The 57,671-nt window shown below is 72.8% G+C and carries 46 protein-coding genes and 2 tRNA genes (2 of these 48 running past the window's edge); 29 read left to right on the top strand and 19 right to left on the bottom strand.

What is annotated here, in order from left to right; all coding sequences use genetic code 11:
* Positions 1-832, top strand: the 3' portion of a protein-coding gene (locus IE182_RS23700; protein WP_190111929.1) for a twin-arginine translocation signal domain-containing protein. The gene continues 227 nt to the left of window position 1, outside the view; 832 of the gene's 1,059 nt are visible here — the last part of the coding sequence; its start codon lies beyond the left edge, outside the window; its stop codon occupies positions 830-832.
* 4 nt (positions 833-836) lie between these two features.
* On the opposite strand, the gene IE182_RS23695 is transcribed toward IE182_RS23700, so the two are convergent.
* Positions 837-2,351, bottom strand: a complete 1,515-nt coding sequence (locus tag IE182_RS23695) for a CehA/McbA family metallohydrolase (protein ID WP_190111928.1) — start codon at positions 2,349-2,351, stop codon at positions 837-839.
* A gap of 178 nt (positions 2,352-2,529) precedes the next feature.
* On the opposite strand from IE182_RS23695, the gene IE182_RS23690 reads away from it, so the two are divergent.
* From IE182_RS23690 to IE182_RS23675, 4 genes are all read left to right on the top strand, one after another.
* Positions 2,530-3,387, top strand: coding sequence for a TIGR03619 family F420-dependent LLM class oxidoreductase (locus IE182_RS23690; RefSeq protein WP_190111927.1), 858 nt, complete (start codon positions 2,530-2,532; stop codon positions 3,385-3,387).
* Between the two features lie 113 nt (positions 3,388-3,500).
* A complete protein-coding gene (locus IE182_RS23685; RefSeq protein ID WP_190111926.1) occupies positions 3,501-6,098 on the top strand; it encodes a bifunctional FO biosynthesis protein CofGH in 2,598 nt (865 codons plus the stop codon).
* 77 nt (positions 6,099-6,175) lie between these two features.
* The gene (locus IE182_RS32200) at positions 6,176-7,453 is read left to right on the top strand and encodes a DUF8017 domain-containing protein (protein ID WP_229845049.1); all 1,278 of its coding nucleotides are present in this window, start codon (positions 6,176-6,178) and stop codon (positions 7,451-7,453) included.
* Positions 7,446-8,573 (top strand): ADP-ribosylglycohydrolase family protein, encoded by a 1,128-nt coding sequence (locus IE182_RS23675; protein ID WP_190111925.1) that lies wholly within the window; start codon positions 7,446-7,448, stop codon positions 8,571-8,573. Before IE182_RS32200 ends, IE182_RS23675 begins: the two co-directional genes overlap by 8 nt.
* A gap of 187 nt (positions 8,574-8,760) precedes the next feature.
* Here the strand turns inward: IE182_RS23675 and IE182_RS23670 are convergent, their stop codons facing one another.
* The 3 genes from IE182_RS23670 to IE182_RS23660 form a co-directional block, all read right to left on the bottom strand.
* Positions 8,761-8,964: a DUF397 domain-containing protein gene (locus tag IE182_RS23670; protein WP_190111924.1), complete on the bottom strand. Its 204-nt coding sequence runs from the start codon at positions 8,962-8,964 to the stop codon at positions 8,761-8,763.
* A gap of 186 nt (positions 8,965-9,150) precedes the next feature.
* On the bottom strand, positions 9,151-10,023 hold the full coding sequence (locus tag IE182_RS23665; RefSeq protein ID WP_190111923.1) for a helix-turn-helix domain-containing protein: 873 nt from the start codon (positions 10,021-10,023) through the stop codon (positions 9,151-9,153).
* A gap of 486 nt (positions 10,024-10,509) precedes the next feature.
* Positions 10,510-11,274, bottom strand: a complete 765-nt coding sequence (locus IE182_RS23660; protein ID WP_190111922.1) for a GOLPH3/VPS74 family protein — start codon at positions 11,272-11,274, stop codon at positions 10,510-10,512.
* Between the two features lie 266 nt (positions 11,275-11,540).
* Here IE182_RS23660 and IE182_RS23655 point away from each other — a divergent pair, with 266 nt between their 5' ends.
* From IE182_RS23655 to IE182_RS23640, 4 genes are all read left to right on the top strand, one after another.
* Positions 11,541-14,279 carry a D-alanyl-D-alanine carboxypeptidase gene (locus IE182_RS23655; protein WP_190111921.1) on the top strand — a complete coding sequence of 913 codons (2,739 nt, stop codon included), beginning with the start codon at positions 11,541-11,543 and terminating at the stop codon, positions 14,277-14,279.
* 164 nt (positions 14,280-14,443) lie between these two features.
* The gene (locus IE182_RS23650; protein WP_190111920.1) at positions 14,444-16,321 is read left to right on the top strand and encodes a DUF8823 domain-containing protein; all 1,878 of its coding nucleotides are present in this window, start codon (positions 14,444-14,446) and stop codon (positions 16,319-16,321) included.
* Between the two features lie 279 nt (positions 16,322-16,600).
* On the top strand, positions 16,601-17,176 hold the full coding sequence (locus IE182_RS23645; protein WP_190111919.1) for a GVDTG sorting domain-containing protein: 576 nt from the start codon (positions 16,601-16,603) through the stop codon (positions 17,174-17,176).
* 183 nt (positions 17,177-17,359) lie between these two features.
* On the top strand, positions 17,360-18,013 hold the full coding sequence (locus IE182_RS23640; protein ID WP_190111951.1) for a class F sortase: 654 nt from the start codon (positions 17,360-17,362) through the stop codon (positions 18,011-18,013).
* Between the two features lie 87 nt (positions 18,014-18,100).
* On the opposite strand, the gene recQ is transcribed toward IE182_RS23640, so the two are convergent.
* The 4 genes from recQ to IE182_RS23620 form a co-directional block, all read right to left on the bottom strand.
* Positions 18,101-20,164, bottom strand: a complete 2,064-nt coding sequence (gene recQ / locus IE182_RS23635; protein ID WP_190111918.1) for a DNA helicase RecQ — start codon at positions 20,162-20,164, stop codon at positions 18,101-18,103.
* A gap of 72 nt (positions 20,165-20,236) precedes the next feature.
* Positions 20,237-22,273: a restriction endonuclease gene (locus IE182_RS23630; protein WP_190111917.1), complete on the bottom strand. Its 2,037-nt coding sequence runs from the start codon at positions 22,271-22,273 to the stop codon at positions 20,237-20,239.
* A 138-nt stretch (positions 22,274-22,411) separates the two neighbouring features.
* Positions 22,412-22,484: transfer RNA gene (locus tag IE182_RS23625), tRNA-Arg, on the bottom strand.
* A 109-nt stretch (positions 22,485-22,593) separates the two neighbouring features.
* On the bottom strand, positions 22,594-23,874 hold the full coding sequence (locus IE182_RS23620; RefSeq protein WP_190111916.1) for a M6 family metalloprotease domain-containing protein: 1,281 nt from the start codon (positions 23,872-23,874) through the stop codon (positions 22,594-22,596).
* Between the two features lie 272 nt (positions 23,875-24,146).
* On the opposite strand from IE182_RS23620, the gene IE182_RS23615 reads away from it, so the two are divergent.
* Both IE182_RS23615 and IE182_RS23610 read left to right on the top strand, forming a co-directional pair.
* On the top strand, positions 24,147-24,809 hold the full coding sequence (locus IE182_RS23615) for a TetR/AcrR family transcriptional regulator (RefSeq protein ID WP_190111915.1): 663 nt from the start codon (positions 24,147-24,149) through the stop codon (positions 24,807-24,809).
* Positions 24,810-24,859: 50 nt separating this feature from the next.
* On the top strand, positions 24,860-26,350 hold the full coding sequence (locus tag IE182_RS23610; RefSeq protein ID WP_190111950.1) for an MFS transporter: 1,491 nt from the start codon (positions 24,860-24,862) through the stop codon (positions 26,348-26,350).
* Positions 26,351-26,461: 111 nt separating this feature from the next.
* On the opposite strand, the gene IE182_RS23605 is transcribed toward IE182_RS23610, so the two are convergent.
* Positions 26,462-26,995: a MarR family winged helix-turn-helix transcriptional regulator gene (locus tag IE182_RS23605; protein WP_190111914.1), complete on the bottom strand. Its 534-nt coding sequence runs from the start codon at positions 26,993-26,995 to the stop codon at positions 26,462-26,464.
* Between the two features lie 158 nt (positions 26,996-27,153).
* Between IE182_RS23605 and IE182_RS23600 the strand changes: the two genes are divergently transcribed.
* Positions 27,154-27,954, top strand: coding sequence for a dioxygenase family protein (locus IE182_RS23600; RefSeq protein ID WP_190111913.1), 801 nt, complete (start codon positions 27,154-27,156; stop codon positions 27,952-27,954).
* A 64-nt stretch (positions 27,955-28,018) separates the two neighbouring features.
* Here IE182_RS23600 and IE182_RS23595 read toward each other — a convergent pair whose 3' ends face one another.
* Entirely contained in the window at positions 28,019-28,456 is a 438-nt protein-coding gene (locus IE182_RS23595; RefSeq protein WP_190111912.1) for a hypothetical protein, read from the bottom strand.
* Positions 28,457-28,904: 448 nt separating this feature from the next.
* Here IE182_RS23595 and IE182_RS23590 point away from each other — a divergent pair, with 448 nt between their 5' ends.
* Positions 28,905-29,909: a sigma-70 family RNA polymerase sigma factor gene (locus IE182_RS23590; protein WP_190111911.1), complete on the top strand. Its 1,005-nt coding sequence runs from the start codon at positions 28,905-28,907 to the stop codon at positions 29,907-29,909.
* Between the two features lie 122 nt (positions 29,910-30,031).
* Here IE182_RS23590 and IE182_RS23585 read toward each other — a convergent pair whose 3' ends face one another.
* Entirely contained in the window at positions 30,032-30,991 is a 960-nt protein-coding gene (locus IE182_RS23585; RefSeq protein ID WP_190111949.1) for a helix-turn-helix transcriptional regulator, read from the bottom strand.
* Positions 30,992-31,087: 96 nt separating this feature from the next.
* Between IE182_RS23585 and IE182_RS23580 the strand changes: the two genes are divergently transcribed.
* From IE182_RS23580 to IE182_RS23565, 4 genes are all read left to right on the top strand, one after another.
* Complete coding sequence (locus tag IE182_RS23580) at positions 31,088-32,605, top strand: MFS transporter (RefSeq protein WP_268249635.1); 1,518 nt, start codon at positions 31,088-31,090, stop codon at positions 32,603-32,605.
* Between the two features lie 216 nt (positions 32,606-32,821).
* Complete coding sequence (locus tag IE182_RS23575; protein WP_190111910.1) at positions 32,822-34,081, top strand: low temperature requirement protein A; 1,260 nt, start codon at positions 32,822-32,824, stop codon at positions 34,079-34,081.
* 33 nt (positions 34,082-34,114) lie between these two features.
* A complete protein-coding gene (locus IE182_RS23570; RefSeq protein WP_190111909.1) occupies positions 34,115-35,206 on the top strand; it encodes a P1 family peptidase in 1,092 nt (363 codons plus the stop codon).
* 99 nt (positions 35,207-35,305) lie between these two features.
* Positions 35,306-35,503 (top strand): hypothetical protein, encoded by a 198-nt coding sequence (locus IE182_RS23565; protein WP_190111908.1) that lies wholly within the window; start codon positions 35,306-35,308, stop codon positions 35,501-35,503.
* A 74-nt stretch (positions 35,504-35,577) separates the two neighbouring features.
* On the opposite strand, the gene mscL is transcribed toward IE182_RS23565, so the two are convergent.
* The 5 genes from mscL to IE182_RS23540 form a co-directional block, all read right to left on the bottom strand.
* Entirely contained in the window at positions 35,578-36,060 is a 483-nt protein-coding gene (gene mscL, locus IE182_RS23560) for a large conductance mechanosensitive channel protein MscL (protein ID WP_190111907.1), read from the bottom strand.
* Between the two features lie 590 nt (positions 36,061-36,650).
* Positions 36,651-37,541, bottom strand: coding sequence for an S-methyl-5'-thioadenosine phosphorylase (locus IE182_RS23555; protein ID WP_190111947.1), 891 nt, complete (start codon positions 37,539-37,541; stop codon positions 36,651-36,653).
* A gap of 165 nt (positions 37,542-37,706) precedes the next feature.
* Positions 37,707-38,018 carry an FmdB family zinc ribbon protein gene (locus IE182_RS23550; RefSeq protein ID WP_190111906.1) on the bottom strand — a complete coding sequence of 104 codons (312 nt, stop codon included), beginning with the start codon at positions 38,016-38,018 and terminating at the stop codon, positions 37,707-37,709.
* Positions 38,019-38,084: 66 nt separating this feature from the next.
* The gene (locus IE182_RS23545; protein WP_190111905.1) at positions 38,085-39,365 is read right to left on the bottom strand and encodes an MFS transporter; all 1,281 of its coding nucleotides are present in this window, start codon (positions 39,363-39,365) and stop codon (positions 38,085-38,087) included.
* A 272-nt stretch (positions 39,366-39,637) separates the two neighbouring features.
* Positions 39,638-41,164 (bottom strand): potassium/proton antiporter, encoded by a 1,527-nt coding sequence (locus IE182_RS23540; RefSeq protein ID WP_229845046.1) that lies wholly within the window; start codon positions 41,162-41,164, stop codon positions 39,638-39,640.
* Between the two features lie 324 nt (positions 41,165-41,488).
* Here IE182_RS23540 and IE182_RS23535 point away from each other — a divergent pair, with 324 nt between their 5' ends.
* Entirely contained in the window at positions 41,489-44,416 is a 2,928-nt protein-coding gene (locus IE182_RS23535; protein WP_190111904.1) for a penicillin acylase family protein, read from the top strand.
* A gap of 6 nt (positions 44,417-44,422) precedes the next feature.
* Here IE182_RS23535 and IE182_RS23530 read toward each other — a convergent pair whose 3' ends face one another.
* Positions 44,423-45,037, bottom strand: a complete 615-nt coding sequence (locus tag IE182_RS23530) for a 5-formyltetrahydrofolate cyclo-ligase (protein WP_190111903.1) — start codon at positions 45,035-45,037, stop codon at positions 44,423-44,425.
* Between the two features lie 79 nt (positions 45,038-45,116).
* On the opposite strand from IE182_RS23530, the gene galU reads away from it, so the two are divergent.
* The 7 genes from galU to IE182_RS23495 all read left to right on the top strand — a co-directional run bounded on the left by galU (position 45,117) and on the right by IE182_RS23495 (position 50,466).
* Positions 45,117-46,019 (top strand): UTP--glucose-1-phosphate uridylyltransferase GalU, encoded by a 903-nt coding sequence (gene galU, locus IE182_RS23525; RefSeq protein ID WP_190111902.1) that lies wholly within the window; start codon positions 45,117-45,119, stop codon positions 46,017-46,019.
* Positions 46,020-46,023: 4 nt separating this feature from the next.
* Positions 46,024-47,337, top strand: a complete 1,314-nt coding sequence (gene glp / locus IE182_RS23520; protein WP_229845045.1) for a molybdotransferase-like divisome protein Glp — start codon at positions 46,024-46,026, stop codon at positions 47,335-47,337.
* Positions 47,338-47,405: 68 nt separating this feature from the next.
* Positions 47,406-47,912: a cyclic pyranopterin monophosphate synthase MoaC gene (gene moaC / locus IE182_RS23515; RefSeq protein ID WP_190111900.1), complete on the top strand. Its 507-nt coding sequence runs from the start codon at positions 47,406-47,408 to the stop codon at positions 47,910-47,912.
* Between the two features lie 32 nt (positions 47,913-47,944).
* Positions 47,945-48,481, top strand: a complete 537-nt coding sequence (locus tag IE182_RS23510; RefSeq protein ID WP_190111945.1) for a MogA/MoaB family molybdenum cofactor biosynthesis protein — start codon at positions 47,945-47,947, stop codon at positions 48,479-48,481.
* The gene (locus IE182_RS23505) at positions 48,478-49,092 is read left to right on the top strand and encodes a GNAT family N-acetyltransferase (protein ID WP_190111899.1); all 615 of its coding nucleotides are present in this window, start codon (positions 48,478-48,480) and stop codon (positions 49,090-49,092) included. The genes IE182_RS23510 and IE182_RS23505 overlap by 4 nt, the downstream gene beginning before the upstream one ends.
* A gap of 145 nt (positions 49,093-49,237) precedes the next feature.
* Positions 49,238-50,293: a divisome protein SepX/GlpR gene (sepX, locus tag IE182_RS23500; protein ID WP_190111898.1), complete on the top strand. Its 1,056-nt coding sequence runs from the start codon at positions 49,238-49,240 to the stop codon at positions 50,291-50,293.
* Positions 50,294-50,392: 99 nt separating this feature from the next.
* A tRNA-Ala gene (locus IE182_RS23495) sits at positions 50,393-50,466 on the top strand.
* A gap of 135 nt (positions 50,467-50,601) precedes the next feature.
* On the opposite strand, the gene IE182_RS23490 is transcribed toward IE182_RS23495, so the two are convergent.
* Entirely contained in the window at positions 50,602-51,504 is a 903-nt protein-coding gene (locus IE182_RS23490; RefSeq protein WP_190111897.1) for an AraC family transcriptional regulator, read from the bottom strand.
* Between the two features lie 89 nt (positions 51,505-51,593).
* Between IE182_RS23490 and IE182_RS23485 the strand changes: the two genes are divergently transcribed.
* On the top strand, positions 51,594-52,427 hold the full coding sequence (locus tag IE182_RS23485; RefSeq protein ID WP_190111896.1) for an NmrA family NAD(P)-binding protein: 834 nt from the start codon (positions 51,594-51,596) through the stop codon (positions 52,425-52,427).
* Between the two features lie 293 nt (positions 52,428-52,720).
* Positions 52,721-54,193, top strand: a complete 1,473-nt coding sequence (locus IE182_RS23480; protein ID WP_190111895.1) for a hypothetical protein — start codon at positions 52,721-52,723, stop codon at positions 54,191-54,193.
* A 149-nt stretch (positions 54,194-54,342) separates the two neighbouring features.
* Here the strand turns inward: IE182_RS23480 and IE182_RS23475 are convergent, their stop codons facing one another.
* Positions 54,343-56,532 carry an alpha-N-acetylglucosaminidase gene (locus tag IE182_RS23475; RefSeq protein WP_190111894.1) on the bottom strand — a complete coding sequence of 730 codons (2,190 nt, stop codon included), beginning with the start codon at positions 56,530-56,532 and terminating at the stop codon, positions 54,343-54,345.
* Positions 56,533-56,805: 273 nt separating this feature from the next.
* On the opposite strand from IE182_RS23475, the gene IE182_RS23470 reads away from it, so the two are divergent.
* Together IE182_RS23470 and IE182_RS23465 are read left to right on the top strand one after the other, a co-directional pair.
* Positions 56,806-57,261, top strand: a complete 456-nt coding sequence (locus tag IE182_RS23470; RefSeq protein ID WP_190111893.1) for a hypothetical protein — start codon at positions 56,806-56,808, stop codon at positions 57,259-57,261.
* 39 nt (positions 57,262-57,300) lie between these two features.
* Positions 57,301-57,671, top strand: the 5' end (the start) of a protein-coding gene (locus IE182_RS23465) for a sensor histidine kinase (protein ID WP_190111892.1). It continues 868 nt past the right edge of the window; the window shows 371 of its 1,239 coding nt (coding positions 1-371); its start codon is at positions 57,301-57,303; its stop codon lies beyond the right edge, outside the window.

Here is a 57,671-nt window from a genome sequence, read left to right as displayed (position 1 = left end):
CCGGCTCGGGGCCTTCCGGTACAACGGATCCGGAACGTCCTGGAGCAGGATCAGCCGGGTCCCCATCATCCGGCTGTTCGGCGGACAGATGGGGCTGCTGGCCACCATGCCGCCGCACGGCGATGTGTTCCGTCTCCGCATGGTCTTCGAGAACCCCGACGGGCTGGGAGCGGCCTGGGACCGCATCGGCGGTCCGGGCGCGATGTTCGCCGTCACCGCGGAGGGGTTCTACGGACTCAACCCGACCAGGAGCGGCGTGTACCGGTACGACGGTACGGGCACCTCGTGGACCCCCGTGGGCACCGGGGCGAGCCGCATCTTCGGCGGGACCTGGGGGCTGGTGGCGAACGACCCGACGACCGGGGCCCTGTTCCAGTACCTCGGCAGCCCGCACCGGTGGCGGGAGATCGGCTCGGCGGGTGCGACGTTCGCCGTGACCGACGAATCCGTCTACGGGCTGACCCCCGATCAGAAGCGGGTCTACCGCTACAACGGTGACGGGATGAACTGGACACAGGTCGGCAACGAGGCCCGCATGCTGTACGGCGGGGACTGGGGGCTGGTCGCCACGGATCCCGGCGGCAACATCTGGCGCTACCTCGGCAGCCCCGACCAATGGCGGGCCATCGGCGGCCCGGGCGCGATGTTCGCCGTGGCACACGACACGGTCTACGGCCTCACCCCCAACAGGGACGGCGTCTACCGCTACAGCGGCAACGGCACCTTCTGGACGGTGGCCGGCGGCCCCGCCAACATGATCGCGACCAGCAGCCGGGTGTTCGCCGGCAGCCCCGGTTCCGTCCACCCCGTGGCCCAGCCCGCGCGCCTGTAGCCGCTCACCGCCGACGCCCCAGGAACACCGGGTTCGTCAGCGCGGCCATCGCCCCCGGCAGGTCGGCCGGGGCGCCGTCGGCCGGTGGGTGCCGGACCTCCGCCCGTACGTACGCGGAGCGGGCGGGGGTCGTGCGCCACTCCACGCGGCCGTCCGCGGGGACGGGGACGGTCAGCACCCGGCCCTGGTCCGTGACGAGGGACGCCGCGCAGCCCGGCACGCCCGTCACGTCCAGCCGCACCGTGACCTCCGTGTCGTCGTCGACGGCCAGCCGCTCGCCGATGCCCGCGTGTTCGCCACGGCCGCCCGTGACGGTGAAGGACAGGCCGACCGCGGCCGACTTGGCGATCCAGCTGCGGCCGGCCCGGATGCCGGCCAGCAGGGCGGGGCGGGAGAGGTCCTCGGCCAGGACGACCGTCTGGGGGAGGCCGACGGTCTGCGGCTCGCGGTGGGCGTCGCTGTTGCCCATGGCGGGCAGCCAGCGCCGGTCCCCGGAACGGGTGGAGGCCACGAGCAGGGCGTCCCACGCGGCGACGGCCATCTCGTCGTCCGGGGTGTACGGGCCGTTCCAGACCTCGACCGCGTCCGCCTCGTCGAAACCGAACTTCCAGTTGCACCCGACGCAGGTGCCGTACGGGTGGGCCGGGACGACGAGTCCGCCCGTTTGCCGGATTCTGCCGGCGAAACGCGGGAAGGCGTCGTCGCGGGCCCGGTAGCGCCAGTCGATGAACACGCCCGGGTCGGTGCCCAGGGCCAGGACGTGACCGTTGCGGGTCGTGACCTCCTCCCCGGTGAGGACGAGCAGGTCGTCGCCCCACAGGCCCTGCCACGCGGCGTGCGAGGAGGTGGTGTTGTGCTCCGTCGTCGTGATCCAGTCCAGACCGGCGGCGCGGGCCGCGGCGGCGATCTCCGCCGGCGTGCGCTTGCCGTCGGAGTGGACGCTGTGCAGGTGGTTGTCGCCGCGGTACCAGGCGCGGCCCCGGCCCCGGGCGCGCTGGGGCGGGTACACGGGCCGTGGTGGCACGCCCCGGGCCCCGTACCGCAGGGTGACCGTGACCTCGTAGGCCATGCCCTGCGGTGCCACGGTGTACGGGCCGAGGACGACGTGCCAGGTGCCGGGGCGCACGGGGCCGGGGAGGTAGCCGGGCGTGGCCCGTTCGGCGCTGATGGCGAACTCCGTGCGGGCACCCCCGGACCAGCCCCGGAAGCCGGCGCCGCCCAGCTCCGTGCCGCGTTCGTCGAAGATGCCGATGTCGCAGGCGTTGCCCAAGGTGCCCGCGGGGACGGCCGGCCTGTCGTAGGTGTACGCGACGGCGATCTCGCGGACTCCGGGCGGTACTTCCACGGGGAGGTGGACGAAGTCCGGAGCACCGGCCGGCAGCCGGCCGGTGACCCTGCGGGTCTCCTCGCCGCCGGCCCGTTCCGGGCCACCGGGGCGGGCGAAGCTCACGCCTTCGAGGTTAAGCACACATGCCGCCCCGGCGACAGCCGTCACGGCGAGTACGTCGCGTCGGTGCATCGGCCCGTGCCCCCTTCGCAGGTGTCCCGGCGACACTGTTGTACGCCCGGGTGGCGCACAGCGGAACGTGTGCCGTCGGCCGTGTGTCCGTCTGTTGTGTGTCGGTTGTTTGTCGCGGGGGCGAAAGTGGAACCGCAGGGCATACCGTGGTCCCACGCCACGACGGAGGTGCCCCCGCATGCGCATCGCCACCACGATCTTCCTCACCGATGAGACGATCAGCCCGGTACGGCTGGCCCGCGAGCTGGAGCAGCGCGGTTTCGCCGGGCTCTTCCTGCCGCAGCACACCCACATCCCGGTCAGCCGTGACACGCCGGCGCCGACGGGCGACCCGCTGCCGCCCGAGTACGGACGTGCCGTCGACCCGTTCGTCGCGCTGGCGCAGGCCGCCGCGGTCACGCACCGGATCGTGGTCGGGACGGGCGTGGCACTGGTCGCCCAGAACGACCCGATCGTGCTGGCCAAGCAGGTGGCCACCCTCGACTTCCTCAGCGGTGGCCGGTTCACGTTCGGCATCGGCTACGGCTGGAACGTGGAGGAGGCCACCGACCACGGGGTGGAGTGGAGCACCCGTCGCGCACTGGTGCGCGACCGGATGGCGCTGATGAGGGCGCTGTGGTCCGGGGAACCGACGGCCTACGAGGGTGAGTTCGACGCCGTCGGCGCGAGCTGGGCGCATCCCAAGCCCGTGCATCCACCGCGCGAGCGCAAGGGGGCGGAGCCGCTGGTCGGGCCGCGCACGCTGATCGGCGGAACGGCCGGGCCGAAGCTCTTCGCGCACATCGCCGAGTACGCGGACGGCTGGATGCCGGTGGGCGGCAGCGGGCTGCGCGAGACGCTGCCCGAGCTGCGCCGGGTGTGGACGGAGGCGGGGCGGCCCGGAGAGCCGGACGTCGTGCCGTACGCCGTGCACCCGTCGGCCGGCAAGCTCGCGCACTACGCCGGTCTGGGCATCGAGGAGCTCGTCGTGGCGCTGCCGTCCGCGCCGGAGGCCGAGGTGCTGCGGGCCTTGGACGCGCACGCCGAATTCCTGTAGGCCGACGCTCCGGCAAGAGGCCGGAGGGTGCCTCCGTATGACGTGATGAGAGGCACACGGAACCGAAGCTTCCAGTACCTGGCGGTGTCAGTGTCCGCTCGTATGCTCGTGCAATGACTTCGAGCGCACCGCGACCCGGACAGGCTGCACCGACCGCCAATGCCATGCGGCGTGCGCTCAAGCGCGCCCGTGACGGCGTCGCGCTGGACGTCGCCGAGGCCGCCGTGCTGCTCCAGGCCCGGGGCGACGACCTGACGGACCTGTGCGCGTCCGCGGCCCGGGTGCGCGACGCCGGCCTGGAAGCGGCCGGCCGCCCCGGCGTCATCACGTACTCGAAGAGCGTCTTCATCCCGCTCACCCGGCTGTGCCGCGACAAGTGCCACTACTGCACCTTCGCCACCGTGCCCGGCAAGCTGCGCCGCGCCGGGCACGGGATGTTCATGTCGCCCGACGAGGTCCTGGACATCGCCCGCCGCGGCGCCGAACTGGGCTGCAAGGAAGCGCTGATCACGCTCGGCGACAAGCCCGAGGAGCGCTGGCCCGAGGCCCGCGAATGGCTGGAGGCCGCCGGGTACGACGACACCATCGCGTACGTACGGGCCATCTCCATCCGCATCCTGGAGGAGACGGGGCTGCTGCCGCACCTCAACCCCGGCATCATGACCTGGACCGACTTCCAGCGCCTCAAGCCGGTGTCCCCGTCCATGGGCCTGATGCTGGAGACCACCGCCACCCGGCTGTGGAGCGAGCCCGGCGGCCCGCACTACGGCTCGCCCGACAAGGAGCCCGCCGTCCGGCTGCGGCACCTGGAGGACGCGGGCCGCAGCTCCGTTCCGCTGACCAGCGGACTGCTGCTCGGCATCGGCGAGACGTACGAGGAGCGCGCCGAGTCGCTGTTCGCCCTGCGCCGCATCTCCCGGGCCTACCACGGCATCCAGGAGCTCATCATGCAGAACTTCCGCGCCAAGCCGGACACGGCGATGCGCGGCATGCCGGACGCCGAGCTGGACGAGCTGGTCGCCACCGTCGCCGTCGCCCGGCACATCATGGGCCCCTCCGCCTGCCTCCAGGCCCCGCCCAACCTCGTCGACGACGAATACGCGCGGCTCATCGGCGCCGGCATCGACGACTGGGGCGGCGTCTCCCCGATCACCCCGGACCACGTCAACCCCGAGCGCCCCTGGCCGCAGATCGAGGAGCTGGCCGAACGGTCCGCCGCGGCCGGCTTCAGCCTGCGGGAACGCCTCTGCGTCTACCCGGAATTCATCCAGCGCGGCGAGCCCTGGCTCGACCCCCGGCTGCTGCCGCACGTCCGGGCGCTGGCCGACCCGGAGACGGGCCTGGCGCGCGAGGACGCCGTGGTGGAGGGCCGCCCCTGGCAGGAGCCCGAGGAGGTCTTCGTCCCCTCGGGCCGCACGGAGCTGCACCGCACCATCGACACCGAGGGCCGCACCGGCGACCGGCGCGACGACTTCGACGAGGTGTACGGCGACTGGGACGCGCTGCGCGAGGCGGCCGCCCCCGGCATGGTGCCCGAGCGCATCGACGCCGACGTGCGCCAGGCGCTGAAGCAGGCCGCCGACGACCCCACCCGGCTCACCGACCCCGAGGCACTCGCCCTGCTGCACGCCGACGGCCCGGCCCTGGACGCCCTGTGCCGCATCGCCGACGACCTGCGGCGCGACGTGGTGGGCGACGACGTCACGTACATCGTCACGCGGAACATCAACTTCACCAACGTCTGCTACACCGGCTGCCGCTTCTGCGCCTTCGCCCAGCGGCGCACGGACGCCGACGCGTACACCCTGTCGCTGTCCCAGGTCGCCGACCGCGCCGCGCAGGCGTGGGACGTCGGGGCGGTGGAGGTGTGCATGCAGGGCGGCATCCACCCCGACCTGCCGGGCACGGCCTACTTCGACATCGCGCGGGCGGTGAAGGAGCGCGTGCCGGGCATGCACGTGCACGCCTTCTCGCCGATGGAGGTCGTCAACGGCGCCACCCGCACCGGCATGAGCATCCGCGAGTGGCTGGCCGCCGCCAAGGAGGCCGGACTGGACTCCATCCCGGGGACGGCCGCCGAGATCCTCGACGACGAGGTCCGCTGGGTCCTCACCAAGGGCAAGCTGCCCACGGCCACCTGGGTCGAGGTCATCAGGACCGCGCACGAGCTGGGCATCCGCTCGTCCTCGACGATGATGTACGGGCACGTGGACCAGCCGCGGCACTGGCTGGGCCACTTCCGCACGCTGGCGGAGATCCAGCAGGAGACGGGCGGCTTCACCGAGTTCGTCACCCTTCCGTTCATCCACACCAACGCGCCCGTCTACCTGGCCGGCATCGCCCGGCCCGGCCCGACGATGCGCGACAACCGCGCCGTCACGGCCATGGCCCGGCTGTTGCTGCACCCGCACATCCCCAACATCCAGACGAGCTGGGTCAAGCTGGGTGCCGAGGGGGCGGCGGAGATGCTCCGCTCCGGCGCCAACGACCTCGGCGGCACGCTGATGGAGGAGACCATCTCCCGCATGGCGGGCTCCTCCTACGGCTCGTACCGCTCGGTCCAGGACCTCGTCGCCATAGCCGAGGCGGCGGGCCGCCCGGCCCGGGCGCGGACGACGACGTACGGAGAGGTGCCGAAGGAGCGGCAGGAGGCGGCACTGGCCTCGGACGGCCATCTGCCGGCGCTGCTGCCGGTCGTGGAGAGCGACTGACGCTTATCGCACAAGTGTTGCCGTTCTGTCGCCTGGCCCCGATCCGGAGGCGACGGGCGGCGCATAGGGTGTCCCGCATGTCTTGGCCCCAGAACCCTCAGCAGCCGCAGCAGCCCGAGCAGCCGCAGAACCCGCCGACGCCGCCGCAGGGCGGTTTCGGGCCGGCGCCCACGTGGGGCCCGGACGGCTCGGGGCACGCGCAGCCCACCGTCGTCTCCCAGCCGGCGGTGCCCTCGCCGCCGCCCGCCCAGACCCCGCCGGCGGGCGGTCCCGGGCACGCGCAGCCCACGGTCCTCTCGCAGCCGGCCGTGCCGGCGCCCCCGCCCGCCCCGGGTCCGGCGGGCGGCCCCGGCATGCCGCCGCCCCCGCCGCCCGCGCCCGGCCCCTTCCCCGGGCCGGGCGTTGCCCCGCAGCCGGGCATGACGCCGCCCGGCGCGGCCCCCGCGTACGGTCAGAACCCGGCGTACGGTCAGAACCCGGCGTACGGGCAGACCCCGGCCTACGGCCAGCCGCCGGCGGCGCCGCAGCAGCAGCCGAAGAAGAACACCACGCTCCTCGCCGTCATCGGCGGCGTCGTGGCGCTGGCCGTCATCGGCGGCGGCGCGGTGTTCCTGCTCAACGGCGGTGACGACAAGGACGAGAAGAAGGCCGACAAGCCCGGCAGCTCCCAGGCACCGGCCGCCCCCGGTCAGGGCGGACAGGACAAGCCGGCCCCCGAGGGCAGCGGCCGGCCGAGCCCGGCGGGCGCGCAGCCGATGGTCGCCGGATGGCAGACGCAGCTGCGGGAGGAGCACTTCTTCCAGTACGACGTGCCGTCCAAGGACGACAAGTGGAAGGTCTACCCGACCGACACCGCCATCTCCTACACCGAGAACGGCAAGCCGGTCGTCGTCATGACCGGCGCCTCCAACTTCCGTGAGGGCGGCTGCTCGTCGAAGGCCAACCCCGACTCCATCGGCGAGGCCGGCTCGGGCCAGCTCGCCACCGTCGGCACCACCGGCGGCGGCACGGACGGCGACCTCAAGACGAACGCCCGCAACTGGGCGGGCAACTGGGGCTTCATGGCCTACGGCGGCAAGGACAACAAGCCCGAGATCCAGATCACGGACGAGAAGGAGTGGAAGCACAACGGGATCGACGGCTGGACCGCCACCGCCAAGGTGACGGTCAAGAACCGGCCGAGCCCCTGCGTGCCGCCCACCGCGATCGTCAAGAGCATCGCCCAGAAGATGCCCGACGGCACCTTCCACGGCTGGGTCCTCTACGCCGACCAGGGCGTGCCGGACGCGCTGTCCACCGAGCAGATCGACAAGATCATGAACACGGTCCGCCCGGCGAAGAAGTCCGATGGCTGACGGGCCCGGGCCCGCCGGCCACGTCCCCTGGGGCAGGGCCGGACAGCAGGACTTCCGCAGCCGGGTGCGCGGCTGCCTGCTGGGCGGGGCGATCGGGGACGCGCTGGGCGCCGGGATCGAATTCGACTCGCTGGAGGCGATCCGCGCCGCTCACGGGCCGTCCGGCGTGACCGACTACGTGCCGGCCTACGGGCGGCGCGGCGCCGTCACCGACGACACCCAGATGACGCTCTTCACGGCGGAGGGGCTCATCCGGGCCCAGGTGCGCCGCTCCACCGGCGTCTGGCAGCCGGCGGCCGACGTCCACCGCGCCCACCTGCGCTGGGCTGCCACCCAGCGCGGCTGGGGCCCGGACGAGCGGGTGCCGGACGCCGGCTGGCTCGCAGGTCAGGAGTGGCTGTACGCCCGGCGGGCGCCCGGCAACGCCTGCCTCGGCGGCCTCGCCGACGAGGCGATGGGCACCCTGGAGGCGCCCAAGAACCCCGGGTCCAAGGGGTGCGGCGCCGTCATGCGCTCCGCGCCGTTCGGACTGCTGACGGGCTGGGAGCCGCAGGCCGTCTTCCAGCTGGCCGCCGAATGCGGCGCCCAGACGCACGGCCACCCCTCCGGCTACCTCGCGGCGGCGGCCTTCGCGGCCACCGTGCACGGCGTGATGCGCGGCGAGGCGCTGGAGTCGGCCGTCCACCGCACCCTGCCCCTGCTGGCCTCCCGCCCCGGCCACGAGGAGACCACCGAGGCGCTGCGCATGGCCCTCGTCGCCGTGCGGCAGGGCGTACCGACGCCCGAGCGCGTCCGGTCGCTGGGGGAGGGCTGGGTGGCCGAGGAGGCCCTGGCGATGGGCCTGTACTGCGCGCTCGTCGCGGAGGACGTACGCCACGGCCTGCTGCTCGCCGTCAACCACGGTGGCGACTCCGACTCCACGGGCTCCATCTGCGGCAACCTCCTCGGTGCGCTGCACGGCGAGACCGCGCTGCCGCCGGGCTGGGTGGCCGAACTGGAGGGCCGGGCGACGATCCTCGAACTCGCCGACGACTTCGCCATGGAGCTCACGCACGGCCCCTCGCTGCACGGCCCCGGCGGTCACTCGGCGGCCTGGCTGGAGCGCTACCCGCGCTCGTAGCGGTGCGACGCCCGCAGGCCCGGGCCCGGGCCGCCGTCCCAGGCCCGGTTCGGGCCGGGTCCGGGCCGGGCACGACCGAGCCCTCTCGGCCGGGACGGCGGGACCAGGCGAGAGGGCTCTGTGCGGGTGTATCGATACGGCGGCGGTGCTATCGCCGTTGCCGGGCGATCCGCAGTCGGGTCAGTGGTCAGAGAGCGTGGCTGCCGTCGTCGACGATCGCCACGAACGCGGACCAGGACTCCGGGGTGAAGACGAGGGACGGACCCTGGACGGCCTTGGAGTCACGGACCGCGATGGACTGCTGAACCGGGGAGGCGACCTCCACGCAGTCGCCGTTGGCCAGCGAGTAGGAGGACTTCTGCCACGTGGTCTTACCCTGCTGAATCGCCATGATTGCTCCGATGCATGTGAGTTGCTAACGCCGGTTTCCCGAGGTGCGACCGACGTTACGCGCCAACATCACCAGATGAATTGGCGCTTCACTCGACCGGATGGCATATATGCATTACGCCTTCCCTGCCGGGTGCCGGGGGTGTACTGTTCCGCCCCCGCACGGCAGCGGCCGCTCCGCCGGCCCTCAGGAGTGGGCGGCCGCCTTCGCCCAGTCCTCGGCGACCTGCAGGATGAACCGCCGCGAGTCCTCCGCGTTGAGCGCCTGCATGCGCAGGTGCTCGTACATCACGCTGTACGCCTGGACGTCATTCGGCTTCTCCAGATAGAGGTCGCTGGTGATTCCCTCCAGATAGACCGTGCTCGCGTCCTGGGGGTCGTGGAATTCGAGAATGGAGAACTTTCCGTACATACCCGGGTGTGCGCCCACGGAATAGGGCAGCACCTGCACGGTGATGTGCGGTTGCATACTGAACTCCACCAGGTGCTCCATCTGTTCGCGCATGATGGAGTTGTTGCCGACGATCCGGCGCAGCGCCGACTCGTCGATGACCGCCCACAGCCGCAGCGGATTCTCCGGATCGGTGATCCGCTCCTGGCGCCGCATGCGCACCTGGACGCGCCGCTCGACGTCGGCCGCCGTGGCCTCCGGCCACGAGCCCTCGGTCACGGCGCTGGCGTAGTTCGGCGTCTGCAGCAGGCCCGGCACGAGCGACGCCTCGTACACGCGCAGGGACGCGGCATCGGTCTCCAGACCGATGTAGACGCTGTACGGGATGTCGCCGAAGGCGTGCCACCAGCCCTGCTGACGCGACTCCTTGGCCATCTGCATCAGCGAATCGACGATGCGGTGGTCCTCGACGCCGTACACGCTGCACAGGTCGCGGACGTCGCGCTGGCTGATGCTGCGGCGGCCGTTCTCCAGCCGGCTGATCTTCGACTGCGAGACCAGTAGCCGCTCGGCCACCTCCTCGGCGGTCATGCCCTTGAGTTCCCGGAGCTTGCGCAGCTCCTGCCCCAATCGGCGCCGCCGTACGGTGGGGTTGACACTGGACGCCACGGGAGGCACCTCCGGCTCCGTCATGCTGCTGTCTACTGCTCCGCAGCCTGCCACCACTCACCAGGGCGGCGCTGGAAAATGCTTATACCAAGTCGGCTTCCCATGCCTGGCACTTGTGCGCGACTGGCGTAGTCGATGTACGTACGCTCGCGCGCGGGCGCGACCCGTGGATATCCGTGCGCGGGCATGCGTGCGCGGGGTGGTGGGCCGGCCACCGTCCGGGACGGGTCGGTCCACCACCCCGCGCGGTGCTGCGGCTCCCGAACCGGTGTGGGGACTGCGGTGCGGTCTGACGGAGCGGAGGGTGGTGCTTCAGTGCCGGCACACGGCCTGCGCCGGTGCCTGTCCTGTGCCGTGCCGTTCTTGCTGATGTGCTCGTTGCCGTGCCTGTACCGCCGTGTCTGTGCTGTCTGTGCTGCCGTGCTGAGGCGCTCGCGTGCCCGCGGGCTTAACGGACGCCGTCGGCGGTGCGGGTGCCGAACCGTTTCACGAAGCGCCCGCGCGGGCCATCACGCCGCCGTGGTGCGCCGTGGCGGCCTCCGCCGGAGCCCGCACGGCCGCCGCCCTGCGACCGGAACCGCCGTTGCCCTGGGGCCCGGCGGCGGCCGGTGCCCGCCGCGGCTGGGCGGCGACGCCGTTCTGCACGTCCATCACCGCGTGCGCCACGAGCCCGCCCATCGGGTCGTGCCGGATCAGGTCCCGGAGCCGGGACCGTGACGACCGTCCCTCGTTGCCCGGGTACAAGTGCTTGCCCAGCCCGACGGCGTGCGCCAGGGCGGCGAGCGCCGCGGTCCGCGGGTCCGGCGGCACGCCGGTGCGGATCGCACTGTCCAGCCGGGCCCGGATCTCCCGGCTGATGGTGGTGTCGGTCGCCTGGTAGCGCGTGGTGGGAAGCACCCCGCACATCTGGCCCGCCACGGCATGCACCATGCCGCACCGCTCCAGGTGCGTGAGATACGTCTGACGCAGCCCCAGCCGGGGCCCGCCGATCCAGTGGACGGCCCGCACCGGGCTGCCGCGGCGGCGCAGCAGTTCGAGCGCGGTGTCCAGGGTCGGATCTCCTGTCGGCCGTGGGTGCACCACGGCGATACGATCCCCGTCTGGGGCTATCCGTCCGGCCAGAGCCAGCTCCACTAGCTGCGCTCCGGCAAGACCGAGGTCGAGCGACTGCGGCTGCGCCGTGGTACCCGTGGCCGGGTCCAGGGCCAGCAGCAGAAGCTCCTCCGGAATTGTTCTGCGGCTCCTGCCCATCCATGCCTCCCCGCGTGGATGAGTGACAGGGTGACCCCTCTCACATTGGTCTGTCGAGAGTGCGTGGTGGCTTCGGGTGGGAACCGGTAGGTATGTCGTCTCGTCTTGCACGTGGGTGAAGGCACACAACGCCCTATGACCGTATGGTCGCGCCTTGTCGCGAGGGCGACAGCGGACACTGGTAAGACGTTGAGAGAATCGGTCAGCGGGGTGGCTTGTCGCTGCCCCGCCTCGGCGTATGGTGCGGGAAATTCGAGGAGGCATCGGTGGCGGGCGAGTCCCCCGACAAGTCGAAGCAGCTGAAGTCGTCGGGGGAGACGACCGGCACGACGGGCAGTGAACGCGACCCGAGGCTCGGGGTCGTACGGGAACCGGTGAAGACCGACGCGGCCGAGGGCCGCGAAGGCGGCGACCGGGCTACGGCTGTCTTCCGCACGGTACGGCCGAAGGCCGACGAGGCGGAGGCGGAGCCGGCGGGAGACACGACCGCCGAAGCCGAGGCCGGTGCGGATGCGCCTGCGGGTGCGGATGCAAAGGCGGAGCCGGCTGGGGCGAAGGCCGGCGCCAACGGCAACGGCCGGACCGACGGCAAGGGCGACGCCCGGCTGAAGGCCGCCGTGGCGGCCTGGGTGGCGAGCGCCGACGAGGACGAGGCCGAGGACGCGGACGGCCCGTCCGGGGCCGGTACGGCGCAGAAGAAGCCCACCGGCGGCGCGGACGTGTCCGCCGAGGGCTCTGCCGCCGCGAAGCCGGCTGCTGACCGCCCGGCGGCCACCGATGGTGACGAGGCGTCCGGCAAGGCCGGGAAGTCGGCGGACGCGGCCGAGGAGCCTGCTGCCGGCGACCAGCCGACCGCCGTGTTCAAGACCGTGCGGCCCAAGGCCGGCGCTGGTGACGAGGCGTCGGACAAGAAGGGCGGAGCGGACAAGAAGTCCGCCGCCGACCGTCCGGCGGCCACCGGTGGTGACGAGGCGTCCGGCAAGGCCGGCAGCCCGTCGAAGGCCGATGTCGACGCCGGTGCCGACGCCGATGCCGGTGACGAGCCGCCGACCGGTGACCAGCCGACCGCCGTGTTCAAGGCGGTCCGGCCCAAGGCTGCCGAGGGTGACGAGGCGTCGGACAAGGCGGACGGAGCGGACAAGAAGCCCGCCGCCGATCGTCCGACCGCCGTGTTCAAGGCGGTGCGGCCCAAGGCCGGCGAGGGTGACCACGCGTCCGGCAAGGCCGGCAGCCCGTCGAAGGCCGGTGCCGGTGCCGACGCCGGTGACGAGCCGCCGGCCGGCGACCAGCCGACCGCCGTGTTCAAGGCCGTGCGGCCCAAGGCCGGCGCCCCCGCCGAGGCCGATGCCGGCGACCAGCCGACCGAGCTGCTCAAGGCTCCGGACCCGGCCGCCGTTCCGAAGGCCGGTCAGGCGCGCAAGAGCCAGTTCGTGCCGCTGAAGGACGACGCCCCGGCCAAGCCGGCCGCCGGTCAGCCGGCCGCGTCCGCCAAGCCGGCGACGTCCGCCGCCAAGCCGGCGACGTCCGCCAAGCCGGCCGCGTCCGCCGCCAAGCCCGCGGCGCCCGCCAAGCCCGCGATCCCCGTCTCCGTCACGCCGCCCAAGGCGCCCGCCGGAACGGACGGGGCCGAGCGCACCAAGCAGACGCCCTTCCCCGGCCAGCCGGGCGCGGGCGCCGCGGCGGACGGTGGGCCCGGGCGGCCCGCCGCGCCGCTCGACCTGCTCGCGCAGCTGACGAACACCCCGCCGCCGCCGGAGACCCCGGTGCGCACGGCGATGCGCCGAGTGAAGATCTGGACGCCGCTCGTCGTGCTGCTCCTGATCATCTTCATGGCGGTCCAGGCGTTCCGCCCGCTGCCCGACCCGACGCTGTCGCTGGGGTCGAAGAAGGAGTACGTGTTCGGGGGCGGCAAGCCCGACTTCGCGTGGCCCGGGGAGGGCCAGTCCGCGGCCAAGGTCGTGGGCGCCGGTGACGTGGGCACGTACGGCCCGCAGAAGCCCGTGCCGACGGCCAGTGTCGCCAAGGTCATGACCGCCTACGTGATCCTGAAGGACCACCCCCTGAAGAAGGGGGACAAGACCAGCAACAAGATCACGGTCGACGAGGCGGCGGAGAAGGAGTCCAACGCCGAGGGCGAGTCGACGGCGAAGGTCAGGGCGGGCCAGGAGTTCTCCGAGTACGACATGCTCCGCATGCTGCTCATCCCGTCGGGCAACAACATCGCCCGCCTGCTCGCCCGGTGGGACACCAACGGTGCCGAGGACGCGTTCGTCAAGAAGATGAACGACGCCGCCAAGGAACTCGGCATGACCAACACCACCTACACCGACCCCAGCGGTCTGACGGCCACGACGAAGAGCACGGCCGTGGACCAGGTGAAGCTGGCCGAGGTGATGATCAAGAACCCGGTCGTCCGGGAGATCACCCAGCAGCCCAACGCCGACATCCCCGGCGGCCCGCACATCAACAACAACAACGACACGCTGCTGGTGAAGGGCACCGGTGTCCTCGGCATCAAGACGGGCTCCAGCAGCGCGGCCGGCGGCGCGCTGATGTGGGCGGCGCGGCGGGTGCTCGACGGCAAGGAGTACCTGATCGTCGGCGCCACGATGGACATCCACTTCAAGGGCCTGGACCCCAACGCGGAGAACAGCCTGAAGAAGGTCAAGGACAAGAGCTACCTCCAGATGACGGCCATCCAGAAGGCCATGCAGACGACCACCGTCGTGAAGAAGGGCGACGTCGTCGGCCGCGTGGACGACGGTCTCGGCGGCCGGACGCCGGTCGTGGCCACGAAGGACGTCGTGGCGGCCGGCTGGCCCGGCTTCGCGACGAAGTTCACACTGTCGGCCGGTGGTCGCAAGATCCCGCACTCGGCGAAGGCCGGTACGGAGATCGGCGAGCTGACCGTGGGCAGCGGCGCGGACGCGGTCAAGGTGCCGGTGGCGCTGAAGTCGGCGCTGGCGGAGCCTTCGTTCGGGGCGAAGCTGGGCCGCCTGGGCTGACGTCCGGCCCTGCGTCCCGCCGACGGCCGGTCCGTCGGCGGGGCTCCCGGCCCGTGCGCAGGAGCGCGGGCCGGGGGCGCCGGGACCGCGGGGATGCCCGCAACGGTGCGGGCATGCGTGAAGATGGGGGAGTAGAACCTAGGGGGAAGACGGGGAGAGCCGCAGTGACCACCGTGGGGCCGGCGCGGGCCGGACAGCCGGGAGAAGCAGACAGAGAACCGGCGCAGGCCGAAGCGACCACCGCGGTGGGCGCCGCGAAACCGGCCTGGCGCCGGCCGTCGTGGGCGGTGGTGCCCGGCCACCGGCGTGGCGGCCGCGGCCGCGTGCTCACCGGGACCGTGCCGGTCACCCTTTTCGTCGCAGCAGTGCTGCACGTGGTGTGGGTGATGCTGTTCGCGAACAGCGGCGGCGACCTGGCCGCCCAGGACGCGTGGGCGGAGTTCGCGCTCCAGCACCCGGCCTCGGCGTACAACCTCGCCTGGTACGGCGGGATGCACCCCGTCTCGTACAGCGTGATCTCCCCGTACCTGATGGCGCAGCTGGGCGTGCGGACCACGATGATGATCGCGGGCACGCTGTCGGCCGGGCTGATCGCCCTGCTGCTGGTGCGCAGCCGGGTGGTGCGACGGCCGCTGTGGCCGGCGCTGTACGGGGCGTTCGCGCTGACCTGCAACGCCATCTCCGGCCGGGTGACCTTCGGGCTCGGCATGATGTTCGGCCTGGCGGCGGTGGCCACGATCTTCGCGTGGCCGGTGCGGTGGCGCACGCAGCGCAAGTACCGCTGGGGCCGGGCCGCGCTGGCCGCGGTGATGGCGGGCCTGGCGACGGCGTCCAGCCCGGTGGCGGGCCTGTACGTGGGCATCGTGGCGGCCGCGCTCTGGGTGGGCGGGCGCCGTCCGGCGGCGTACGCGCTGGGGGTGACCCCGGTGCTGGTGGTCGGGCTGTCGGCGTGGCTGTTCCCGTTCTCCGGGCAGCAGCCGATGTCGTGGGCGTCGGTGATCCTGCCGCTCCTGGCCGGCGTTTTCGGCATGACGTTCACGCCCCGCACCTGGCGCACGGTCCGGATCGCCTCGGCCCTCTACTCGCTGGGCGTGCTGCTGGTCTGGCTGATCCCCTCGCAGATCGGGACGAACATCTCCCGGCTCGGCATGGTCTTCGGCGGTGTGGTGCTGGTCGCCGTGCTGACGGAGAAGAAGAAGCCGGAGCGGGCCGAGCTGCTGCGCCGGGGCCGCGCCTGGACCGCGGCCGTGCTCGCGGTGCTGACCATCACCATCTGGCAGGCCGCCAACTCCATCAGCGACATCGTGCACACCACTCCGGCCGCCTCCTGGGCGCGCGAGATAGCCCCCCTCGTGGACCGGCTCCAGCAGGCGGACGCCCGGCGCGGCCGCGTCGAGGTCGTACCGGCGCGCAGCCACCGCGAGGCGTCGGCCCTGTCCCCGTACGTGAACCTCGCGCGCGGCTGGAACCGGCAGGCGGACCTCAAGCGCAACCCGCTCTTCTACGAGGAGGGCAAGCTCACCCCGGCCAGCTACCGCGCCTGGCTCAGCCGCTGGGCGGTGCACCACGTGGTGCTGCCGACCGATGAGCCCGACAACGCCGCCGTCGAGGAGGCCAGGCTGGTCGGCCAGGGCCTGCCGTACCTGCGCGAGATCTGGTCCGACGCCAACTGGCGGCTGTACGAGGTGAAGGACCCCACGCCGCTGGCCGAGCCGCCGGCGGTCGTGGAGCACGCGGACGCCGGCGAGCTGAAGATCACGGTGAAGAAGGCGGGGCCGGTGCTCATCCGCATCCCGTACTCGCCGTGGCTGGGCCTGATCGACAAGTCGGGCAAGGCCGTGCAGCCGCCGCGGACGGGGCCGGCCGGGCAGCCGGCGATCAACGTCAACGGCTGCCTGGCGAAGCAGGTGCAGCCGCCGAAGGACGGCGAGCCGGAGGACGACTGGACGCTGCTGCGGGCGCCGCACCCGGGGATGTACCGGATCGCGGCGCCGTACAAGCTGCCGCGGGGCACGGGGTGCCCTGACGACCTGGCCTACTAGCCGGGACCGGACGGCCGGCGCACACCGACGAACGGGTGACCGAGGGTAGCCTCTCGGTCACCCGTTCGTCGTCTTCGGGCAGGGCCGGACGGATGATCTCGCGCCACCCGGCATGACCTGCCCGTTCGGCTCTCCATGCGCCGGTCGGGCGCGGTCCGTCCCATGGTCCGCCGGGGTGCGCGACGGCCGGAACGCGGTTTCGCTCGGCAGTGAGGAGCGCGGGATTCCGACACCTGCTGCGGCACATCGGCGTGCCGCGTCCGCGCTCACGGAGGAAGCATGCGTACTGCACGAGTGCTCACCGGGGCCGTCCTGGCCATAGCGGCGCTGGGGCTGCCGTACGCCCCCGCGCTCGCCGACACCTTCGGAAAGCTGGAAATGAGTCCGAGCAGCGTCCGGCCGGGCGCGACGGTCACGGTGAACACCACCGCCTGCGGCTCCGACGGCCACGGCACGGGTGACGCCAGCGCCGTCGGCGGCCCGGCGTCCTTCGAGCTCAGGCCCGGCACGCACAAGGAGGACGCGGTGGGCCAGTTCATGGTGCCCGAGGCGGCCAAGCCCGGTACGTACGGCATCGGCGCCAAGTGCGACAACGGCAAGGAGGCCACGGGCGACCTGGTCGTCACCGCCGGCCGCGGCTCCTCCTCGCCCTCCGCCATGCCGAGCGCCGTGCCGAGTGCGAAGCCGAGTGCGATGCCGAGCACGCCGGCCTCGCCGCCCATGGGCGGGATGAAGACCGGTGTCGGCGGCACGAGCGACAGCTCGGGGACGGTCGAGATCGTGGCCGGTGCGGCCGTCCTGGCCACGGCTGCGGTCGCCGGTGCCTGGTTCCTGCGACGCCGCAACCAGGTCTGACCGAGGACCGTTCCGGTGCCCGCCGGTCCGCCCCTCGGTCCCCGGACGCGTGCCCTGCGTCCGGGGACCGGGGACGGTCCGGGCGTGGTGCGGGCCTTCCTGCGCGGGTCGCTGACGCGCGCGTCGTATCCGCCGCAGCCGGCGCACGTGGTGCGGCAGGCGCGGGAGTCGCGGCACAAGACCGTGATCGCCGTGGTGCTGGCGGTGGTGCTCCTGGCGGGGAGCTGGCTCATCGAGCACGGCGCGAAGGACCAGGCGCCGCCGCCCCAGCCGTCGGCGGCCGAGGCGTTCGGTTCGCCGGGCGAGCCGCTCCTGGCCACCGCGCGGCGTGCGCGGTCCGTGCCGCCGCTGCCGCCCGCCGCTCCGACGCGGGTGTGGATCCCGGCCGTCCGGGTCGATGCGCCGCTGATGCCGCTCGGCCTGCTGCCGGACCGCAGCCTCGCGAGCCCTCCCGAGGGGGACCGGAACCTGGCGGGCTGGTACGCGGGCGGCACCGCACCCGGCGCGGCCGGAACGGCGGTCGTGGCCGGCCACGTGGACACGGAGAGCGGGCCGGCGGTCTTCTACAACCTCGGTGCGCTGAAGAAGGGTGACGAGGTGGAGGTGGCGCGGGAGGACGGCCGTACCGCCGTCTTCGCCATCGACGCGATCGAGGTCTACGAGCGGGACCGCTTCCCGTCGGAAAGGGTGTACGGGGCCGCGCAGGGGCGGGCGGAGCTGCGGGTGATCACCTGCGGGGGCGGGTTCTCGCAGGAGGACGACGCGTACCTGGGGAACGTGGTGGTGTACGCGCACCTGGCGGCCGTGCGGATGACTCCGCAGGTGATGGGGGACTAGGGGGGCGGGAACGCCGCTGCCCCGGTCCCTGGCCCCAGCCGGCCCCCAGTCCCCTCGCCCTAAGCCCCGGCCCCCGGGCCGCTCGGGCTAAAAGTCGTCCTCCCACGGGGGTTCTTCGTCCGCCCAGGACGGCTCCTCGTCGGGCCACGGGGGCTCGTCCGGGCTCTGGCGGGGTGCCGGCACCGGGGCGCTCGCGGGCGCCGGGGCCGACGGCGAGGACGGCGTCGGCAGGGAGGACGGGGCGGCCGACGGGGCCGGCGCCGAGGTCTCCTCCTGGGCGGGGGGCAGGGCCCCCAGCGCGGTGAGGATCTGCTCGCCGTACTTGGCCAGCTTGTTCTCGCCCACGCCGCTGATGCCCGACAGCTCGGACAGCGACGACGGCCGGGCCGTCGCGATCTCGCGCAGGGTGGCGTCGTGGAAGATGACGTAGGCCGGGACGCCCTGTTCCTTCGCGGTGGCGGCACGCCAGGCGCGGAGCTCCTCGAAGACGGGCACGGCCGACGGCGGCAGGTCGGCGGGGGCCGCACGCCGGGAGGAGCCCGCAGCGGACGTCTTCCTCGCCGCGCGGGCCGGCTTCTCCGGCTCGCGGCGCAGCAGGACCTGGCGGCGGGAGCCCAGGACCTCACCGCTGGCGTCGGTGAGCACGAGCGTGCCGTACTCGCCCTCCACCGCCAGCAGGCCCTGCGCCAGCAGCTGCCTCACCACGCCCCGCCACTCCGCGACGCTCAGCTCCGTGCCGATGCCGAAGACGGTCAGGCCGTCGTGGTCGTGCTGGATGACCTTCGCGGTCTTCTTGCCCAGCAGGATGTCGATGATCTGGCCCGCGCCGAACTTCTGCCGCCGCTCCCGGGCCAGCCGCAGGACCGTGGAGAGGAACTTCTGCGCGGCCACCGTGCCGTCCCACGTGACCGGCGGCGTCAGGCACGTGTCGCAATTGCCGCAGGACCCTGCGCTGCGCTGGCCGAAGTAGTCCAGCAGCTGCGCCCGGCGGCACTCGACCGTCTCGCACAGCGCCAGCATGGCGTCGAGGTGGGTGGCCAGCCGGCGGCGGTGCGCGTCGTCGCCCTCCGAGCCGTCGATCATCTTCCGCTGCTGGACGACGTCCTGGAGGCCGTACGCCAGCCACGCCGTCGACGGCAGCCCGTCCCGCCCGGCGCGGCCGGTCTCCTGGTAGTAGCCCTCGACCGACTTGGGCAGGTCCAGGTGGGCCACGAAGCGCACGTCGGGCTTGTCGATGCCCATGCCGAAGGCGATCGTGGCGACCATCACGATGCCGTCCTCGCGCAGGAACCGCGCCTGGTTGGCGGCGCGCGTCCGGGCGTCCAGGCCCGCGTGGTACGGCAGCGCCTCGATGCCGTGCTGGGCCAGGAACGCCGCGGTGTCCTCCACGCCCCTGCGCGAGAGGCAGTACACGACGCCCGCGTCGCCTGCGTGCTCGGTGCGCACGAGCTCCAGCAGCTGCTTCTTCGGGTCGTTCTTCGGCGCGATGCGGTACTGGATGTTCGGCCGGTCGAAGCTGGCGACGAAGTGCTGCGCCTCGTTCAGGTTCAGCCGGGCCGCGATCTCGGTGCGCGTCGCGTCCGTGGCGGTCGCGGTCAGCGCGATGCGCGGCACCTGCGGCCAGCGCTCGTGCAGCGCGGACAGGGCGAGGTAGTCGGGCCGGAAGTCGTGCCCCCACTGGGCCACGCAGTGCGCCTCGTCGATGGCGAAGAGGGAGATCTTGCCGCGCTCCAGCAGCCGCAGCGTGGCGTCCACGCGCAGCCGCTCCGGGGCGAGGTAGAGGAGGTCCAACTCCCCGGCCAGGAACTCGGCTTCGATCATCCGCCGCTCGTCCAGGTCCTGCGTCGAATTCAGGAAGCCGGCCCGCACGCCGAGCGCCCGCAGGGCGTCGACCTGGTCCTGCATGAGCGCGATCAGCGGGGAGATCACGACGCCGACCCCGGGTCTGACGAGCGCGGGGATCTGGTAGCACAGCGACTTGCCGCCACCGGTCGGCATCAGGACGAGCGCGTCACCGCCGCCGACGACATGATCGATGATCTTTTCCTGGTCGCCGCGGAACGCGTCGTACCCGAAGACGCGCCGCAGGCAGCTCAGGGCGTCGCCGGCGGTGCTGATCTCCGCTGTGCTCTGTGTGGGGTCGTCGGCCATTGAAGAAGTCTACGAGCCGCCACCGACAGGCCCGGGTGGATCAAGCAACAACGTCCGGAACCGGCGGCCCGGTCAGGCGACCTCGATGCCGTACTCGCGCACGAGCGCCTCCAGCCCGCCCGCGTACCCCTTGCCGCCGATCACGAAGTCCCAGTCGCCGCTCGTCCGCTTGCGGAAGGAGCCGAGCACCAGCGCCGTCTCGCCCGGCCGCCCGTCGGACACCTCCAGCTGTCCCACCTCGCCGCCGGCGGCGTCCGTCAGCCGGATGCGGGCGTCGGTGAACAGGGAGAGGTCGGCGTCCGGGTCGACCGCCGGGTCTATGGCCGCGACCAGCACCAGCCGGTCGGCGCCGGCCGGCAGCGCCTCGAAGGCGACCCGCAGCGCGGCCCGGTCGGTGAGCGTGGGCTCGGCCGTGCGCACCGAGCCGTCGGGGGTGCGGGGATTGTTGTAGAAGACGAAGTGATCGTCGCTGAGGACCCGCGAGCCGTTGCAGACGAGCGCGCAGACGTCGAGGGCGACGCCCCCCGACCAGGACATGCCCAGCAGGTTGTGGTCGTCGGCCGGGGCGGCGGCACCGGAACGGTTCCGGCGCGCCGCGCCGCCGCCCAGCCGCCCGCGCAGCCCGTGCTGCGCCAGCAGCTCGACCAGTTCCTCGCCGGAGACCAGGGTCAGCGGCTTGCCGTTGGCGAAGGCGTACGAACCGGGTCCGAAACCGGAAGTCGTCACCAGCACGCCCTTGTTGGCCCCCGCCCCCTGCACCGTGCCGTAGAGGTCGCGGACGGCGGTCGGCGGCACGGTCTTGCGGTACCGCTTGACCTGCACGATGATCCGGCCGCCGCTGATCGGGTCCGGGTCCAGGGCCTCGACGTCCACGCCGCCGTCGTTGGAGCGCTGGGTCATCACGGCCTGCATGCCGCGGGCGCGGAAGAGCTCGGCGACCAGGGCCTCGAAGGCGATGGGGTCCATCTCGAAGAGGTCGGGGTCGTCCTCCCCGCCGTGCGAGACGACGCCCCGGCCGACGTCGCCGGGCCGGCGGCCCGGCCGTACGGCGGCCAGCTGGTCCGGCCGGGCGGACAGCTGCCCGCCGAGCGCTCCGGTGAGGCACTCGACGGCGCTCACCTGCTCCAGGTGCAGCTGGGCGAAGGCGGGGCGAGGGGCGGTGACGGCGGCGAGGAAGATCTCCGCGGGCCGCCCGGTGGCGGGGTCGTGCTCGTCGGCGAAGCCGTTGAGCGTCACCGATTCCAGGGCCCCGAAGACGTCCGCGGCGAACAGCTCGTGCAGCGCCAGCAGGACACACTGGGCCAGGACGTCGCGGTAGACGCCGCGGCGCTGGGTGACCGGCCGGGCGACCTCCTTCTGCTCGTCGGCGGTGACCATGTAGCGCACCGACTTCGTCTCCGGGACGACGTCGAAGCCGGGCAGCTCCCAGTCCAGCACCAGCTGCCGGGCGGCCGGGTCGTAGGCGGCCGCTATGCGGTGCGGGAAGTCGTCGGGCCAGCCGCCGGAGGCGTAGAGCGCGGCGGAGAAGTACTCCACGACCGCGTCCGGGTCGCCCGCGCGCAGCGCGGCGACCATCTCCGAGACGCCGGCGTTGTGCCGGCGTATCTCGGCGAGGGTTGCCGAGGCCCACTGGTCGTACTGGCGGCGGTAGGCGTCGAGTTGGGCGATGCGCTCGTTCTCGGCCGCCTGTGCGGCGTACCAGTCGCGCTCGAACTGCGGCCTGCCGGCGTGGCCGTAGCGGCCCGGGTCGGGCAGGGGAACGGGCTGTCCGAGGTGCCCGGGGTCGAACGGCTGCAGCTGCTCGGACCGGGTGAGCGCCGCGGTGGTGAACGCCGGCGCCCGGCATCCCGCGGCCAGCAGCCCCTCCAGGGCCGCCACCCGTGCCTCCAACTCCTCGGTCCGCCGCCGGGCCTCCGCCTCGCGGGCCGTCCGGTACGCCTGGCGCTGCGCACGGTCCTGGCGGGCCATCTCCCGCTCGTGCGCGCGCTGCTGCCGCTCCTGCTCGCGCGCCGCCTGCGCCGCCGCCCGCTGCCGGGCCTCGTGCTGCCGCTGCTGCTGCCGCTGGGCTTCGGCCCATATGCCGATCAGTCCGCCGGAGTGACGGCTCATGGATACGTTCCTCCCCCAACGACTGCGGTGCCCTGCCGACTTTAGTCGCCCCCGCCGACAAAACGATCACCACGGCACAGATCTCCCCGAAACCGGAGAGCCCCTCCGCGCAACATCACGGAAGGGCTCTCGCAGCTGTGCCCCCGGGCAGATTCGAACTGCCGACACCCGCTTTAGGAGAGCGGTGCTCTATCCCCTGAGCTACGGAGGCGGGAGGCGCCGAGCCCCTGCGGGCGGCGCCACCGCGGACAGTCTAGCGGGTGCCGCTGCGCCGGTAGCAGGCTTGGTGAAAGGCCGTCGTCACGCCCCGGTGTCGCGCGTCACGCCCCCGTGTCGCGGTCCCGGGTGACGGACACGCGCCAGGCGCCGGACGGGGTCCGGCCCAGGACGTCGACGGTGACGCCCGCGGCCGAGCAGCGCTGGCCGGTGCGGTAGGGGGCGTCGGTGAGGCCGGGGGTGACGTTGGGGTCCTTCGTGTAGCAGCCGGCGCTGCCGGGGGTGGCGTCCGAGACGCGGACGGGGCCGGACCCCGAGGCGAGGTCGGAGGCGACGGTGGTGACGAGCACGCCGGGGCGGCAGACGGCGTGGTCGAGCGGGCCGGGGGCCCGGGCTTCGAGGGTGATCGCGCGGGTGCGGGAGAGCGGGACGACGGCGAGCTTGACCCCGCCGGGGCCCGAGGTGGGGGTCAGGGTGACCGTGCGGGTGCCGGCCCGGGGCAGGCAGCGGACCTGGGCGGGGGAGAGCCAGCCCAGCTTCCACTTGTGCCAGGCGAGGAAGTCGTTGGAGGGCCCCCAGTCCTCGTCCATGGGGTCCCAGTGGCCGACGGGGGTCCGCCCGGTCCGGCCCTGGTCCGCGGCGTAGAGGTCGGGCAGGCCGAAGCTGTGGGCGTTCTCGTGGGTGAGGACGCGGTAGGGGCTGTCGCCGGTCTGCCGGCTCCAGATGAAGGAGACGTTCCGGAACGGTACGCCGTCGCGGGTGTCCAGGCCGGTGGAGGCACCGGCGAAGGTCACCGAGCGCACGTCCCGGATGGCGGGCGGCCCCGCCTCGGGGCTGGCCAGGACGTTGATCAGGTCGTAGCGGCGGAAGTCGACGAAGGAGTCGGTGGCGGCGACGATCTCCTTGGCGATGGCGTGGTAGCCGTCGTCGCGGTTGGGGTCGAAGGTCGCGCCGCGCCGGATCCCGTACGAGCGGTACGGGCGCGACATGCGGATCCAGCGCGCCACGGGGGTGGAGCGGTACTCCAGGCGTCCGTAAGAGCTCTTGCGGTAGTGCTGTGCGACGGCGGGGAAGAACTCGGCGTACCGCTGCCGGGGGCTGATGCGCGCCGGGGCGTCGGGGAAGTCGATGAAGAAGGTGACCGCCCGCACCGTGCCGCTGGAACGGGCGTAGCCGTTCGGCGTCCGGGCCCCTTCGGAGACGTTGCGGGTCAGGGTGCGCAGGGCGCAGGGGCCGGCCGGGGACCGGCCGGGGAAGGGCAGGCCGGCGGCGCGGTCGGCGTGCGAGGGTTCCGTCTCGCCCGCCTGCGAGGGCGGGGCGGGTGAGGCGGCGACGAAGGCGGTGGCCGCGACGGCGGCGACGGCTGCGCTGGTCAGGGGTCTCATGCCGGTCACCTCCGGGGCGGGGCGGCCGACTGCCCCGGGCCGCGCTCCCTTCAGCCTTTGCCGTTCCGCGCGCGGACGCGTCCTGGAATGCGGCAGATGGCGGCGTCGGCCGCCGTCCGGATGACGGCCCGCGCCGCCCGTCGGCGCCTGTGAGGCACGTCACGCGCGGAATCGAAATTTCCGGGGACATCGTCCCCGTTTAAGTGAGCGTCACTGTCAAACGGGGAGACCTTCCCCGATTACTCCGAGACCTCACGGAAGGAGCGTCGCCCATGGCAGCAACGCCGCAGCCCCGCCTCCGCGCCGACGCCCTGCGCAACCGCGAGCGCATCGTCGCGGCCGCCCGCGAGGCGCTCGTCGAACACGGGGCCGAATCCTCGCTCGATGAAATCGCTCGACGCGCCGGGGTCGGGAATGCCACGCTGTACCGGCATTTCGCGGACCGCCGCGAGCTGATCCATCACGTCACCCTCTCGGTCATGGCCCGCATCGCGGACCAGGCCGAGCGGGCACGAATCGAGGAGCCCGATGCTTTCCTGGCGCTGAGGCGCTTCGTCCATGCCGCGGCGGACGAGCGGATCGGGGCGCTCTGCCCCCTGCTCGCCGAGGGCATCGACAAGGAGCACCCCGACCACGTCGAGGCTCGCGACCGGCTGGAAAGCGCGATCGAGGCGGTCATGACCGACGCCCGGGCGTCCGGGCAGTTGCGGACCGACATCGCCATCGGAGACCTCATGGTGGCCATCACCCAGCTCACCAGGCCGCTGCCGGACACCGGTTGCATGGACTTCGACCAGTTCGTGCACCGGCACCTGCAGCTGTTCCTGGACGGACTGATGGCGCCCGCCCGTTCACAACTTCCCGGATCGCCCGCGACCTTGGAGGACCTGCGCCGCAAGTTCCCCTCCTCCGCCGACGATCCGTCCCACCGGTAGTCACCACCCTCCACTCAGCTAGGTAGGCCCCACCCGTGCCCGAACTCACGATGCAACCCGACCCCAGGCGCTGGAAAGCGCTCATCTTCATAGCCCTGGCGCAGCTGATGGTCGTGCTCGACGCGACCATCGTGAACATCGCGCTGCCCTCCGCCCAGGCCGACCTCGGCATCTCCGACGGCAACCGGCAGTGGGTCATCACGGCCTACGCCCTCGCCTTCGGCGGCCTGCTGCTCTTCGGCGGCCGGGTCTCCGACCTGTGGGGCCGCAAGCGTGCGTTCGTCATCGGCCTGATCGGCTTCGCGGCCGCCTCCGCGCTCGGCGGCGCCGCGGTCAACTCCGGCATGCTGCTGGGCGCCCGTGCCCTGCAGGGCGTCTTCGGCGCGCTGCTCGCACCGGCCGCCCTGTCGCTGCTCGCCGTGCTGTTCACCGAGGCCAAGGAGCGCGCCAAGGCGTTCGGCGTCTTCGGTGCCATCGCCGGTGCCGGTGGTGGTGTCGGCCTCATCCTCGGCGGTCTGTTCACCGAATACCTGAACTGGCGCTGGACGTTCTTCGTGAACATCCCCTTCGCCGTCGTCGCCGCCATCGGCGCGATCGCCGTCATCCACGAGCCCGCCGAGGCCCGCAACACCGCGAAGCTCGACGTTCCCGGCGTCGTCCTGGCCACCCTCGGCCTGGTCTCGCTCGTCTACGGCTTCACCCGCGCCGAGTCCGACGGCTGGACCGCCGCCGGCACCCTCGGCCTGTTCGCCGGCTCGGCCGTGCTGCTGTTCGCCTTCGTGCTCGTCGAGCGCAAGGTCAAGGCCCCGCTGCTGCCGCTGCGCGTGGTCACCGACCGCAACCGCGGTGGCGTGTACGTCTCGCTGGGTCTGGCCGCCATCGCGATGTTCGGCCTGTTCCTCTTCCTGACCTACTACCTGCAGGTCGTCCGCGGCTACTCGCCGGTCAAGACCGGCCTGGCGTTCCTGCCGATGATCGCCACGATGATCACCGGCTCCACGCAGATCGGCGCCCGTCTGATGACCCGCGTCCCGGCGCGCTGGCTGATGGGCCCGGGCTTCCTGCTCGCGGCCGTCGGCATGGTCCTGCTCACCCAGATCGACCTGGACACCTCCTACGTGGCGGTCGTCCTGCCCGGTCTGATGCTGATGGGCCTCGGCATGGGCACGGCCTTCATGCCGGCCATGAGCCTGGCCACCCACGGCGTCCAGGCCCGTGACGCCGGTGTCGCCTCCGCGATGGTCAACACCTCGCAGCAGGTCGGCGGCGCCATCGGCACCGCGCTGCTCAACACCATCGCCGCCAGCGCCACCACGGACTACTTCACGTCCCACGCGGGGCCCGGCGCCGACCAGAAGCTGCTCACCTTCCAGTCGATGGTGCACGGCTACTCCACCGCCGTGTGGTGGGCGGTCGGCATCCTGTCCCTCTCCGCGCTGATCGCGTTCTTCGCCGTCAGTGCCGGCCACCAGGGCGGTGCCGCCGCCGGATCCGGTGACGGCGAGGACGCCGTCGACGCCGTGCCGGTGATGGCCCACTGAGGCCGCTGCCGCTCCCCGCACGGGGCCACCCCTAGCCCGAAGGCCCCCGCCGTCACCGGCGGGGGCCTTCGCGTGTCGCGGCTCTTCCGGGGAGGGGCGGGGCGGGGGCGGTCAGCGCAGCCAGGGCACGTCCGCGCCGGCCGGCTGCAGGCCCGACGCGATGATCCGGCACGCCTCGCCGAACTGCGCGGCCTGCTCCGGCGTCAGCCGGTCGAAGACCGCCGCGCGGACGGCGGCCACATGGCCCGGCGCGGACCTGCCCAGCATCGCGAAGCCCTCCTCGGTGAGGACGGCCAGCTGACCGCGCTTGTCCGACGGGCACTCCTCGCGTCTGACCCAGCCGTTCCTCTCCAGGCGCGCGATGGCGTGCGAGAGGCGGGACCGGGTGATCTTCGCGTGCTGGGCGAGCTCGGTCATCCGCATCCGGCGGCGCGGCGCCTCCGAGAGCTGCACCAGCAGCCCGTAGTAGATGTGCGGCATCCCCGCGTCCCGCTGCAACTGCCGGTCGAGGTGATCCTCCAGGAGCGTGTAGGCGTGCATGTACGCCCGCCAGGTGTCCTGTTCTGTTTCGGTGAGCCAGCGGGGTCCGGCCTCGGCCTCCGGGGCCTCCGCGGCTGCCGCGCTCTCCGCGGGTCGGTTCGTCATGGCATCCACTGTTCCACTTGCTCCTCCTCACGGTTCCACAAGGCTATTCTTGAAGTTTCAATAAAGATGACCTAAGGTCTGATGCGAGCATAGAGCTTGAGACTTCAAGCAATCCAGGGCGCCCCGGCGCCGGCAGCACCCCGAGGAGGCTCCCGCCCATGCAGGCCACCACAGCCCCGACGCCCGCCGCAGGGCGCATGCCCGCCCTCTATCTCTCGCACGGCGCCCCGCCCCTGGCGGACGACCCCGTCTGGCCCGGTCAGCTCGCCGCCTGGTCGGCGGACCTGCCCCGGCCCACCGCGATCCTCATGGTCTCCGCGCACTGGGAGGAGGCCCCGCTCGCCCTCGGCGCCACCGAGCCCGTGCCCCTGGTGTACGACTTCTGGGGCTTCCCCGAGCACTACTACGCCGTCCGCTACGCGGCGCCGGGCGCCCCCGCCCTCGCCGAGCGGGTCCGCAGGACGCTGCGGAGCGCCGGCACGCCCGTACAGGACCTGCCGGACCGGGGGCTCGACCACGGCGCCTACGTACCGCTGGTCGAGATGTACCCCGACGCCGACGTACCCGTCCTACAGATGTCGCTGCCCACCCTCGACCCGCAGCGCCTGATGGAGATCGGGCGCAAGCTCGCGCCGCTGCGCGACGAGGGCGTGCTGATCGTCGGCAGCGGCTTCTTCACCCACAACCTCGCCGCGCTGCGGCACGCGGGGTCCGGGCCGCCCACGTGGTCCGCCGAGTTCGACGCCTGGGGGCGTGAGGTGCTCGCCGCGCAGGACGTCGACGCGCTGCTGGACTTCGAACGCAAGGCGCCGGCGGGCCGGCTGGCCCACCCGCGCACCGAGCACTTCGCGCCGCTCTTCGTCACGCTGGGCGCCGCCGAGGGTGAACTCGGCAGCGGACGCAGCGTCATCGACGGCTTCTGGATGGGGCTGGCGAAGCGCTCGGTGCAGTTCGGGTAGTCCGGACGGTCCGGGTGGCCCGGGTGGTTCGGGCAGCCGGAGGGAAGGGCCGGGCGCGAGCGGTTCAGTGCTCGTGCCAGTAGAAGACGTAGTACGAGGCCAGGCCCATGCACAGCCCGAAGATGAGGCCCATGCCGACCGACCGCAGCACCGACACGTCCACCAGGCTGCGGAGGAAGCCCATGCAGACGCCGAAGAGCGCGCCGAACGCGGCCGCACGCACCTCGGTGATCATCGTGTTGCGTTCGCGGATGAGGACGTAACCCAGGCCCATGGAGACCACGGCCGCCACCAGGCCCAGCATCCACCCCGTGAGCTCGGAGAAGCCGTTCTCGTGGGCGAGGAAGACGGCGTAGAGGCCGAACGCCAGGCCGCCGGTGACGGGGACGGCCCAGGTCCACCGGGCGGCGGCCTCGTCGGTGCGGACGTGGCCGGTGCGGGACACCGGGCCGGGGCCCTCGTGGGCGTGGTGCCGCCCGGGCATGATCGAGTGCGTCGGCATGGCGAGGCTCCTCTCACTGCGCCCCCCGGTTCCACCAGCGCACACCCGCCCCGCAGTCCGGGCAACTCGATCACGGGGGCGGGCGCGTGCCGGCCCGGCGGCGAGCCCCGCCCGGCCTCGTCGCGGGGCAACCGGGCGCAGGTGTGCGGCGTCCTGGGAGGGGAAGGCGCCCGGCGTGGCCGGACTGTGACGGCCGTCTCAGCGGCGGAGTGACGGGAGGGCTCCGCGAGGGCGGTGGGGTCACCGCCCGGCCCCGTCTGACCTGCGCTTCCTGGGGGCGCCGACGCCTGCGGCCGCGGCGTGTGGCCGGACAGGGTACTGCATGATCACAAAAAGAAGGCGCACCAGGGGAATTCTGTCCGGATTCCAGCCGTTCTTTACTTCGGATGGGACGCCCGCCTCGGGTGTCCGGTCCGTCCCGCGACCGTCTCATCGCAAGGGAGTACGCATGGCAACCCGTGCCGTCGCCCGTCGGAAGACCTCCACCAAGGGCTCCGACGAGGCAAGCAGTGTTCGCGCCACAGGCGGGGAAATCGCCGATCGCGACCTGGTCGGCATGTACCTCGACGAAATCGCGCGTACACCCCTGCTCGACGCCGCGAAGGAGGTCGAGCTCTCGCAGACCATCGAGGCGGGCGTCTACGCCCAGCAGATACTCGACGGCCTGGAGGACGGCGGCCCCAAGGCCGGCGAGGCGTCCCGCGAGGAGCTGGAGGCGATAGCCGCCGAGGGCGCCCGCGCCAAGGACGTCTTCATCAAGTCCAACCTCCGTCTCGTCGTCGCCGTGGCCCGCCGCTACCCGCGCAGCGGCCTGCCGCTGCTGGATCTGATCCAGGAGGGCAACGCGGGTCTGGTGCGCGCCGTCGAGAAGTTCGACTACACCAAGGGATTCAAGTTCTCCACGTACGCGACGTGGTGGATCCGCCAGGCCATCACGCGTTCGATCGCCGACCAGTCCCGCACGATCCGGCTGCCCGTCCACCTGGTCGAGGAGCTCGGCCGCATCCGCCGGGTGCAGCGCGAGTTCAACCGGGAGAACGGCCGCGAGCCGGAGCACGCGGAGATCGCCGCCGAGCTGGGCACCACGCCCGAGCGCGTCGGCGACGTGCTCGACTGGGCCCGCGACCCGGTCAGCCTGAACATGCACGTGGACGACGAGGGCGAGACCCAGTTCGGCGACCTGCTGGAGGACACCTCCGCCGTTTCGCCCGAGCAGTCGGTCATCGCGCTGCTGCGCAGCGAGGAGTTGGAGGGGCTCATCGGCCGTCTCGACCACCGCACCGCGTCGATCATCAAGGCGCGTTACGGCATCGAGGACGGGCGCGAGCGGACCCTCACCGAGGTGGGCAAGCAGCACGGCCTCACCCGTGAGCGCATCCGGCAGATCGAGAAGCACGCCCTGCTGGAGCTGAAGAAGATGGCCCACGACACGGGCTTCGACGCGGCGGCGTAGCAGCCCGGGTCCCGCGATCGCCGGGCCGGCCCGATGAGGGCCGGCCCGGCGATCGCGGTGCGGTGCGTGCGGCACGGCGGCTCACCGCGGGAGCACGCGGGAGGCCCGGCGCGCGGGCGTGGCTAACCGGCCGCCCGGCTGATGCGGGAGCCCAGTTCGCGCAGGTGCTCCACCAGCTCCGGCGGCTCCTGCACGGAGAATTCGCAGTCGACCAGCGCCAGCCGGAACGCCACCCACTCCAGGGAGTCGGACGTGGTGACGTCCAGCCGGCAGGTGTCGTCGTCGACGCGCGTCGGCGTCCCCAGCCAGTTCGGCAGCCGGGCCGCCACGAACTCCGCCGGCGCCCGGAACGTCGACACGACGCGGTACGTCGGCTGCAGCCGGGTCATGGACCGCTTCATGAACTCCGCCGCGTCCGCCACCGGCAGCTCGCGCGGCGTGAAGCGCGCACCCGTGGGGAACGGCTCGCTCACCCGGTCCACCCGGAACGTGCGCCAGTCGTCGCGGTCGATGTCGTAGGCGACCAGGTACCACCGGCGCCCGGTGCTGATCAGCCGGTGCGGCTCGACCAGCCGCTTCGTCTCCGTCCCGTCGCCCGTGCGGTAGGCGAACCGCAGCCGCTCGTGGCCCGTGGCGGCCGAGGCCATGGCGGTCAGGGTCCGCGGGTCGACCGTCGCCCCGTCGCCGCCGGTGAGCGGCACCGTCGCGGCCTGCAGCGCGGAGACGCGGTGCCGCAGCCGGGAGGGGAGCACCTGCTCCAGCTTGGTGAGGGCGCGCACGGACGCCTCCTCGATGCCCTCGACGGCATGGCCCGCACCCGCCCGCAGGCCGACCGCGATGGCGACCGCCTCTTCGTCGTCGAGGACCAGCGGTGGCAGGGCGGCTCCGGCCGCCAGCCGGTACCCACCGTCCGCTCCCATCGTTGCCTGTACGGGGTAGCCGAGGTCGCGGAGCCGCTCGACGTCCCGCCGGATCGTGCGGGAGCTGACACCGAGCCGCTCGGCGAGCTCGCTGCCGGGCCATTCGCGAGGTGTCTGGAGGAGCGACAGCAGAGTCAGCAACCGTGCCGGGGTGTCGGTCATGACGTCCAGGGTGCCAGCCATCTAGGACACGTCCTGACCTACAGGGGGGTTAGGTTTCGGGCGACCCGGCGAACGACCAGGAAGGCAGTGACCCCTGTGACCACCACCGCGACCACCGATCCGCCCGCCCAGGGCGCCGCCGACCGCCGCCGCTGGCTGGCGCTCGCCGTGGTGATGACCGCATCGTTCATGGACCTCGTCGACGTCACCATCGTCAACATCGCCATGCCGAACATCCAGAAGGACATCGGCGCCTCCTTCAGCATCCTGCAGTGGATCACCGAGGGCTACGCGCTCGCGTTCGCGGCCGGGCTGATCACCGGCGGACGGCTCGGCGACATATACGGCCGCAGGAAGGTTTTCCTCCTGGGCATGACGGGCTTCACCCTCGCCTCGGTGCTGTGCGGCGTGGCCGCCGACCCGCACCTGCTCGTCGCCTCCCGCGTCCTGCAGGGCGCCACCGCGGCCCTGATGGTCCCGCAGGTGCTGGCGATCGTCCACGCCACCTTCCCCGCGCACGAGCGCGGCAAGGTCTTCGGCATGTTCGGCGCGATCGTGGGCCTCGGGGCCGTCTCGGGCCCGATCCTGGGTGCCCTGCTCACCCAGTGGAACCTCTTCGGCCTGGAATGGCGGCCGATCTTCCTGGTCAACCTGCCGGTCGGCATCATCGGCCTGATCATGGGCCGCAAGTACATCTCCGAGTCCCGGGCCCCGCAGGCCATGAAGCTGGACCTCGTGGGCGTCGTGCTGGCCACGGGCGGCCTGCTCATGCTCCTCTACCCGCTGACCCAGGGCCGTGAGAACGGCTGGCCGCTGTGGGGCAACCTCTGCATGGCCGGCAGCGCGCTCGTCTTCGCCGCCTTCGTCGCCTACGAGCGCCACAAGACCCGCAAGGACGGCTCGCCGCTGGTCGAACTGTCGCTGTTCAAGGTCAAGAGCTTCGCGGCCGGTATCGGCGTGGAGATCGCCTTCGGCATCGCCTGCGGCATCTTCTTCATGATCTGGACGCTGTACATGCAGATCGGCCTGGGGTGGAGCCCGCTCCGCGCCGGCCTGACCGGCATTCCCTTCTCGATCGGCGTTTCCGTGGCCGCCGGCATCTCCGTGCAGAAGCTCGTACCGCGCTTCGGTCGCAAGGTGCTGCAGGCCGGCGCGCTGGCCATGGCGGCCGGCGTCATGCTCTACATCTGGGAGTCCGAGCACTACGGCACCGGCATCCACCCCTGGCAGATGGCGCTCCCGCTGACCGTCATGGGCATCGGCATGGGCCTGATCGTGGCCCCGCTGACCGAGACGGTCATTGCCAAGGTGCCGCGCGAGCACTCCGGTTCCGCGTCGGGCCTCATCAACACCACCCAGCAGCTCGGCAACGCGGTGGGCCTCGGCCTGGTGTCCGTCGCCTTCTTCGACGCCCTGGACGAGAAGGCAGTGGCCCAGGGCCGCGCCGGCCAGGCATTCGGGGACGCCTTCCGGCACGGCATGTGGTGGGTCGCCGCCGTACTGGCCGTGGTGCTCGCCCTGATGTTCGCCCTGCCGCGCAAGGCGGCCCCCGCGGGCCCGGCATCCGCCGAAGCCCCGGCGGAGCCGGCCCACGAACCGGCGGCCGCGCACTGACACCGGCCCCGAACGGCTCCTTCCCGGGCCCCCGTCCGCACCGCGGCCGGGGGCCCGCTGCCGTCCGCCCCCGGCACGGAAGGCGGCCTCCGGGCGTCCTGCGCCGACACGGCTGCGGACACGGCTGCCGGAGCTGCTGCGGGCCCATCGGCGGACGGCCCGCGTGGCCGCGGCCCACAACGCGCGGGGCACGGAGGCAGCGGTGACAATCGCCCTATGAGCGAGGACTCGCCGACCGCCCGGCGGCCGTCGTCCGGCGTCCTGCGCCGCATGACCGCACGCGGGCGCGAGGAGGGGCACCGGGCGGCGACGCCCCTGGAACTCTTCTTCGACCTGTGCTTCGTCGTCGCCGTCGCACAGGCGGGCAGGCAGCTGGTGCACTCGCTGGCCGAGGGGCACCCGGGCCACGGCATCCCCGGCTACCTGATGATGTTCTTCGCCGTCTGGTGGGCCTGGGTCAACTTCACGTGGTTCTCCTCCGCCTACGACACGGACGACGTGCTGTACCGCGTGGTGACGCTCGTTCAGATCGCAGGGGTGCTGATCCTGGCGGCCGGCGTCCCGCGGGCCTTCAACGACGGCAACTTCTCGGTGGTCTGGTTCGGCTACCTGGTGATGCGGCTGGCCCTGGTCTCCCAGTGGCTGCGCGCCGCCCGCGCCTCCCGGGGGGACGAACGCCGCACGGCCCTGCGCTACGCCGTCGGCGTGAGCCTGTGCCAGGTCGGCTGGCTGGGCGTGCTCCTCCTGCCCGACCCGGCCAAGCCGTGGGTCTTCCTGGTGATGGCGCTCGTCGAGATGTCCGTGCCCGCCCTCGCCGAGCTCAGCCGGCCGACGGCCTGGCACCCGCACCACATCGCCGAGCGGTACGGACTGTTCACCATCATCGTGCTCGGCGAGACGGTGGCGGCCGCCACCGTGGCCGTCCAGACCGCGGGGGACGAGCACGAGGCGCTCGGCATCCTGCTGCCGATCGCGGCGGGCGGCCTGCTGATCATCTTCGCCGCCTACTGGATCTACTTCGCGGTGCCCATCCACCTCCATCTCGCCTCCAACCGCCAGGCGTTCCTCTGGGGCTACGGCCACTATCTGGTCTTCGGATCGGCCGCCGCCATCGGTGCGGGCATCGAAGTGGCCGTCGAGGAGGCCACGGGCAAGGCGCACATCTCGACATTCGCCGCATCGGCCTGCGTCACCGTCCCGGCGGCGCTGTTCATGTTCTCGGTGTGGCTGATCCACTCCCGCTTCCACAAACGCGGCCTCGCCCAGCAATTGGTGCTGCCCGGCGCCGCCGTGGCGGTGCTCGCCTGCACGTTCGCCGGCAGCGCGGCGGTGCTGCTCGCCGGGCTGGTCGCCGCCGCGACGGTCGCGGTGGGCGTCACCCTCGCGGCGAGACGGCAGGAGGGCGCCGACGAGCCGGACGAGGGCGGACCGGCCGAAAGCGGCCCGGAGGCACGACAGCCGGCCGAAGGGACCTGACGGGCGGGCCGCGGCCCGTGATACCGATGTCGCATGACTGGTGCTCGTAAGCCGATGGATGCGCTCACCGACGTGGCCGGACTGCGGGTGGGGCACGCGCAGCTGACCGGGAGCAGAGCGCTGACGGGAACGACCGTGGTGCTCACCGGCCCAGGGGGAGCGGTCGCGGCCGTGGACGTCCGGGGCGGCGGACCCGGGACCCGGGAGACCGATGCGCTGGACCCCCGCAACCTCGTGCAGCGCGTCGAGGCGATCGTGCTCACCGGCGGCAGCGCGTTCGGGCTGGACGCGGCCTCCGGGGTGATGGCCTGGCTGGAGGACGAGGGCCGGGGCTTCCGGGTGGGGCCGGACCCCGCGCAGGTGGTGCCCGTCGTGCCGGCCGCCGCACTGTTCGACCTGGGCCGCGGCGGTGACTGGCGCGCCCGGCCCGATGCCGCGCTCGGCCGTGCGGCCGTCGAGGCCGCGGCCCGGCAGCCCTCCGGTGCCCCTGTGGTGCAGGGCAACGTCGGCGCCGGCACCGGGGCGGTGGCCGGCGGCCTCAAGGGCGGCATGGGGACCGCCAGTGTCGTGCTGCCCTCCGGGGTGACCGTGGCGGCCCTCGCCGCCGTCAACGCGGCCGGTGCCGTGGCCGACCCGGCCACGGGCGTGCTGTACGGGCGCCTGTACGAGGGCGGACCCGTCGCCTACCCGGCAACGGACCGGCACCTCGCCGCCCAGCGGGCGCTGGACGCCGCCCGCCGGGAATCCGCCGAGCGGTGGGCGGCGTCGGCGCGGCCGCCGCTCAACACCACCATCGCCGTGGTCGCCACGGATGCCGCCCTGACCCGGGCGCAGGCGCAGAAGCTGGCCGGCACCGCGCACGACGGGCTGGCCCGGGCGGTCCGGCCCGTACACCTGCTCACCGACGGCGACACCGTCTTCGCGCTGGCGACGGGGGAGCGGCCGCTGCCGGTGGAGGACCACCTGCCGGGCAGCGCCGACTTCGCGGCGGGGGCCGTCAACGAGATCCTCGCCGCCGGGGCGGACGTCCTGACCCGGTCGGTGGTCAAGGCGGTGCTCAGCGCCGAGAGCGTCGACGGGCCGGGCGGGGTCTTCCCCTCCTACCGCTCGCTCTACGGGGACTGAACCCACGGGGACTGAACCCACGGGGACTGAACCCACGGGGACTGAACCCACGGGGGCCGAGCGCGTCGGCGCCGACGGCATCGCCCGTACCCTGGAGGTATGAGCACCGACCCCGAGCCTCGTGCGCCGCGGCGCGACCCGGCTGCCGCCGCCGCGCTGATCTTCGGCGACCCGCTGTCCCAGCAGTCGTCGGACGACACGGACCACGGCTGGGGCGACCGGCCGGGCCGTGGTGACGGCGACAGTGCCGCCGACCTGGCCCGCTTCCTGGACGAGAAGCCGCCGCACCACATCTGAGACACCGCGCCGGACGGCCTCGAACACCGCCCGGGCCCGCCCGAGCAGGGCCCGGGCGGTGGCGTGCCCGGCCGTCAGCGGGGGGACGGCACCGAATCCGTGCCGGGACCCCGGCGCTGCTCGATGAGGGTGTCCCGGATCTGGGCGAGGAGCTCGATCTCGGTCGGCTCCGAGGGCTTGTTCTCCGCGGGGGCCTTGGCGGCCTGGCGGTCCTGCCAGCGCTTCATGGGCAGCAGCATCAGGAAGTAGACGACCGCCGCCGTGATCAGGAAGGTCAGGGTGGCGCTCAGCACCGCGCCCCACTGGATGTAGACGCCCTTCGTCACCTCGCCCGTCGCGCCGTTCCGGGAGCACGGGCCCTTGAGGCAGGCCGCGTAGTGGTCGAGGTCCTTCGTACCGAAGGCGCCGACGACCGGGTTGATGACGCCCTTGACCACAGAGTTCACGATGTTGGTGAACGCCGCGCCGATGACGACGGCGATCGCGAGGTCTATCACGTTGCCCCGCATCAGGAATGCCTTGAAGCCTCCAAGGACCCCTGTCTTCTTCTCGCTCACCGAACAACCTCTCTCTGTGCGTACCTGTGACGGAATGGCCGGTTCCATAACATACGAGAGAGTCTGGCTGCTCTGTCCAGTTGCGAAACACGATCAGCCCAGGTGTCCGTGCGCGAGCGGGGACGAGCACAGGGCCGCCAGCCCCGCGGCCGCCAGTACGCCCAGGACGGCCGCCCGCGGCCGCAAGCACCGTCGGCGCCCCACGCGCACCGGAGCGAACATCGGCACCCGGCGCCCCGGGGGCGCCCAGGCCCTCGGCAGCGAGGCCCCCGGCGGCCAGGGGCGCGGGGAGGGAAGGACGGCACGGGACACGGCGACCACCACCTGACGTGACGAGCGAGCGAGTGGGTGAGCGGCGGACGAACCGCCGCCCGCCCACCATCCCCGCTTCCGCCGGATCCCGCTGAGCCCTGTGGACTACCCACTGGTTGTGGAAAACCCCGTCACCCGGACGGGGGCGGCCGCACCGGCACGGAAGTTCACCGTGGCCCCGACCGCCCCGACCGCCCCGACCGCCCCGACCGCTCCGACTGCTCCGACCGCACGGGCCGCCTGTCGAGCCCGCCCGCGGTGCGCCCCTGCCCGTGCCGCTACGGCAGCTCGATGCCCAGGTCCCACCCGTCGTGGGCGCGCGTGCACAGACAGTCCCGGTCCGCCGTCTTCGGCAGGGCGCCCACGGCGTCGAAGAGCACCTCGCGCAGCCGGCCCACGTTCTCGCCGAAGACCCGCAGCACCTCCTCGTGCGACACGCCCTCGCCCGTCTCGGCCCCCGCGTCGAGGTCCGTGACCAGCGACATCGAGGTGTAGCAGAGTCCCAGCTCACGGGCCAGGACCGCCTCCGGGTGCCCGGTCATGCCGACCACCGACCAGCCCTGCGCGGCGTGCCAGCGCGACTCGGCCCGGGTCGAGAAGCGGGGGCCCTCGATGACCACCATCGTTCCGCCGTCCACCGGCTCCCAGCCCCGCCCGCGGGCGGCGGCCACGGCCACCGCCCGCCCGGTGGCGCAGTAGGGGTCGGCGAAGGTCATGTGCACGACGTTGGGAACGGTGCCGTCCGGCAGCGGCTCGCCGTCGAAGAAGGTCTGGACGCGGGTCTTCGTCCGGTCCACGACCTGGTCCGGCACCAGCAGCGTCCCCGGCCCGTACTCCGCCTGCAGGCCGCCGACCGCGCACGGGCCCAGCACCTGCCGCACGCCGACCGAGCGCAGGGCCCAGAGGTTGGCCCGGTAGTTGATGCGGTGCGGCGGGAGCCGGTGGTCGCGGCCGTGCCGGGGCAGGAAGGCGACCTTGCGGCCGGCCAGCTCGCCGAGGAAGAGCGAGTCGCTCGGTGCGCCGTAGGGGGTGTCGATCGTGAGCTCGGTCACGTCGTCGAGGAAGGAGTAGAACCCCGAGCCGCCGATGACGCCGATCTCCGCGACGCCTGCCGCCCCTGCCGTCCCGGCCGTACCCGACGGGTCCGCGGACGCTGCTGTGTTGATCATGTCGGACATGCGGCCACCCTAGCCGCGCCGCCCCCGCAGGCAACGGCCCCGCGACCAACGGCCCCACGCACGACGGAGCAGCACGACGGAGCCCGCCACCTCTCGATGAGAGGTGGCGGGCTCCGTCGTGCTGTGCGTGTGGGGCCTCTGCCCGGGTGTCGCGCGTCAGGCGGCCGAGCTGCTGCTCGTGCTGCTGCTCGACGACGTCGAAGAGGAGGACGTCGACGAGGACGAGGGCGTGGAGGAGGACGAAGACGTCGAGGACGTCGACTTCGCCGCCGGGCTGCTGCTGGACGACGCGCCGCGGCTGTCGTTCCGGTAGAAGCCCGAGCCCTTGAAGACGATGCCGACCGCAGAGAACACCTTCTTGAGGCGTCCGTCGCACTGCGGGCATACGGTCAAGGCGTCATCGGTGAACTTCTGCACCGCCTCAAGGCCCTCGCCGCACTCGGTGCACTGGTACTGGTAAGTCGGCACTTGCTCCTCCTGGCACTCTCACTCATTGAGTGCTAACGACGCTCAATAGTGCAGTATTCCGGTCCGTCAGTCCACCGAAACCGGCTCGCGGTGACCGACCCCACGTGCCGCGAGCAGCGACTCGCCCTTCGGCGTGAGCGCCTTCCGCAGCGCCAGCAGGACCACCAGGGCCAGGGCCGTACCGCCCAGCGGCACCAGGAATCCGGTGCTGGCGCTGTGGGCGTCGATCAGCCGGCCGCCCACGGTCGCACCGGCCGCCTGGCCCAGGCCGACGGCGCCGGTCAGCCACGTGAACGCCTCCGTGCGGGCGCTCGCCGGGACCAGCTTCTCGACCAGCGTGTAGCCGGTGATCAGCGCGGGTGCGATGCACAGGCCGACCAGCAGGCCGACGCCGCCCAGCAGCGGCAGCGCGTGCGCCGCCCACAGCGGGGTGGTGGCCAGCGCCAGCAGCGGGTAGGCGATCAGCAGCCGGCGCTGCGGGGAGGTCTTCCAGGCGACGGCGCCGCAGACGATGCCGGCGATCATGTTGCCGGCCGCGAAGACGCCGTACATCAGACCGTTCAGGCCCGGCTCGCCCAGTTCCTTGGTGAACGCGGTCATCGACACCTGCATGCCGCCGAAGACCGTGCCGATGCCGAGCATCGACACCGCCAGCACGCGCACGCCCGGCACGGACAGCGCCGAGACGCGCTTGCCGTCCGCACCGGCCGCGGTGCCGGCGTTCGGCTGCGGCTGGGTGCGGCGCTGGGTGGCGAACAGCAGGCCGCCGATCAGCGTCAGCGCGGCCTCCGCGATCAGGCCGGCGGCCGGGTGGACGCCGGTGCACAGCGCCGTGGCCAGCACCGGGCCGATGACGAAGGTGAACTCGTCGGTGACCGACTCGAAGGCCGCGGCCGTCGTCATCAGCGGCGAGCCGTCCAGCTTCGCCGCCCACCGCGCCCGCACCATCGGGCCGATCTGCGGGGTGGAGGCGCCGGCCGGCACGGCCGCCGCGAGCAGGGCCCACACGGGCGCGTCCGACAGCGCGAGCGCCGTCAGCAGCGAGATCGCGGCGGCGTGCACGACGACGCCGGGGATCAGGACCGCGGCCTGGCCGAAGCGGTCCGCGAGCTTGCCGCTCTGCGGGGCGAACAGGGCCATCGCCACGCCCGCCGTCGCGGAGACGGTGCCGGCGGTGCCGTACGAGCCGGTGGTGTGGTTGACGAGCAGCAGGATGCCGATGGTCAGCATCGCGAAGGGCTGCCGGGCCAGGAAGCCGGGCAGCAGGAACGACAGCGCGCCGCGCGTGCGCAGCAGGCTGCCGTACCCGGGGCGCTCCCCGGTGGGGTCGTTGACCGTGGATGCCACGGCCGGGCCTTTCCGCCGCCTGGTAGCACGCCCCGAACGGCATCGCCGCACGGAGCGCGCCGAGAGCTGTCCTCTCGCGCAGGACCGTGGTAGATGCCGATCCGGCCGCCTTGTGCACCGGGTGGTGTCACGCGACCGCGGCCGCCGTGCGGTCGCGCCAGCCCTGCATCAGGCAGAGTTGGTTCGATTTCGTTTGTCGGGGGACGTTCCGTCGGGAAGTTTCCGTAAGGGAACGCTACGCAGCGGAAATGCTCGCTACGTGAGCGAATATCTTACTTAACCTGCTTCCGCTTTACCAGACCCCACTTTGCTCCCCACTTTGCCGCCGCACTCGCCGCCGTACTCGGGCCGGCCGCCGAAGCCCCGGCAGGCGCCGCCGAGGCCGTGCCCAGCCAGCCCGCCAGCTTGCCGCCCTCGCCGACTGCGCGCAGTCGGCGTTCGGTCGCGTCGCGCACCGGGTCGGTGGCGACCACCAGCAGCTCGTCGCCCTGCCGCAGCACGGTCGAGGGCGAGGGCACGAAGCTGGAGCCGTCCCTCACGACCAGGGTGACGGCGGCCCCCGCGGGCAGCCGCAGCTCCGAGACCTCCACGCCGTGCATCTTCGACCCCTCGGGGATCGCCACCGACAGCAGGTGGCCGCGCAGCCGCTCCAGCGGCGCCGACTCGATGCCCAGGTCCTCCGGCTCGTTCTCGCCCAGCCGCAGCCGGCGGGCCAGCCAGGGCAGGGTCGGCCCCTGCACCAGGGTGTAGACGATCACCAGCACGAAGACGATGTTGAAGATCCGGCGGCTGTCGGTGACCCCGGCCACCATGGGGATGGTGGCCAGCACGATGGGTACCGCGCCCCGCAGCCCGGCCCAGGACAGCAGCGTCTTCTCCCGCCAGGGGGTCCTGAACGGTGCGAGGCCCAGGAACACCGACAGCGGCCGGGCCACCATGGTGAGCACCAGCCCCACCACCAGCGCCGGGACGATGTCGTCGCCCAGCTCGTGCGGGGTGACCAGCAGGCCGAGCAGGACGAACATGCCGATCTGGGCGATCCAGCCCAGCCCCTCGGCGAAGCCGCGCGTGGCCGGCCAGTGCGGCAGCTTGGCGTTGCCGAGGACCAGCGCGGCCAGGTAGACGGCCAGGAAGCCGGAGCCGTGGGCGAGCGCGCCGGCCGCGTAGGCGGTCATGGCGATGGCCATCACGGCGATCGGGTACAGGCCGGAGGCGGGCAGGGCCACGTGCCGCAGCCCGTAGGCGCCCAGCATGCCGATCGCGAGGCCGGCGGCGGCGCCGATGGCGAGCTCCAGCGCGATCCTGCCCATCAGCACGTACCAGTCGTCGACCGGGCCGGCGGCCGAGAAGGCGACGACGAGGATGACGACGGGGGCGTCGTTGAAGCCGGACTCGGCTTCCAGGACACCCGTGAGCCGGGCGGGCAGGGGAACGCTCCGCAGGACCGAGAAGACCGCGGCGGCGTCCGTGGAGGAGACCACGGCGCCGATGATCAGGGCCTGGCGCCACTCGACGCCGGCGAGGTAGTGCGCGGCCGCCGCCGTGACGCCGACGCTGATGGCGACGCCGACGGTGGAGAGCACGGCCGCCGCCGGCAGGGCCGGCTTGATCTCGTGCCACTTCGTGCCGAGGCCGCCCTCGGCGAGGATCACGACCAGTGCGGCATAACCGATGATCTGGGTCAGGCCGACGTCGTTGAAGGAGACGCCGATGCCGTCCTGCCCGATGGCGACGCCGATGCCCAGATAGATGAGCAGGCTGGGGAGCCCGCTGCGCGAGGAGACCCGTACCGCCGCCACCGCGACGAGCAGAACGAGCGAGCAGATCAGCAGGAGTTCGTTGAGGTGGTGGACAGTCAGGGGCCGGTCCCTTCACGAGGTCTTCCACGGGCGTCGTGCGTCGTCGGTATGTGCGGTTCGGCCGAAACGTTCCTCCGGGGTGTTGACGGTCGGACGACCACGCATCCGACGGGAAGTTAATTTCCTCATCTAATATTTTACGGGTTCTTGACGCCGCATCGCCGCGGCGGCCGCTCGTGCACGGCACCGCGTCCGGGTGCTCCGCGCCCTGCGCCTATGGTTGCTTCCAGCATTCCAGGACCACCTGCCCCTCTAAGGACAGCGATGCCCGCCAACAAGACCGGCCCCGCCAAGAAGAAGAAGGGGCGACGCGCCCGCCTGCTCGTGATCACCCTCGTGCTGCTGCTCGTGGCGGGCGTCGCCTACGGCGCGTACTGGAGCGTCAGTACCGTCCGCGCCTCCTTCCCGACGACCGACGGCACCCTTCAGCTCAAGGGTCTGTCGGGCGAGGTGAAGGTCGTCCGTGACGACCACGGCATTCCGCAGGTGTACGCGGACAACGCCGAGGACCTCTTCCGCGCCCAGGGCTTCGTCCAGGCGCAGGACCGGTTCTGGGAGATGGACGTCCGCCGTCACCTGACGGCCGGACGGCTCTCCGAGATGTTCGGATCCGGCCAGGTGGAGACCGACGCCTTCCTGCGGACCATGGGCTGGCGGCGGGTCGCGCAGCAGGAGTACGACTCCAAGCTGTCGCCGACCACCAAGAAGTACCTCCAGGCGTACTCCGACGGCGTCAACGCCTACCTGAAGGACCACAAGGGCAAGTCGCTGTCCGTCGAGTACGCGGCCCTGGAGTTCGAGAACGACTACAAGCCCGAGCCCTGGAACCCGGTCGACTCCGTCGCCTGGCTGAAGGCCATGGCCTGGGACCTGCGCGGCAACATGCAGGACGAGATCGACCGTTCGCTGGCCGCCTCCCGGCTGAACCCGAAGCAGATCGAGGACCTGTACCCGGCGTACCCGTACGACCGGAACAAGCCGATCGTCGAGGGCGGCGCGGTCGACGCGACCGGCAAGACCTACGACCCCAAGGGCGCCGCGTCCGGCACGCCCGCCGGCACCGGGGCGTCCGCCGCCACCGGCGGCGCGGGCGCGGCCGGCGGCCTGCGCTCCAGCCTGGCCTCGCTGTCGAGCACCCTGGAGAAGGTCCCGGCGCTGCTCGGCCCGAGCGGCAACGGCATCGGCTCCAACTCCTGGGTCGTCTCCGGCAAGTACACGACGACCGGCAAGCCGCTGCTGGCCAACGACCCGCACCTGGCCCCGCAGATGCCCTCGCTCTGGTACCAGATGGGCCTGCACTGCAACAAGACCGGCCCGCAGTGCCCGTACGACGTCGCCGGCTACACCTTCTCCGGCATGCCGGGCGTCGTCATCGGCCACAACAAGGACATCGCCTGGGGCATGACCAACCTCGGCGCCGACGTCTCCGACCTCTACCTGGAGAAGGTCACCGCCGACACCTACCTCTACGACGGCAAGCAGCAGCCCTTCACCGTCCGCAAGGAGACCATCAAGGTCGCGGGCGAGAAGAGCCGTGAGATCACCGTCCGCGAGACCAACAACGGGCCGGTCGTCTCCGACCGCAACGACGAGCTCGTCAAGGTCGGCGAGAAGGCGCCCGTGAAGGACCCGGCCCCGGACCGCGGCGAGGGCTACGCCGTCGCGCTGCGCTGGACCGCCCTGGACGCCGGCAAGACCATGGACGGCGTCTTCGCGCTGAACCAGGCGAACGACTTCACGTCCTTCCGCAAGGCCGCGGCCGACTTCGAGGTCCCCTCGCAGAACCTGATCTACGCCGACACCAAGGGCAACATCGGCTACCAGGCCCCCGGCCGCATCCCGCTGCGCGGCAAGGCCGGCGCCAAGGGCGACGAGCAGACCGGCACCGGCCCGACCGGCACCGGCCCGACCGGTACGGGCCCCACCGGCACCGCCAAGGTGGACGTCAACGGCGACGGCAAGATCGACGCCAAGGACGAGCAGAAGACGGACGGCAAGACCGAGGCCCCCGTCGTCGACGGCCGCTACCCGGCCCCCGGCTGGGACCCGGCCTACCAGTGGACCGGCTGGGTGCCGCAGTCCGCGCTGCCGTGGGACTACAACCCCAAGCGCGGCTACATCGTCACCGCCAACCAGCCCGTCGCCGACAAGAAGTACCCCTACCTGCTGACGCAGGACTGGGGCTACGGCGCCCGCAGCCAGCGGATCAACGACCTCATCGAGTCGAAGATCAAGGACGGCGGGAAGATCTCGACGGACGACATGCAGAAGATGCAGCTGGACAACAGCAGCGAGATCGCCAAGCTGCTCACGCCCTACCTGCTCAAGATCGACGTCAAGGGTGCCAACGAGCGCGAGACGAAGTACGTCCGTGAGGCGCAGAAGCTGCTGAAGGACTGGGACTACAACCAGGAGGCCGACTCGGCGGCCGCCGCGTACTTCAACGCCGTCTGGCGCAACACCCTCAAGCTGGCCTTCGGCAACAAGCTCCCCAAGGAGCTGCGGGTCAAGGGCCAGTGCCTGCGGGTGCGCCCGGCCGACGACGGCTCCCGCCCGAAGGAGGACCTGGAGGGGCACGCCCCGCTGGTCCTGGAGTGCGGCGAGCGCGAGGGCGACTCCGCGCAGCCGGACGGCGGCGACCGCTGGTTCGAGGTCGTCCGCACCATCCTGGACAAGCCCGACAACGACTGGTGGAAGACCGGCAGCACCCGCGCCAACCCCGAGTCGGGCACCCGCAACCGCGACGAGCTGCTGGCGCGGGCCATGACGGACGCCCGCTGGGAGCTCACCTCCAAGCTCGGCAAGGACGTCACGTCCTGGAGCTGGGGCCGCCTGCACCAGCTGAACCTGAAGAACCAGACCCTCGGCAAGGAGGGCCCCGGCATCGTCAAGTGGATGCTCAACCGGGGCCCCTGGAACCTCGCCGGCGGCGAGGCGGCCGTCAACGCCGCCGGCTGGAACGCGGCGGGTGGCTACGACGTGATCTGGGTGCCGTCCATGCGGATGGTCGTCAACCTCGACGACCTGGACAAGTCCCGCTGGATCAACCTCACCGGCGCCTCCGGCCACGCGTACAACGCCCACTACTACGACCAGACCGACAAGTGGGCCAAGGGCGAGCTGCTGCCCTGGGCCTACAGCCCGGACGCGGTCAAGAAGGCGACGGACGTCACACTGACGCTCAAGCCGTAGCCGGCCCTACAGCCGGAAGCGGCGCACCCCGCCAGGGGTGACCACCGCGTGCACGGGGTGGTCGTGCGGTTCCTCGGGGACCTGCGCGACCACCTCGTCGTCGTAGAGGAGGACGACGAGGGCGGGGTCGGCCGCGGACCGCTCCAGGCGGGCCAGCACCCGGTCGTACGAGCCGCCGCCGCGGCCCAGCCGCAGCCCGCGCCCGTCCACGGCCAGACCGGGGAGCAGCACGGCGTCCGCCTGCGTCACGGCGTCGGGGCCGAGCCGCTCGCCGTCCGGCTCCAGCAGGCCCCGGCCCGCCCGTACGAGGTGGCCGGGGCCGCGGTACACCCCCCAGTCGAGATCGTTGTCGGGCAGCAGGACCGGCAGCAGCACGCGCACCCCGCGCGCGTGCAGCACGTCCAGCAGGGCGCGGGTCCCCGGTTCGCTGCCGATGGAGACGTAGGCGGCTACCGTGCGTGACCGCGCGAGCTCCGGCAGCTCCAGGGCCCGCTGCCCCAGCGCGGCCTCCGATGCGCGGATGTCATCCTTGGTCAACCCGGACCTCACCGCCAGGAGGGCCCGCCGCAAGGCGCTTTTGCTACCGTCATCACGGCCGGGAACGTCGTCGCGCTCGATCATTGTTCGTGCAAACTCCCGTCTCGGGTCATACTCGGCGGAGTCACATCTTCCGCTCAATCCAACGGATAGTGTTCGGCCCATGACTCAATCGCGCCCTCGGATCAGCAAGGCTGTCATCCCAGCCGCCGGGCTCGGAACGCGCTTCCTTCCTGCTACCAAGGCCACTCCCAAGGAGATGCTGCCGATCGTCGACAAGCCGGCGATCCAGTACGTGGTGGAGGAAGCGGCCCACGCGGGGCTGTCGGACGTCCTCATGATCACAGGGCGTAACAAGCGCCCGCTGGAGGACCACTTCGACCGCAATTACGAGCTGGAGGAGGCGCTGCGCCGCAAGGGCGACGACTCCCGCCTCGCGAAGGTGCAGGAGTCCAGCGACCTGGCCACGATGCACTACGTCCGCCAGGGCGACCCCCGCGGCCTGGGCCACGCCGTGCTGTGCGCCGCCCCGCACGTCGGCGACGAGCCCTTCGCCGTGCTGCTCGGCGACGACCTGATCGACGCCCGCGACCCGCTGCTCTCCCACATGGTGGACATCCAGCGCCTGCACGGCGGCAGCGTGATCGCGCTCATGGAGGTCGACCCCGCGCAGATCGGCCTTTACGGCTGCGCGGCCGTCAAGCCCACCGACACCGAGGACGTCGTCGAGGTCACCGGCCTGGTCGAGAAGCCCGACCCCGACGAGGCGCCCAGCAACTACGCCGTGATCGGCCGCTACGTCCTCGACCCGGCGGTCTTCGACGTGCTGCGCGAGACCGAGCCCGGCCGCGGCGGCGAGATCCAGCTCACCGACGCACTCCAGGCCCTCGCCGCCGAGCCGGCCCTCGGCGGGCCCGTGCACGGCGTGATCTTCAAGGGCCGCCGCTATGACACCGGTGACCGCAGTGACTACCTGCGTGCCATTGTCAGACTGGCATGCGAACGTGAAGACCTGGGTCCCGACTTCCGGGCCTGGCTTCGTAGTTACGTCACCGAGGAGATGTAGCGCTTTGAGCAGTACCGCCGACACGGCCGCCAGGGGGGACCGCCTCTGGTCGGTGGACGAGCACCTCGACGACATCCTCGCGAAGATCCGCCCGCTGGAGCCGATCGAGCTGCAACTGCTCGACGCCCAGGGCTGTGTGCTGGTGGAGGACATCACCGTCCCCGCCTCGCTGCCCCCCTTCGACAACAGCTCCATGGACGGCTACGCCGTCCGCGTCGCCGACGTGAAGGGCGCGAGCGAGGAGTTCCCGGCCGTGCTCACCGTCGTCGGTGACGTCGCGGCGGGCAGCGGCGAGCTGCCCACCGTCGGCCCGGGCGAGGCCGCCCGCATCATGACCGGCGCCCCGCTGCCGCCCGGCGCCGAGGCCGTCGTCCCCGTCGAGTGGACCGACGGCGGTACCGGCCGCGGCCCCGTCACCGCCATGGCCGCCCGCGGCGAGGGCCCCGACGGCGCCTCCGGCGAGGTCCGCGTCCACCGCCCCGCCGCCGCCCGCGCCCACGTCCGCCCCCGCGGCAGCGACGTCGCCGCCGGCGAGATCGCCCTCACCGCCGGCACCGTCCTCGGCCCCGCCCGCATCGGCCTGCTGGCGGCCATCGGCCGGGCCACCGTGAAGGTGCGCCCGCGCCCGCGCGTGGTCGTCCTGTCCACCGGCAGCGAGCTCGTCCCGCCGGGCGAGGAGCTGGCCGCCGGGCGGATCCACGACTCCAACAGCTTCATGCTCACCGCCTGCGCCCGCGACGCCGGCGCCATCGCCTACCGCGTCGGCGCCGTCGAGGACGACCCCCACGTCCTGCGCGCCGCGCTGGAGGACCAGCTCATCCGCGCCGACGCCGTCGTCACCAGCGGCGGGGTGAGCGTCGGCGCGTACGACGTGGTCAAGGAGACCCTCGCCGGGCTGTCCGGCGACGAGGGCAGCGTCTCCTTCCGCCGGCTGGCCATGCAGCCCGGCAAGCCCCAGGGCTTCGGCCGCATCGGCCCCGACCGCACCCCGCTGTTCGCCCTGCCGGGCAACCCCGTCAGCTCGTACGTCTCCTTCGAGCTCTTCGTGCGGCCCGCCATCCGCGCCCTGATGGGGCTGGAACCCTTCACCGACCGGGCGACGGTGAGGGCGGTGTGCACCGAGGGCATCGCCTCCTCGCCCGAAGGCCGCCGCCAGTACTTGCGCGGCCACTACGCGGACGGGACGGTCGGCACGGTCGGAGGACCGTCGTCGCACCTGGTCAAGGCCCTTGCCGACGCCAACGCCCTGATCGTCGTCCCGGAGGACACCACGTCCGTGGAGCCGGGCGCCGAACTGGACGTGGTGCTTCTCGACTGACCGGCCGCCGCGCCGGGTACGGTGGCTGCCCACAGGACCACTGGGCCCCGCCCCGGACCGGGAGAACGATGAGCAGCGGCCAGGACCATCTCACCCACCTCGACGCCGCGGGCGCGGCCCGTATGGTCGACGTCTCGGCCAAGGAGATCACCGCCCGCACCGCCCGGGCCAGCGGCCGGGTGATCGTCGCCCCGCGCGTCGTGGAGCTGCTGCGGGGCGAGGGCCTGCCCAAGGGCGACGCCCTCGCCACCGCCCGCATCGCCGGGATCATGGGAGCCAAGCGCACCCCCGAGCTCATCCCGCTCTGCCACCCGCTGGCCCTGTCCGGCGTGACGGTCGACCTGACCGTCGCCGACGACGCCGTGGAGATCCTCGCCACCGTGCGCACGACCGACCGCACGGGCGTGGAGATGGAGGCCATGACGGCCGTCGCCGTCGCCGGGCTGACGGTGGTCGACATGGTCAAGGCCGTCGACAAGGGCGCGGTCATCACCGACATCCGGGTCGAGGAGAAGACGGGCGGGAAGTCCGGCGACTGGGCCCGCCCCGAGGGCGGCGAAGGGGCGCGAGCGTGAGCGCCGGACCCGACGGGCGCCCGGCCGCGGGCGTGCCGTTCCCCGGGGACGCGGACGGGCTCGGCGGGGCCCTCCTCGCCGAAGCGCACTCCGCGCTGGTCGTCACCGCCTCCAACCGGGCCGCCGCAGGCGTCTACCCGGACAAGGGCGGCCCGCTGCTCGCCGGGGGACTGGCCGCGATGGGCTTCGCCGTCGACGGGCCCCTGGTCGTGCCCGACGGCGAGCCCGTCGAGCAGGCCCTGCGCGCGGGCGTGGCCGCCGGGTACGACGTCATCGTCACCACCGGCGGCACCGGCCTCTCGCCCACCGACCGCACCCCCGAGGCCACCCGCCGCGTCCTCGACCACGACGTCCCCGGCATCCCCGAGGCCATCCGCGCCGAGGGCCTGGCGAAGGTCCCCACCGCCGCGCTGTCCCGGGGCCTGGCCGGCGTGGCCGGACGGACGCTGATCGTCAACCTCCCCGGCTCGACCGGCGGGGTGCGCGACGGGCTGGCGGTGCTGGAGCGGCTGCTGGTCCACGCGGTGGACCAGCTGCACGGCGGCGACCACCCGCGAAGCCCGGCATGAACATCTGGCCCGTCGAGCTGGCGGACGGCGACGTCGCACTGCGGCCGATAAGGATGCGCGACCAGCGCGCCTGGCGCGAGGTCAACCGGCGCAACCGCGACTGGCTGCGCCCCTGGGAGGCGACCGTCCCCCCGCCGCCGCCCGGCAGCCCGGCCGCCCAGCGCCCCACCTACCGGCAGATGGTCCGTCACCTGCGGGCCGAGGCGCACGCCGGGCGGATGCTGCCGTTCGTGATCGAGTACCGCGGCCAGCTCGTGGGCCAGCTGACCGTGGCCGGCATCACCTGGGGCTCGATGTGCTCGGCCCACGTCGGCTACTGGGTGGACGAGGCCGTCGCGGGCCGGGGCGTGATGCCGACGGCCGTCGCCCTGGTGGTGGACCACTGCTTCCACCGGGTCGGCCTGCACCGGATCGAGGTGTGCATCCGGCCGGAGAACCTGCCCAGCCGGAGGGTGGTGGAGAAGCTCGGCTTCCGCGAGGAGGGGCTGCGCCCGCGCTATCTGCACATCGACGGGGCCTGGCGGGACCACCTGGTCTACGCGCTGACCGCCGACGAGGTCCCGGAGGGGCTGCTGACCCGCTGGCACCTGCGCTCACCGAAAATAAAATAAACGTTCGAATTTAACTGTCAATTGACGGCATTCGTTGGGTTCCGGTCTCAACAATCACAAAAAAAGTTCGAGATATCAGCCGGATCGTGCGACACACCGCGCCAATTGGCGGAATCCGCTGCGCGTCCCCCTCTACCGTTGCAGGGTGAGCAGCAGCGGCCTGATCTACGCAGTCATCGTCGGGGCCTGGGCCGCCTACTTGGTGCCGATGTGGCTCCGTAGGCAGGACGAGCTCAATGAAGCCCGTCCGACGGAACGCTTCAGCACGGCCATCCGGTTGCTGTCCGGACGGGCGGGCATGGAGCGACGTTATGCCAAGGACCTGGAAGGGCGTGCTCCGGCCGAGGCGCCGGGCTCCGCGGAATCCGCGGAGCCGGAGCCGGAGCCCCGCGCGCCCGAGCCGGACGTCGCGACCGAACCGGTCGACGCCCGGTCCTTCGGCGCGCCCGCGTCCGCCCCGGGGGCGGCGGCGTCCGCGTCCGCCCCTGCGGCCGGGCCGGGATCCGCGGCGCAGACGGCCGCCGAGCGCGCCCGGCGCTCCAAGGTCCTCGCGCGCCGGCGCCGGACCACGGTGCTGCTCTTCCTCGCCTTCACCGTCGGCGCGATCGTCGCGGGCGTCGGCGGCCTGGCCTTCCTGTGGGTCCCGGCCGTCCCGGCGGTGCTGCTGAGCGCGTACATCTGCTACCTGCGGATCCAGGAGCGGCGGCGGTTCGCCTTCACCATGGACCAGCGCCGCGCCGAGCTGGCGGCCCAGCGGCTGCGCGAGGGCCGGTCCCGCCCGCACGCGGGCGCCGCGGAGGCGGACGCCTCCGCCGACACCGTGATCCACCAGGTGCCCGCCGCGGGCGCGTCGCCGCACAGCGCCGGCCGCCGGGCCCTGGTCGAGCAGACCGACCACGCCGAGTGGGTCGACCAGCAGCGCGAGCGGAACGCGGGCGAGGGCTGGGAGCCCGTGCCCGTCCCCCTGCCGACGTACGTCTCGGCGCCGGTCGCCCCGCGGGCCGGCGGCGGCGGGGACCTCGGCGGCCCGGACGCCTGGAGCTCGGCCCGCTCCAGCACGGCCGAGCCGGCCGACGACCGCAAGCCCCTCGCCGAGGAGCGCCGCGCGGGCCGCTACCGCCGCCGCCCCCGCGAGCGCGGCCGCACCCCCCTGTTCGACCAGTACGCCGACGACGACCGCCCCCGCGCGGCCAACGAGTAACCCCGGGGGGGCGCCGCCCCCCCACGCTGACCAGCGCAGGCGGAGGGGAGCGGATTTCCTGGCACCCTGATGGGGATGCTAGAGTTTCACTCGTTGCAAGGGCCTGTGGCGCAGTCCGGTAGCGCACCTCGTTCGCATCGAGGGGGTCAGGGGTTCGAATCCCCTCAGGTCCACAGCAACGACTGTTCTTGAGTCAGCTCAGGCGCAGTTGGCGGAAATCCCGCCCGATCTTCCCGATCGGGCGGGATTTTTGCGTTACCGGGATCCGTGCCCGTCTCCTGCTCCCGCCGCCCGGTGCGGGCAGGGCGTCATGAGGCCGCCGCGCGGTGTTCGCTCGGGCTGGTGCCGCGGACGCGTTTGAAGGCGGAGCTGAAGCCGAAGGCGTCCGCGTAGCCGACGCGGCGGGCGACCGCGGCGACGGTGTGGGCGGGGTCGGCCAGCAGGTCGGCGGCCAGGTCCATGCGCCACTGCGTCAGGTAGGCGAGGGGCGGCTCGCCCACCCGGGCCGTGAAGCGGGCGGCCATGGTCGTGCGGGAGACGCCGGCCTCGGCCGCCAGGGCGGCCAGGGTCCACGGGTGCGCCGGCCGCTCGTGCATCGCGCGCAGCACCGGGCCGACCACGTCGTCGCCCAGCGCCCGGTACCAGGCGGGAGGGCATGCCTCGGGACGGTCGAACCAGTCCCGCAGGGTGCACACCAGCAGCCAGTCCAGCAGCCGGTCCAGGACGGTCTGCCGTCCCGGGCCGTCCGCGACGAAGTGGGCCCCGAGGTAGTCGTAGAGCGCGTTGCAGTCGTGGTCGTCGGGCACCAGGGCCACCGGGGGCAGGACGCGCAGCAGCCGCAGGGACGCCTCGCTGCGGACGCGGTAGGCGCCGGCGAGCAGGACGGTGCTGCCGGCCGGGTCGCCGGGCGGGGCTGCGTCCGCGCAGCGGATGTCGCGGAGCGCCTCCGGCCGGGCGGCGGAGCCGGGGTCGTCGGTGAGGACGAACGGCCGGGGGCCCCGCACGATGGCCGCCACCCCCTGCCGGATGTGCCGCGGCGCACCGGCCCCCTCGCCCTCCTCGACGAGCCAGCCCTCGCCCCGCAGCGGGATGCACAGCGTCAGTGCCGCCCGGTCGGTGAAGCGCAGGGCCCACGGTGGTGCGAGCACCGACCGTCCGAACACGGCGCCCTCGGCGCGTATGCCCCGCAACAGGTCGTCGAATGGGTCCATGACCCCACACTATGCGGCCGGACGATCGGGCATGCGGGCCGGACGTACGGCCATGTCGGCGTGCTGCCGGGGCGGGTTGACTCATCGTCATGACGACACATGCGAAGGACATCCTGGTGCTCGCCGCGACGGGCAAGACCGGCCGGCGACTGGTGCGGAGACTGCGGGAGGCGGGGGAGAGCGTCCGGGCGGCGTCCCGCTCGGCGGAGGTGCGGTTCGACTGGTCGGACCCGGCGACGTGGAAGCCCGCCGTCGAGGGAGCCGCGGCGGTGTATCTCGTGGCACCCGACGACCCGGCCCCCGTGGGCGACTTCGTGACGCTGGCGGCCGGTGCGGGTGTGGAACGCTTCGTGGCGCTGTCCGGGAACGGCATCGAGGCGGTCGGGCCCGGCTTCGGCGAGGGCATGGCCGAGGGGGAGCGGGCCGTGCGCGACAGCGGTGCGCAGTGGACGGTCCTCCGCCCGAACAACTTCCACCAGAACTTCAGCGAGGACCTGTGGCGCCGGCCGCTGCGCGAGGGCCGGCTCGCCCTGCCCATCGGCGACGTGCCCGAGCCGTTCGTGGACGCCGAGGACATCGCCGAGGTCGCGGCGGCCGTGCTCACGGGCCCGGGACACCACGGCCGCGTCTACGAGCTGTCCGGGCCGCGCGCGGTGACGTTCCGCGCCGCCGTGGAGACGATCGCGCGGGCGGCCGGCCGGCCGATCCGCTTCGAGGAGCTCACGCCGCAGGAGTACGCGGCGGAGCTGCGCGCCGAGGGGCACCCGGAGTCCGTGGTCACCATGCTCGGCGCCCTGTTCGCCATGCACCGCGGCGGTCACTCCTCGGAGCCCGCCGACGGGGTGCAGCAGGTGCTCGGCCGGGAGCCGCGCAGCCTCGAAGCGTACGCGGCGCAGGCCGCGGCCGCGGGGGCCTGGGCCTGAGGTTTCCGGGCACGTCGCCGGCCGCACCGGGCCGGTACGGGCCCGGAATTGGTCCACTTTCGAACCAACTCGGCCCTAGGTACGGACCAGTGGCCGTTTTGTGAGTCAGATCATGTTTACGAGGCAGGTGAAACGGTTCTTCGGGTGCGTGGGGCCATGACACGATCATGCCGATCGCTACCTCAGGTAATCCCGTGAGGGGCGATCGCAGCTCTTCCTGTTGCCGTGTGATGCAGCCCGGGTGTGTGAACTTCCCCCGGGCGCCCCCACCTCACGCTCCCGAGGACTCAACTTTGCGCAATACCACCAGGTATGCCGTTCTGCCTGCACTGACTGCAGCGTCCCTGCTCGCCGTGACCGGTTGTTCCGGTGCGAGCCCCTCCGCCGCCGGCAAGGGTGGTGACGCCGAGCCCGTGGCGGCCACCGCCCCGGCCGGAACCTCTCCCCAGCTCGCCGTGGCGGCCGCCCCCGTGGGGGACGCCGCACCGAGCGCCGTCGCCCACTCCGCCAAGGGCTCCGGCCCCAAGGCGGCCACGTCCTCGCTGAAGGTCGCCTCGTTCGACCGCAGCAGCGGACGGGCCGTCATATCCGGTCCCGCCGCGGCGTCGAAGAAGCCCAAGGGGGTCGCCCCGCAGCCCTCCAAGGCGCCGTCCTCCGCATCTTCCGGTACGCCCGCGCCCGCCGACCGGACGAACGTGGCCGTCGGCGACGTCATCGCCAGCGCCCCCGCGCCCGGCGCCCCCCAGGGCGTCCTGGCCAAGGTCACCCAGGTGCTCGGCAAGACCGAGCAGGGCACCGAGGTCAAGACCGCGCCGGCCACCCTGGACGCCCTGCTCGGCGAATCCGAGGCCAAGGGCAAGGTGCCCGTCGACCCCTCCACCGTCGCGGTGGACCCGCTCGTCCAGGGCGTGAAGGTCTCCTGGGCCAAGCCGGGCGGCGTGCACGTGGGCCCGCAGGGCGCCAAGGTGCCGCTGGGCAGCCTGCGGCTCGACGTGGGGGCCGCCATCCCCACGCCCAAGGACTCCCCGGTCCAGGCCGAGGCGTCGGCGCGGGGCTTCGTCCAGCTCGCCCCCGAGGTCGACTTCTCCTACAACGGCAAGAGCAGCGGCCGCGGCCCCGGCACCGCCGGGCTGTCGCTGTCCGGCGACTGGTCCTCGGCGTGGGAGCTGAAGGGACAGGCGTCGGCCACCACCGCGGACAAGCCGCTGCGGCTGCCCCTCGCCAAGCTGCACGCCGACCCCGTCATCCAGGTCGGGCCCGTGCCGGTCGTGGTCAACCTCGACCTCACCTGCTACCTCCAGGTCGACGCCGAGGGCAAGCTCAGCGTCGACGTGAAGCAGGAGATGACGGGCGACTTCAAGGTCGGCGGCGCCTACACCTGGGGCAAGGGCTGGTCCTCCGACAGCAGGGCCGCCATGAACGCCAGCCCCGTGCGCGCCACGGCGACCGCCTCCGGCAAGGTCAAGGCCGCGCTGGGTGCGGAGGCGTCCGTCGGCCTGTACGGCGCGGTGGGTGTGAGCGCCAACCTGTCGCCGTACCTGCGGGCGGAGGGCGAAGGCACGGCCACCGCCTCCAGCGACGGCAAGGCGTCCGCCACCGGCAAGTGGGCCGCCTACGGCGGCGTCGACCTGACCGGCGCGCTGCAGGCGCAGCTGAAGATCTTCGGTACGCCGCTGTTCGAGCGGCGGATCCCGCTGGACATCTTCCACAAGGAGTGGAAGCTGGCCGGCGGCGAGGGCACGGTCAACGTGCCCAAGAAGCGCTGACGACAAGTACTGACGACAAGTACTGACGACAAGTACTGACAGCAAGCGCTGACGGTACGCACCGGCTGACGGTACGCACCGGCGGCGCACCTGCCGCAGCCGGCGACGCCGGGCGGGACCGGGAATCCGGCCTGCCCGGCGTCGTGCGTTCACAGGCGGGACGCCACCGTCCTCGCCACGCGGACGATGTCGCCCGTGGGGCGGGCGCGCAGGGTGGGAGGCCGGCGGGTCCAGCGGTCCTCCAGGGTGAACCAGTCGACCGGCCGGGGCTCGCGGTCCTCGTCCAGGGCCGCGTCCAGTTCGGTGAAGTACGTCTTCCAGCGCAGCCGGTAGAGGCCGCCGACCAGCCCGGACCACTCCCGGTTGGCGTAGTCGTGCAGCTTGCCGGCGTCGGCCGAGGCGCGCGGGCCCCATACGGTCAGCAGGGAGAGGGCATCGGTCTGCAGCCGGTCGCGCTCGTCGTCCGAGGTCCCCCAGGACCGGGCGTCGGAGATCCAGCGGCCCAGCAGGTGGCGTTCGTCCGTGGCGACGACCTGCTCCAGCACGTCCGTCCAGTCCAGCCACTGCTGCGCGAGGTCGCCGAAGCGGCCGCGGTCGCCGGCCTCGTACGCGGCCTTGATGCGCGGCAGGAGCTGCCGGCTGCGGTTGGCCACGCACTGGCGGGTGACGTCGAGGAGGTCGCTGCGGTAGGCCGTGCTGCCGCGCAGCTCCGGGGCCACCGACAGCAACGCGGGCAGGGCCTTGTCGAACTCGGCGGCGTCGTAGCGAAGTTGCCGGGGCGACCAGGTGCCGCCGCGGTTGGCGGACAGGTCCGGGCGGGCGCCGAAGAGGCCGTCGGCCTGTTCGCTCCAGCCGTCGGCGCGGGTCGTGCCGTAGGCGGTGCGGCGCAGGACGTCCCAGGCGCGGGCGGCGCCCGGGTCATGGGCGCCGTAGCGGCTGACGTGCCACCGTTCGAACCACGCCGTCAGGTCCACCGGCCCGTCCGTCCAGGCGAGGTCGGACAGCAGGGCGAGGGCCGCGGGGTTGTTGTCGGCGGCCTCGGGCATGGCGGCGATCCCGCGCAGGGCGCTGCCGGACTTCGTCCTCCACCGGTGGTAGAGCGCCGCCCAGTCGGGGGCGTTGGCGCCGAGCGCGGTGTGGCCGCCGAAGTTCCAGATGGAGCCGAAGGCGTAGGGGGTGCCGCCCCAGTCCGCCTCGCGGTCGGTGATGACCGCCTTGCGGTCGGAGAGGCCGTCCAGGACGAGCATCTTCGACCGGTCGACGGCATCGGTGATCTCCAGCCGGGGGTTGCGCTGCCAGCCGAGGATCGCCCAGACCGCCCCCGGGTGCGCGGCGCGCAGGGCCTTCTCCACGGCCCGGGCGGCGTCGCCGACCGGTACGTCACCGGGGCTGCCGCCCTCGTGCAGCAGGTCCATCTTGTACATCGAGGTCGCGCCGTACAGCTCCTGCTGCGTCCGGTAGAAGGTGCGCGCCACCGCGGCGAAGTGGGGCGTGCGCGGGTCGAGCCAGTCGGGGCGGGGGAAGCCCATCCAGTCGCCCTGCGGGATGGTGCGGGCACCGCTGTTGCGGTCGGCGAAGCCGGGCGGCACGGTGCCGTAGTAGCCGGGCAGGACGGGCGTCATGCCCAGCTCGCGCAGCCGTGCCACGATCCTGCGCGCCAGGCCGGTGCGGCGGTCGAGGAGCTCGTGGGAGACGGGGCCGCCGAAGGAGGACATGTTCTGCATCAGCCACCACGGCTGGTGGGCCGGCCCGGGAACCCACCGGCGGACCTCGGCGTCGCTGTAACCGTGGGCGGTGAAGGTGCGGTGGTAGACGGCGTCGGCGCCCGCGTAGACCAGTACTTCGTTGAATCCGTGCAGGGCCAGCACGTCGATCTCGTGTTCCCAGTAGTCCCAGTCGTGGTACGGGCCGGTGTAGCCGTCGTTGGTGTCGTTGAGGACGAAGCGGTGGGCGACGTTGGCCGTGCCGGTGAGCGGGGCGCCGACCGCGGGGAGACGGGCGGGCAGCATGGTCTGCTCGCCGCTCCAGGAGAAGTGCGCGTGGGCGACCTGCCGGAGGTAGCGGTGGAAGCCGGTGAGCTGCACGGCCGGGGTGGTGCCCTCGACCGTGATCCGGCCGGCCCCGCCGGACACCCGGAAGACGTCGTGGCCGCCGCGGCGGGGGACGGTGCGGAAGGCGACCTGGGCGCGGTGACGGGGCAGCAGCCGGGACAGCGCCTCCGCGGCGGCGCCGTCCTCGGCGGGCGCGGCGCCCGCCGACGCCGCGGGGGGCACGCCCACGGCACCGAGCGCGGCGGATCCGGCGACGGCGCCGAGGAGCGTACGACGGGCGATGTGCATGAGTGACCTCCGGGGCCGTGGCACTGCGGCGACGGGCTGGACTGGACCACTTGAGCGCCGAGATCCTATGAGCCCGCGTCGGGAATCGGTCAAGGGCGCGGGCGGCGAACCAGCCACGCCGGTTACATTTGGCACGAATGGCCCCACGGGCCCGTTCCGACCTGCTAAGCCCGCCCGTCAGCCCAGCTCGGCTCTGCCCGCTCAACCTCCGCTCGCGCGGCTTCCGTACAACCAGTTCCGCCCCGTCCCCGTCACACCGGCATGAGGAATCCCGTGCGACCACTCCCCGTGATGTCCGGCGCCACGGCCCTCGCCGCCGGGCTGCTGGGCGGACTGCTCTGCGGGTGCGCCGACCCCGGCGGGCTCAAGGTGGCGGGCCCGGCGCCCACGGCCTCGGCCACCGCCGGCCCGGTGTACGTCACCGAGGGCCCGGGCCGGCCCGCGCTGCGCGGCCCCGCCTCCCTGGAGATCGGGGACTCCGTGCGGCTGACGGATCTGCGCTGGCGGTCCTGGGGCGGGGCGACCGCCGAGGCGACGGGCGGCGTGGCCGGTGCCTGGTGCCGGCCGGGCTGCCGGGACACGCCGTACCGGGCCCGGGTCGTGCTCAGCGGCGTGGTCCGGCAGGAACGTTCCGCTTACTACGGCCGGGCCACCGTCGTCGCCGAGGGGCTCCCGCCCGAGCAATCCGACGAGCTGCGCGGCCTGCGGCTCTTCGTCCCCACGCCGTAGCCGGCGACCGCCGCCGAGGAGCCGAGGAGTCTGCATCCGATGGGTCTGCGCACGAAGATCGGGGTGGCGATCACCGCCACGGCCGCACTGGTCGCCGCTCTCATCGGCCTCGTCGTGCACCACCGCACCGCCGCCAACCAGCTGGAGACCGCGCGCGACAGCCTCGACCAGCGGGTGCTTTCGGCGGCCGAGGACCACGCCGCCGGGGTCGACCGCCCCCGCGTCCTCCTCAACCCCTACCGGATGCCCGAGCCGCTGCGCCGGGCCGCCCAGAAGGGGCAGCGCGCCACCTACCTGGACCGGTCCGGTCCCGAGCCGGTCCTGTGGGGTGCGACGCGCGTCCGCGGCGACATCGTCGTCCTCAAGCACTCCTACCGGCGGCAGGCCCGCAACCTTGAGGGACTGGACGA

It is taken from the genome of Streptomyces cinnamoneus, from assembly GCF_014650495.1.
GTDB classification, from domain to species: Bacteria; Actinomycetota; Actinomycetes; order Streptomycetales; family Streptomycetaceae; genus Streptomyces; species Streptomyces cinnamoneus.
This window is presented reverse-complemented; position numbering and strand designations above follow the sequence as displayed.

What these genes read in the sequence shown, in the direction of transcription:
- IE182_RS23695 (WP_190111928.1), bottom strand. Translation starts at nt 2,351, where the DNA reads ATGCACCGACGCGACGTACTCGCCGTGACGGCTGTCGCCGGGGCGGCA.
- IE182_RS23690 (WP_190111927.1), top strand. Translation starts at nt 2,530, where the DNA reads ATGCGCATCGCCACCACGATCTTCCTCACCGATGAGACGATCAGCCCG.
- IE182_RS23685 (WP_190111926.1), top strand. Translation starts at nt 3,501, where the DNA reads ATGACTTCGAGCGCACCGCGACCCGGACAGGCTGCACCGACCGCCAAT.
- IE182_RS32200 (WP_229845049.1), top strand. Translation starts at nt 6,176, where the DNA reads ATGTCTTGGCCCCAGAACCCTCAGCAGCCGCAGCAGCCCGAGCAGCCG.
- IE182_RS23675 (WP_190111925.1), top strand. Translation starts at nt 7,446, where the DNA reads ATGGCTGACGGGCCCGGGCCCGCCGGCCACGTCCCCTGGGGCAGGGCC.
- IE182_RS23670 (WP_190111924.1), bottom strand. Translation starts at nt 8,964, where the DNA reads ATGGCGATTCAGCAGGGTAAGACCACGTGGCAGAAGTCCTCCTACTCG.
- IE182_RS23660 (WP_190111922.1), bottom strand. Translation starts at nt 11,274, where the DNA reads ATGGGCAGGAGCCGCAGAACAATTCCGGAGGAGCTTCTGCTGCTGGCC.
- IE182_RS23645 (WP_190111919.1), top strand. Translation starts at nt 16,601, where the DNA reads ATGCGTACTGCACGAGTGCTCACCGGGGCCGTCCTGGCCATAGCGGCG.
- recQ (WP_190111918.1), bottom strand. Translation starts at nt 20,164, where the DNA reads ATGGCCGACGACCCCACACAGAGCACAGCGGAGATCAGCACCGCCGGC.
- IE182_RS23630 (WP_190111917.1), bottom strand. Translation starts at nt 22,273, where the DNA reads ATGAGCCGTCACTCCGGCGGACTGATCGGCATATGGGCCGAAGCCCAG.
- IE182_RS23620 (WP_190111916.1), bottom strand. Translation starts at nt 23,874, where the DNA reads ATGAGACCCCTGACCAGCGCAGCCGTCGCCGCCGTCGCGGCCACCGCC.
- IE182_RS23615 (WP_190111915.1), top strand. Translation starts at nt 24,147, where the DNA reads ATGGCAGCAACGCCGCAGCCCCGCCTCCGCGCCGACGCCCTGCGCAAC.
- IE182_RS23610 (WP_190111950.1), top strand. Translation starts at nt 24,860, where the DNA reads ATGCAACCCGACCCCAGGCGCTGGAAAGCGCTCATCTTCATAGCCCTG.
- IE182_RS23605 (WP_190111914.1), bottom strand. Translation starts at nt 26,995, where the DNA reads ATGACGAACCGACCCGCGGAGAGCGCGGCAGCCGCGGAGGCCCCGGAG.
- IE182_RS23600 (WP_190111913.1), top strand. Translation starts at nt 27,154, where the DNA reads ATGCAGGCCACCACAGCCCCGACGCCCGCCGCAGGGCGCATGCCCGCC.
- IE182_RS23595 (WP_190111912.1), bottom strand. Translation starts at nt 28,456, where the DNA reads ATGCCGACGCACTCGATCATGCCCGGGCGGCACCACGCCCACGAGGGC.
- IE182_RS23590 (WP_190111911.1), top strand. Translation starts at nt 28,905, where the DNA reads ATGGCAACCCGTGCCGTCGCCCGTCGGAAGACCTCCACCAAGGGCTCC.
- IE182_RS23585 (WP_190111949.1), bottom strand. Translation starts at nt 30,991, where the DNA reads ATGACCGACACCCCGGCACGGTTGCTGACTCTGCTGTCGCTCCTCCAG.
- IE182_RS23575 (WP_190111910.1), top strand. Translation starts at nt 32,822, where the DNA reads ATGAGCGAGGACTCGCCGACCGCCCGGCGGCCGTCGTCCGGCGTCCTG.
- IE182_RS23570 (WP_190111909.1), top strand. Translation starts at nt 34,115, where the DNA reads ATGACTGGTGCTCGTAAGCCGATGGATGCGCTCACCGACGTGGCCGGA.
- IE182_RS23565 (WP_190111908.1), top strand. Translation starts at nt 35,306, where the DNA reads ATGAGCACCGACCCCGAGCCTCGTGCGCCGCGGCGCGACCCGGCTGCC.
- IE182_RS23555 (WP_190111947.1), bottom strand. Translation starts at nt 37,541, where the DNA reads ATGATCAACACAGCAGCGTCCGCGGACCCGTCGGGTACGGCCGGGACG.
- IE182_RS23535 (WP_190111904.1), top strand. Translation starts at nt 41,489, where the DNA reads ATGCCCGCCAACAAGACCGGCCCCGCCAAGAAGAAGAAGGGGCGACGC.
- IE182_RS23530 (WP_190111903.1), bottom strand. Translation starts at nt 45,037, where the DNA reads ATGATCGAGCGCGACGACGTTCCCGGCCGTGATGACGGTAGCAAAAGC.
- galU (WP_190111902.1), top strand. Translation starts at nt 45,117, where the DNA reads ATGACTCAATCGCGCCCTCGGATCAGCAAGGCTGTCATCCCAGCCGCC.
- moaC (WP_190111900.1), top strand. Translation starts at nt 47,406, where the DNA reads ATGAGCAGCGGCCAGGACCATCTCACCCACCTCGACGCCGCGGGCGCG.
- IE182_RS23505 (WP_190111899.1), top strand. Translation starts at nt 48,478, where the DNA reads ATGAACATCTGGCCCGTCGAGCTGGCGGACGGCGACGTCGCACTGCGG.
- IE182_RS23490 (WP_190111897.1), bottom strand. Translation starts at nt 51,504, where the DNA reads ATGGACCCATTCGACGACCTGTTGCGGGGCATACGCGCCGAGGGCGCC.
- IE182_RS23485 (WP_190111896.1), top strand. Translation starts at nt 51,594, where the DNA reads ATGACGACACATGCGAAGGACATCCTGGTGCTCGCCGCGACGGGCAAG.
- IE182_RS23475 (WP_190111894.1), bottom strand. Translation starts at nt 56,532, where the DNA reads ATGCACATCGCCCGTCGTACGCTCCTCGGCGCCGTCGCCGGATCCGCC.